This is a genomic window from Arthrobacter sp. D1-29 (assembly GCF_054130585.1).
Map to the genome: position 1 here is coordinate 1883582 of NZ_CP096383.1, position 57671 is coordinate 1941252.

General features: G+C 65.9%; 47 protein-coding genes (1 of these 47 cut by a window edge). 28 read left to right on the top strand and 19 right to left on the bottom strand.

Going from position 1 to position 57671, the window contains the following annotated elements:
• From M1E17_RS08750 to M1E17_RS08760, 3 genes are all read left to right on the top strand, one after another.
• Positions 1-1031, top strand: partial view of an MFS transporter gene (locus M1E17_RS08750; protein ID WP_457966772.1) — the 3' portion only. Its footprint begins 319 nt before the window's first position; only the last 1031 of its 1350 coding nucleotides appear in the window; its start codon lies off the left edge, out of view; its stop codon occupies positions 1029-1031.
• 82 nt (positions 1032-1113) lie between these two features.
• On the top strand, positions 1114-2370 hold the full coding sequence (locus M1E17_RS08755; protein WP_457966773.1) for a DUF4192 family protein: 1257 nt from the start codon (positions 1114-1116) through the stop codon (positions 2368-2370).
• A 300-nt stretch (positions 2371-2670) separates the two neighbouring features.
• Positions 2671-3999 (top strand): RNA polymerase sigma factor, encoded by a 1329-nt coding sequence (locus tag M1E17_RS08760; RefSeq protein WP_457966774.1) that lies wholly within the window; start codon positions 2671-2673, stop codon positions 3997-3999.
• 187 nt (positions 4000-4186) lie between these two features.
• Here the strand turns inward: M1E17_RS08760 and M1E17_RS08765 are convergent, their stop codons facing one another.
• The gene (locus M1E17_RS08765) at positions 4187-4408 is read right to left on the bottom strand and encodes a DUF7455 domain-containing protein (protein ID WP_267278632.1); all 222 of its coding nucleotides are present in this window, start codon (positions 4406-4408) and stop codon (positions 4187-4189) included.
• Between the two features lie 255 nt (positions 4409-4663).
• On the opposite strand from M1E17_RS08765, the gene M1E17_RS08770 reads away from it, so the two are divergent.
• Positions 4664-6772: a DNA gyrase/topoisomerase IV subunit B gene (locus tag M1E17_RS08770; protein WP_457966775.1), complete on the top strand. Its 2109-nt coding sequence runs from the start codon at positions 4664-4666 to the stop codon at positions 6770-6772.
• Positions 6773-6857: 85 nt separating this feature from the next.
• Here M1E17_RS08770 and M1E17_RS08775 read toward each other — a convergent pair whose 3' ends face one another.
• Together M1E17_RS08775 and M1E17_RS08780 are read right to left on the bottom strand one after the other, a co-directional pair.
• Complete coding sequence (locus M1E17_RS08775) at positions 6858-7859, bottom strand: M56 family metallopeptidase (protein ID WP_457966776.1); 1002 nt, start codon at positions 7857-7859, stop codon at positions 6858-6860.
• A 6-nt stretch (positions 7860-7865) separates the two neighbouring features.
• A complete protein-coding gene (locus M1E17_RS08780) occupies positions 7866-8252 on the bottom strand; it encodes a BlaI/MecI/CopY family transcriptional regulator (protein ID WP_457966777.1) in 387 nt (128 codons plus the stop codon).
• Between the two features lie 266 nt (positions 8253-8518).
• Between M1E17_RS08780 and M1E17_RS08785 the strand changes: the two genes are divergently transcribed.
• Genes M1E17_RS08785 through cydD form a run of 3 tightly spaced genes read left to right on the top strand, consistent with a single transcriptional unit; the run spans position 8519 to position 14727 of the window.
• On the top strand, positions 8519-10123 hold the full coding sequence (locus M1E17_RS08785; RefSeq protein ID WP_457966778.1) for a cytochrome ubiquinol oxidase subunit I: 1605 nt from the start codon (positions 8519-8521) through the stop codon (positions 10121-10123).
• Positions 10124-10145: 22 nt separating this feature from the next.
• On the top strand, positions 10146-11195 hold the full coding sequence (cydB, locus tag M1E17_RS08790; RefSeq protein ID WP_457966779.1) for a cytochrome d ubiquinol oxidase subunit II: 1050 nt from the start codon (positions 10146-10148) through the stop codon (positions 11193-11195).
• 1 nt (position 11196) lies between these two features.
• Complete coding sequence (gene cydD / locus M1E17_RS08795; RefSeq protein WP_457966780.1) at positions 11197-14727, top strand: thiol reductant ABC exporter subunit CydD; 3531 nt, start codon at positions 11197-11199, stop codon at positions 14725-14727.
• A gap of 105 nt (positions 14728-14832) precedes the next feature.
• Here the strand turns inward: cydD and M1E17_RS08800 are convergent, their stop codons facing one another.
• Positions 14833-15351, bottom strand: a complete 519-nt coding sequence (locus M1E17_RS08800; RefSeq protein ID WP_457966781.1) for a DinB family protein — start codon at positions 15349-15351, stop codon at positions 14833-14835.
• A gap of 9 nt (positions 15352-15360) precedes the next feature.
• Positions 15361-17874: a DNA gyrase/topoisomerase IV subunit A gene (locus M1E17_RS08805; protein ID WP_457966782.1), complete on the bottom strand. Its 2514-nt coding sequence runs from the start codon at positions 17872-17874 to the stop codon at positions 15361-15363.
• 66 nt (positions 17875-17940) lie between these two features.
• Here M1E17_RS08805 and M1E17_RS08810 point away from each other — a divergent pair, with 66 nt between their 5' ends.
• From M1E17_RS08810 to M1E17_RS08825, 4 genes are read left to right on the top strand one after another with little or no spacing between them, the layout of a single operon-like run.
• A complete protein-coding gene (locus M1E17_RS08810; protein WP_457966783.1) occupies positions 17941-20664 on the top strand; it encodes a bifunctional acetate--CoA ligase family protein/GNAT family N-acetyltransferase in 2724 nt (907 codons plus the stop codon).
• Positions 20665-20706: 42 nt separating this feature from the next.
• Positions 20707-21453 (top strand): DUF5998 family protein, encoded by a 747-nt coding sequence (locus tag M1E17_RS08815; protein ID WP_457966784.1) that lies wholly within the window; start codon positions 20707-20709, stop codon positions 21451-21453.
• Between the two features lies 1 nt (position 21454).
• A complete protein-coding gene (locus M1E17_RS08820; protein WP_457967655.1) occupies positions 21455-22690 on the top strand; it encodes an alkaline phosphatase family protein in 1236 nt (411 codons plus the stop codon).
• Positions 22683-23399, top strand: coding sequence for a thymidine kinase (locus tag M1E17_RS08825; RefSeq protein WP_457966785.1), 717 nt, complete (start codon positions 22683-22685; stop codon positions 23397-23399). The genes M1E17_RS08820 and M1E17_RS08825 overlap by 8 nt, the downstream gene beginning before the upstream one ends.
• Before the next feature lie 24 nt (positions 23400-23423).
• Here the strand turns inward: M1E17_RS08825 and sepH are convergent, their stop codons facing one another.
• Positions 23424-24863 (bottom strand): septation protein SepH, encoded by a 1440-nt coding sequence (gene sepH / locus M1E17_RS08830; RefSeq protein WP_457966786.1) that lies wholly within the window; start codon positions 24861-24863, stop codon positions 23424-23426.
• Between the two features lie 284 nt (positions 24864-25147).
• On the opposite strand from sepH, the gene M1E17_RS08835 reads away from it, so the two are divergent.
• On the top strand, positions 25148-25447 hold the full coding sequence (locus tag M1E17_RS08835) for a DUF4193 domain-containing protein (protein WP_457966787.1): 300 nt from the start codon (positions 25148-25150) through the stop codon (positions 25445-25447).
• 48 nt (positions 25448-25495) lie between these two features.
• On the opposite strand, the gene M1E17_RS08840 is transcribed toward M1E17_RS08835, so the two are convergent.
• Complete coding sequence (locus M1E17_RS08840) at positions 25496-25984, bottom strand: DUF3093 domain-containing protein (protein WP_457966788.1); 489 nt, start codon at positions 25982-25984, stop codon at positions 25496-25498.
• A gap of 96 nt (positions 25985-26080) precedes the next feature.
• Here M1E17_RS08840 and dut point away from each other — a divergent pair, with 96 nt between their 5' ends.
• The 4 genes from dut (at position 26081) to M1E17_RS08860 (ending at position 28617) form a co-directional block, all read left to right on the top strand.
• Entirely contained in the window at positions 26081-26671 is a 591-nt protein-coding gene (gene dut, locus M1E17_RS08845; protein ID WP_457966789.1) for a dUTP diphosphatase, read from the top strand.
• Between the two features lie 113 nt (positions 26672-26784).
• Positions 26785-27510, top strand: a complete 726-nt coding sequence (locus tag M1E17_RS08850; RefSeq protein WP_457966790.1) for a DUF3710 domain-containing protein — start codon at positions 26785-26787, stop codon at positions 27508-27510.
• A 76-nt stretch (positions 27511-27586) separates the two neighbouring features.
• Complete coding sequence (locus M1E17_RS08855; RefSeq protein WP_457966791.1) at positions 27587-27865, top strand: hypothetical protein; 279 nt, start codon at positions 27587-27589, stop codon at positions 27863-27865.
• Positions 27862-28617, top strand: coding sequence for a DUF3159 domain-containing protein (locus M1E17_RS08860; protein ID WP_457966792.1), 756 nt, complete (start codon positions 27862-27864; stop codon positions 28615-28617). Before M1E17_RS08855 ends, M1E17_RS08860 begins: the two co-directional genes overlap by 4 nt.
• Here the strand turns inward: M1E17_RS08860 and M1E17_RS08865 are convergent.
• A complete protein-coding gene (locus M1E17_RS08865) occupies positions 28584-29357 on the bottom strand; it encodes a potassium channel family protein (RefSeq protein WP_457966793.1) in 774 nt (257 codons plus the stop codon). The two genes, M1E17_RS08860 and M1E17_RS08865, sit on opposite strands and share 34 nt — an antisense overlap.
• Positions 29354-30028 (bottom strand): potassium channel family protein, encoded by a 675-nt coding sequence (locus tag M1E17_RS08870; RefSeq protein WP_457966794.1) that lies wholly within the window; start codon positions 30026-30028, stop codon positions 29354-29356. Before M1E17_RS08870 ends, M1E17_RS08865 begins: the two co-directional genes overlap by 4 nt.
• Positions 30029-30158: 130 nt before the next feature.
• Here M1E17_RS08870 and M1E17_RS08875 point away from each other — a divergent pair, with 130 nt between their 5' ends.
• The 11 genes from M1E17_RS08875 to M1E17_RS08925 all read left to right on the top strand — a co-directional run bounded on the left by M1E17_RS08875 (position 30159) and on the right by M1E17_RS08925 (position 45223).
• Positions 30159-32114, top strand: coding sequence for an APC family permease (locus tag M1E17_RS08875; RefSeq protein WP_457966795.1), 1956 nt, complete (start codon positions 30159-30161; stop codon positions 32112-32114).
• Positions 32111-33562 (top strand): class I SAM-dependent RNA methyltransferase, encoded by a 1452-nt coding sequence (locus M1E17_RS08880; RefSeq protein ID WP_457966796.1) that lies wholly within the window; start codon positions 32111-32113, stop codon positions 33560-33562. The genes M1E17_RS08875 and M1E17_RS08880 overlap by 4 nt, the downstream gene beginning before the upstream one ends.
• A 165-nt stretch (positions 33563-33727) precedes the next feature.
• Positions 33728-36538 (top strand): aconitate hydratase, encoded by a 2811-nt coding sequence (locus tag M1E17_RS08885; RefSeq protein WP_457966797.1) that lies wholly within the window; start codon positions 33728-33730, stop codon positions 36536-36538.
• Between the two features lie 126 nt (positions 36539-36664).
• The gene (gene dxs, locus M1E17_RS08890) at positions 36665-38638 is read left to right on the top strand and encodes a 1-deoxy-D-xylulose-5-phosphate synthase (RefSeq protein WP_457966798.1); all 1974 of its coding nucleotides are present in this window, start codon (positions 36665-36667) and stop codon (positions 38636-38638) included.
• Positions 38635-39252, top strand: coding sequence for a DUF402 domain-containing protein (locus tag M1E17_RS08895; protein ID WP_457966799.1), 618 nt, complete (start codon positions 38635-38637; stop codon positions 39250-39252). The genes dxs and M1E17_RS08895 overlap by 4 nt, the downstream gene beginning before the upstream one ends.
• Positions 39249-39809, top strand: a complete 561-nt coding sequence (locus M1E17_RS08900) for a hypothetical protein (RefSeq protein WP_457966800.1) — start codon at positions 39249-39251, stop codon at positions 39807-39809. Before M1E17_RS08895 ends, M1E17_RS08900 begins: the two co-directional genes overlap by 4 nt.
• 9 nt (positions 39810-39818) lie before the next feature.
• Positions 39819-40796: an aldo/keto reductase gene (locus M1E17_RS08905; protein ID WP_457966801.1), complete on the top strand. Its 978-nt coding sequence runs from the start codon at positions 39819-39821 to the stop codon at positions 40794-40796.
• A gap of 12 nt (positions 40797-40808) precedes the next feature.
• Complete coding sequence (locus tag M1E17_RS08910) at positions 40809-41864, top strand: nucleoside hydrolase (protein WP_457966802.1); 1056 nt, start codon at positions 40809-40811, stop codon at positions 41862-41864.
• A 135-nt stretch (positions 41865-41999) separates the two neighbouring features.
• A complete protein-coding gene (locus M1E17_RS08915) occupies positions 42000-42809 on the top strand; it encodes an ECF transporter S component (protein WP_457966803.1) in 810 nt (269 codons plus the stop codon).
• Positions 42766-43569 carry a CbiQ family ECF transporter T component gene (locus M1E17_RS08920; protein ID WP_457966804.1) on the top strand — a complete coding sequence of 268 codons (804 nt, stop codon included), beginning with the start codon at positions 42766-42768 and terminating at the stop codon, positions 43567-43569. The genes M1E17_RS08915 and M1E17_RS08920 overlap by 44 nt, the downstream gene beginning before the upstream one ends.
• The gene (locus M1E17_RS08925; protein WP_457966805.1) at positions 43553-45223 is read left to right on the top strand and encodes an ABC transporter ATP-binding protein; all 1671 of its coding nucleotides are present in this window, start codon (positions 43553-43555) and stop codon (positions 45221-45223) included. Before M1E17_RS08920 ends, M1E17_RS08925 begins: the two co-directional genes overlap by 17 nt.
• 171 nt (positions 45224-45394) lie before the next feature.
• On the opposite strand, the gene M1E17_RS08930 is transcribed toward M1E17_RS08925, so the two are convergent.
• From M1E17_RS08930 to M1E17_RS08970, 9 genes are all read right to left on the bottom strand, one after another.
• Positions 45395-47581, bottom strand: a complete 2187-nt coding sequence (locus tag M1E17_RS08930; protein ID WP_457966806.1) for a 3-hydroxyacyl-CoA dehydrogenase NAD-binding domain-containing protein — start codon at positions 47579-47581, stop codon at positions 45395-45397.
• Positions 47578-48888, bottom strand: a complete 1311-nt coding sequence (locus M1E17_RS08935; RefSeq protein WP_457966807.1) for a thiolase family protein — start codon at positions 48886-48888, stop codon at positions 47578-47580. Before M1E17_RS08935 ends, M1E17_RS08930 begins: the two co-directional genes overlap by 4 nt.
• Before the next feature lie 137 nt (positions 48889-49025).
• Positions 49026-50366: an HRDC domain-containing protein gene (locus M1E17_RS08940; RefSeq protein ID WP_457966808.1), complete on the bottom strand. Its 1341-nt coding sequence runs from the start codon at positions 50364-50366 to the stop codon at positions 49026-49028.
• A 74-nt stretch (positions 50367-50440) separates the two neighbouring features.
• Entirely contained in the window at positions 50441-51091 is a 651-nt protein-coding gene (locus M1E17_RS08945) for a DUF3000 domain-containing protein (protein ID WP_457966809.1), read from the bottom strand.
• Positions 51092-51152: 61 nt separating this feature from the next.
• Entirely contained in the window at positions 51153-52262 is a 1110-nt protein-coding gene (locus tag M1E17_RS08950; RefSeq protein WP_457967657.1) for a threonine aldolase family protein, read from the bottom strand.
• Positions 52263-52293: 31 nt separating this feature from the next.
• On the bottom strand, positions 52294-53049 hold the full coding sequence (locus M1E17_RS08955) for an SDR family NAD(P)-dependent oxidoreductase (protein WP_457966810.1): 756 nt from the start codon (positions 53047-53049) through the stop codon (positions 52294-52296).
• Entirely contained in the window at positions 53046-54449 is a 1404-nt protein-coding gene (locus tag M1E17_RS08960) for a DUF6421 family protein (RefSeq protein WP_457966811.1), read from the bottom strand. Before M1E17_RS08960 ends, M1E17_RS08955 begins: the two co-directional genes overlap by 4 nt.
• A gap of 150 nt (positions 54450-54599) precedes the next feature.
• Complete coding sequence (gene msrB / locus M1E17_RS08965; protein WP_457967659.1) at positions 54600-55064, bottom strand: peptide-methionine (R)-S-oxide reductase MsrB; 465 nt, start codon at positions 55062-55064, stop codon at positions 54600-54602.
• Between the two features lie 152 nt (positions 55065-55216).
• Positions 55217-55708, bottom strand: a complete 492-nt coding sequence (locus tag M1E17_RS08970) for a hypothetical protein (RefSeq protein ID WP_457966812.1) — start codon at positions 55706-55708, stop codon at positions 55217-55219.
• 145 nt (positions 55709-55853) lie between these two features.
• Here M1E17_RS08970 and M1E17_RS08975 point away from each other — a divergent pair, with 145 nt between their 5' ends.
• The gene (locus M1E17_RS08975) at positions 55854-57140 is read left to right on the top strand and encodes an alpha/beta hydrolase family protein (RefSeq protein ID WP_457966813.1); all 1287 of its coding nucleotides are present in this window, start codon (positions 55854-55856) and stop codon (positions 57138-57140) included.
• Between the two features lie 20 nt (positions 57141-57160).
• Here the strand turns inward: M1E17_RS08975 and ybaK are convergent, their stop codons facing one another.
• On the bottom strand, positions 57161-57658 hold the full coding sequence (gene ybaK, locus M1E17_RS08980; RefSeq protein WP_457966814.1) for a Cys-tRNA(Pro) deacylase: 498 nt from the start codon (positions 57656-57658) through the stop codon (positions 57161-57163).
• Positions 57659-57671 lie beyond the last annotated feature (13 nt).

The window sequence follows — 57671 nt, forward strand, 5'->3', positions numbered from 1 at the left end:
GTGCCGGGGACGCCATGACCTTTATTTCCGTGATCCGGCTGATTCCGCTGTGGTTTGCCCCGTCCCGCGTGCCTCTCGTGACGCAACTAACGGGTATGTCCGGCCAGCTCGGACAGCTGTTCAGCGTGGTTCCTTTTGCCCTGGTCCTTCATTTCTCCGGCTGGACTCCGGCTTTCCTGATGCTTGCCGGCATGTCCGGAGTCGCCGTCGTGCTGGTCCTGGTCCTGCTGCAGGACGTCCCGCCCGGAACACCGCGGCCCCAGGCGCAGCAGGGCCTGCGCGCCACCGGTGTGTCGCTTGCGCGGGCCTGGCGGCAGCCGGGCACCAGGCTGGGACTGTGGAGCCACTTCACCATCCAGTTCAGCGGCACCGTGTTTGCCATGACGTGGGGATATCCCTTCCTGATCTCCGCCCAGGGCCTGGATACCGGGACTGTCGCGGGACTCATGGGGCTTTACGTGGCGGGCGCCCTGGCCGTGGGCCCCTTCATCGGCCGGTTTGTCTCCAGGCACCCGCTGCGCCGGTCCACCCTGGTCCTGCTGATCGCGGCCGCCACTGCCGCTGCCTGGGCCGCGGTGCTGCTCACCCCTGGCCGTTCCCCGCTCTGGCTTCTTGCCGGGCTTGTGGTGGTGCTCGCCATCGGCGGGCCCGGCTCCATGATCGGCTTCGATTTCGCCCGGACCTTCAATCCCGCCCACCGGATCGGCACAGCCACCGGCATTGTGAACGTGGGCGGGTTCATCGCTGCCCTGATATCAATTTTCCTGATCGGGCTCGTACTGGACATTCTCCATGCCAGCGGGTTCTCCAACGGCGTTCTGTACGGCCTGGAACCGTTCCGGCTCGCGCTCAGCGTCCAGTTCCTGGTTCTGGGATTCGGTGCGGCCGCAACGCTGCTCTGCCGCCGGAAGGTGCGCCGGCAGATGGCGGCGCAGGGGGTTGTTGTCCCTCCGCTGCTCCGCAGCCTGGCCGAACAGCGGCGGGCAAGCCTGGCGCAGCGGCGCCAGGGCTCACGGCCTTCTGAGGACTGACACTTTTCCTCCACAGGTTGCCTTGTGCACATGGCGGAGATCGGTTGTTCCGTGCCGCAGGACGGGCGCCAAAACTGGAGGCATGACACCTCCGGAACACCTGACAGTCCAAGGCCCTGAAGACGTCCTGGGGTTTATCCCGCATTCCCTGGGGTATTGGCCGGCCGAAAGCCTGGTGGCCATGACGCTCCACGGCAAACGGCTGGGGGCAACCCTTCGGCTGGACCTGCCCGGACCTGGAACCCTCGCGGACCCGCGGGAGTTCGCGCGCACCGTACGGGATTATCTCCGGGCCGACCAGCACGCCGACGCCGCCTTGCTGGTGTTCTTCACCGACGACGGCTGGATGGAACTCCCTCATACCTGCACGTACACGGGCCTCCTGGCGGCGCTGCAGGCCGTTCTGGGCACATCCGGGATGCCCGTCCGGGATGCCTGGTACGTAGGGGACAGGTACTGGCGCGATGCCTACTGCCTGGACCAGTCGTGTTGCCCCTTGCCCGGCCGGCCCATCGAGGAGATCCGGGACAGCAGGCTCAACGCCGAAATGGTGTACCGCGGCAGCAGCGTGGGGCCCGCCCCCGATCAGCACGCCCAACAGCCTGGTTCCGTTTCTGCTGAAGCTGCCGCCTCACTCCTGGCGGCCGAAGAGGAGTGGTCCAGCCAACTGAACCCGCGGCGGGGGAGCCGCGCGCAGTTTGAGGCGCTCCTGGGCTTCTGGGCGGGATTACTCGACTCCCCGCCGGGTGATGCCCTTCCGGAAGGCCACCTGGCTTTCCTTCGCGCGTCACTCCGGGTGCCGGCCTGGCGGGACGCGGTGCTGGTGATGGCGGCTGCAGGCGCAGCCACCGCGCAGGAGGGGGCCGGACAGTTCGGAATTTTCGACGGCGGCTGCCTCCTTGCGCCGGTTGGCCCCTGTCCTGCCGGACCGTCCTCCCCACCAGGAAACGCCCGGCGGCCTGCCGGGACGCCAGCTGACGCTTCCACTCAAGGCTCTTCCGCTGCAGTTACTGATCTGCCCGGCTACGGCGAAGTCCTGCCCGGATTGAAGCCTGTCCTGCCGGACTGGGGCAGGCTCAACAGCCTGGACCGCATCCTGGCGAGCCTCTCGGTATATGGAGGGCAGGCAGCGGCTGCCGCACTGACGGGACGCGGGTGGATCGCCTGGTGCCGGGGCCGTGGATCGTATGCGGCCGCCTATCTTGGACAGGCGCTCCAGATGGAGGCGGAGTACAGGCTGGCGGAACTGATGCTGGAACTGGTGCGGCGGGGCACGCTCTGCGGCTGGGCGGCCCGGAAGGAGGCGGCCTGGCAACGGTTCGAACCGGACGCGGCCTAGGACTGTCGGCGGGGACGGTTGGCCGGGACGGTTGGGGGGCCGCCGTCCTGCAGCCCGGAGCGGCACTGGCATGAGGTCCTGTTTGGGAAAACCATGAGACAATGGATGCCGAGACCCGGTTGGGTCCGTGAATCGAGTGCAGGTAATGGCACCCTGACGGGAACATTACAGCCGCCCCGGCAGTTCTACTTGTAGACTCTGCCAGCCGTGGTTGCACCTGATATTCATCACGGACTTGACAGGGTCATAGTGGTGTTGCCCGTATGGTGATTCCACAGACCGCCGCTAGAAAGGTTTTCTGTGACCCCGTCTTCCGCGAAGAAGGAACCCGCCGCCCAGGACGATTTGTCCTCTGAGGAGAAGCAGGCTGCAACGAACGCCAAGCGAGCAGCCACGCGGGCAGCCAACAATGCTGTCAAGGATGCCGCCTCCGGTGATGCCGGTATCGATGGCAGGCCTGAACCCAAGAAGCGCGGGCCCAAGCCCGGCGCCAAAGCCGCTGCCGCGGCCGCCGGAAAGTCTGCCCGCGGTGCCGACTCCGACGACGAGGATGAGGTTGAGGAAGACCTTGACGACATCATCCTTGAAGGCGCCGACGCCGGCGACGACGGCGAAATCGACGCCGCCAAGGCCGCTTCGGCAGCCACCGGTAAGGGATTTGTCTACTCGGACGCGGACGACGACGACGCCCCCGTCCAGCAGGTCATGTCAGCCGGTGCAACGGCTGACCCCGTCAAGGATTACCTGAAGCAGATCGGTAAGGTTGCGCTGCTCAACGCCGAGCAGGAAGTTGACCTGGCGCTGCGGATCGAAGCGGGCCTTTTTGCCGAAGAGAAGATCAATGCCGATGACGGCTCCATGGATCCGAAGTTCAAGCGCGAGCTGGAATTCGTCATCCACGACGGCAAGCGGGCCAAGAACCACCTGCTGGAAGCCAACCTCCGCCTCGTCGTCTCGCTGGCCAAGCGTTACACCGGCCGCGGCATGCTCTTCCTTGACCTCATCCAGGAAGGCAACCTGGGCCTGATCCGCGCCGTGGAGAAGTTTGACTACACCAAGGGCTTCAAGTTCTCCACCTACGCCACGTGGTGGATCCGCCAGGCCATCACCCGCGCCATGGCCGACCAGGCACGCACCATCCGAATCCCGGTGCACATGGTCGAAGTCATCAACAAGCTGGCCCGCGTCCAGCGGCAGATGCTCCAGGACCTTGGCCGCGAGCCCACGCCCGAAGAGCTTGCCCTGGAACTGGACATGACCCCGGAGAAGGTGGTGGAGGTCCAGAAGTACGGCCGCGAACCGATTTCCCTCCACACGCCGCTTGGCGAAGACGGCGACTCCGAGTTCGGTGACCTCATCGAGGACTCCGAGGCTGTTGTCCCTGCCGATGCCGTGAGCTTCACGCTTCTGCAGGAGCAGCTGCACTCCGTGCTGGACACCCTCTCCGAGCGTGAAGCCGGCGTGGTGGCCATGCGCTTCGGCCTCACCGACGGACAGCCGAAGACTTTAGACGAAATCGGCAAGGTCTACGGAGTCACGCGCGAGCGGATCCGCCAGATCGAATCCAAGACCATGTCCAAGCTCCGCCACCCGTCGCGGTCGCAGGTGCTGCGGGACTACCTGGACTAGGCACTGGACTAAGGCAGCGCGGGGTCACCCCTCCCAACGGCCCCTGGGCCGTGGGAAGAGCGGCCCCGCGTCCCATTTGCCGCCGGTTAACAGGCTCGGCGGACGGCAGGCTGTGAACGTGTTGCTTAAAGAATCAGGACCCCTCCAATGGAGGGGTCCTGATATGTGTAATGGTCAGACGGTGAAATCAGTCGATTTCGACGGGTGCCTTCTCGTGAAGCCGGCCCGTCTCGTCGTGCCAGTCGGAGCTCAAGGGCTTGAGTGTCGCCTCGACCGCACGCGAGTGGTGGCCGCAGAAGAGCAGCTCACCGCCGGAGGACTCGAGTACAACCCGGACATATGCCTGAGCTCCGCAACGATCGCACCGGTCCAGTGCGTTGAGTGTGCGGGCTGCCACTGCTGTGGTCATATCGGCCTCCTTAGTAGATCTGTACCTCCATATAACCAGTAGTTTTAGCGAATCCATCGCAAGTATTGGGCAAGTTCGCTGTCCGCGTAGCCGCAAGAATTGATCAAGGTCCCCGCAGGGCGTCAAAAAAACATAACGGGGACGGGCCGTGTGCCTGTTTAAAAGCGTGGTGGGCGGGCGACCCGTGGCCCTCCGGCTACCCTTGGAAGGGTGCTTTATGCACCAGCTGTTCCGTCATTGAAGGAGTTCACACCCGTGGCACCAAGTTCTGATTACACCGCCCGGCACCTCTCGGTTCTGGAGGGCCTCGAGGCCGTCCGCAAGCGGCCGGGCATGTACATCGGATCCACAGATTCCCGCGGCCTGATGCACTGCCTCTGGGAGATCATCGACAACTCCGTGGACGAAGCCCTGGCCGGTTTCGGCCACGACATTAAGATCATCCTGCACGCGGACAACTCAGTGGAGATCCACGACGACGGCCGCGGCATCCCGGTGGACATGGAACCCAAGACTGGACTCACCGGGGTCGAGGTGGTGTTCACCAAGCTCCATGCGGGCGGCAAATTTGGTGGCGGTTCCTACACGGCCTCCGGCGGTCTCCACGGTGTTGGCGCCTCCGTGGTGAACGCCCTGTCCGCCCGCCTCGACGTTGAGGTGGACCGCGGCGGCAAAACGTACAAGATGTCCTTCCGGCGGGGAGAGCCAGGCCGGTTCAACGACCTGGGCAGCAGGCTGGACCCCTCGGCCACGTTTGCCCCTTTTGTGGACGGTTCCGTCCTTGACGTGGTGGGCAAAGCGAAGCGGGGGATCACCGGCACCCGGATCAGGTACTGGGCTGACCGCCAGATCTTCACCCAGGACGCCAAATTCTCCTATGACGAGCTGGCAGCCCGCGCCCGTCAGACGTCCTTCCTGGTGCCGGGACTGAAGCTCACCGTCCGTGATGAGCGCAGGCTCCCCGGCACGCCGGGTGAAGCAGCCCCGCACGAGGAAGTCTTCCACCACGACGGCGGCATCTCGGAGTTCGTTGATTTCCTGGCCGCCGATCCGGCCGTCACCGATATCTGGCGGCTTCACGGATCCGGCAAGTTCAAGGAAACCGTGCCGGTGCTGGATGAGCGGGGCCACAGCCAGCTGGCGGAGGTTGAGCGCGACTGCGAAGTGGACGTTGCCCTCCGTTGGGGCATCGGCTACGACAGCACTGTCCGCAGCTTTGTCAACATCATCTCCACGCCCAAGGGCGGAACACACCAGTCGGGCTTTGAACAGGCGCTGGTGAAGACTTTCCGCAAGGCCGTGGAAAGCAACGCCCGCAAGCTCAAGGCCGGCAACGACAAAATCGAGAAGGACGACATTTTCGCCGGCCTGACAGCGGTCCTGACAGTCCGCCTCGCCGAGCCACAGTTCGAGGGCCAGACAAAGGAAATCCTGGGTACATCTGCGGTCCGGGCCATCGTGGCCAAGGTGGTGGAGCACGAGATCAATGCCAAGCTCAATTCCGCCAACCGGAACGACAAGGCCCAGTCGGCCCTGCTGCTGGAAAAAATCGTCAGCGAAATGAAGTCGCGCATTTCCGCCCGGGTCCACAAGGAAACCCAGCGACGCAAAAATGCGCTGGAAACCTCATCGATGCCCACCAAGCTGGCAGACTGCCGGACTGACGACGTCGAACGGTCCGAACTGTTTATTGTGGAAGGCGACTCGGCGCTGGGTACCGCCAAACTGGCACGGTCCTCAGACTTCCAGGCGCTGCTGCCGATCCGCGGCAAAATCCTGAACGTGCAGAAGGCTTCGGTGGGGGACATGCTCTCCAACACCGAGTGCGCGGCCCTGATCCAGGTGGTTGGCGCCGGTTCGGGACGCAGCTTCGATCTTGCCGCGGCGCGGTACGGGAAGGTCATCCTGATGACCGACGCGGACGTGGATGGTGCCCACATCCGGACGCTGCTGCTGACCTTGTTCTTCCGGTACATGCGGCCGATGATCCTGGACGGCCGCGTGTTTGCTGCTGTCCCGCCTCTGCACCGGGTGGAGGTCATCAACGCCGGGCAGAAAGCCAACGAGATGATCTACACCTACTCCGAGGCTGAGCTTCATGTCCTGCTGGCGCGGCTGGCCAAGGAGGGCAAGCGCTACAAGGAGCCCATCCAGCGCTACAAGGGCCTGGGTGAAATGGACGCCGAACAGTTGGCCGAGACCACCATGGACCCGCGGCACCGCACGCTCCGGAAGGTGGGCATCGAGAACGCCCAACAGGCGGAGGACACCTTTGACCTGCTGATGGGCTCGGATGTGGCGCCGCGCAAGGACTTCATCATCGCTGGAGCGTCGAGCCTGGACAGGGAGCGGATCGACGCCTGACCGGCGCTGCCGCTGACCCGCGGCTCAGCCCGGAAGGCCGGACTCAGTCCGGGAAGGCCGGGACTCAGTCCAGCCCGGCCCTAACTCAGCCCAGGAGGCCCGGAACGATCAGAAGGGCTGTAGGCAGGGCGAGGAGCAGCACGCAGCCGGCCAGAACGGCCCCCTGGGCGGCGGCGGGCAGCTCCGGCTGCGGTGACAGCAGGCGGCTGACGCGCGAGGCCGTGGTGCGGGCAGAGTCGGAGCCCGCAATTCCGGGCGTCTCCAGCCCGGCCAGGCCCGGATTGGCGTCCCCTGGACGTATGCCTGCAGACGCAGCGGCGTCGCCACTGCTGCCGGCACTGCCACTCGCGACGATCGCGATGGCCTTGATCAGTGTTGCCTTGCTTTCTGTTTTCAGGGCAACGTCGTCGGCCAGCATTTCGATGAGCGAGTTCACTGACTCCTGGGCCAGCCGGGTGGTGGGAAGCCAGGGCAGTGCCTGGCGCCAAGCGGCGAAGGCCCACAGCAGGAGGTGATGGCGCTGGCTCAGGTGGGCGTTCTCGTGGATCAGGACGGCCCGCAGCTCGTCGGGTTCCAGGGCCGCCATGAGGCCGTCCGAAAGCACGGTGACCGAACGGGCCCCGCCGGGCAGGCAGTAGGCCACGGGCGAGTCATGGCTGATGACCACCGTCCCGGCACCTTCAGCGGAGGGGGAGGCCAGCAGGGCCAGGAGCTCGCGGTGCCGGCGGCGCTGCCGCTCGATCCTGTAGTAGGTGAGCAGCAGGGTAAAGACCAGGTGGGCCGTCAACAGCGCAGCCGCGGACAGGGCAAAGATATGCCAGAAGCCCAGGGCCGTGGTGGGGGCATTGAACAGCACCATCCCGGCGAGCGCGCGCAGGCCCGCGATCAGGTTGTCGCCAATGGGTTCCAGCCCATACACCAGCATGGCGCCAATCATGGACAGGCCACCGGCCAGTGCGATGGCCTGCCAGAGAAGCATCGCCGTAAAAGGGGAGCGCGCAGGCCATTGGGCACGCGAAAGGAGGATAGGCACCGGCCAAGCCAGGACTATCGCAAGGACCGCCAGCAGGTATGAGGTCCAGAACATGGTCCGCTAGATGTGGCCAAGCAGTTTGCGCAGTGTTTCGGCTTCATTTTCAGTCACGGACCCAATAAAGCGTGCCAGCACGGCTTCACGGTCGGGTGCGGATCCCAGCACCTCGTGCATGAGTTCGGCCGTGTGGTCCTCCCGGCTGGAGATTGCCTGGTAGCGGTGCGGCCGGGTGCCGCGTTCGCGCTCGACGAGGCCTTTTTTCTCCAGCCGCGACAGCACGGTCAGCACCGTGGTGACGGCCAGTTCCTTGCCTTCGTGGCCTGCTGAGCCACCCTGGGCCTCGGTGCTGTGCGCGAGCCTGTCACGCAAAGTGTTGGCGGTGGCTGCTCCCTGGCCCGCCCAGAGCAGGTCCATCACTGCCCGTTCAAGTTCACCAAGACTGGCCATTCCATACATCCTTAAGATTCCCCGCACCGCCTGGCCCCAGGCCAGTGATGACTGCAAACGAGCACTACAACTACAGAAACAAATTTACCCCGTTTCCGGCGCAGTTTCTACGTCAGGTAGAACACACGGCGGGCCCGGAGCCTTGTAGGGGCCCGCTGAGGGTGGAAAAGTTGGTTTACAGCGCCGGTCGCAGTGTTCTACACTCGGTAGAAGTCAAAGTTCTACGGATCGTAGAAAAGTTCGCCCCGCCAACAGTAGGGACTGCCTTGGACGCCTTGGAAATCGCACGCTGGCAATTCGGCATCACCACCGTTTACCACTTCATGATGGTGCCGCTCACCATCGGGCTTGGCCTGGTGGTGGCAGTCATCCAAACGGCCTGGCACCGCACGGGTAAGCCCGAATACCTGCGGATGACCAAGTTCTGGGGAAAGCTGTTCCTCATCAACTTCATCATGGGTGTGGCCACCGGGATCGTCCAGGAATTCCAGTTCGGCATGGCGTGGAGTGAGTACAGCCGGTTTGTTGGCGACGTGTTTGGGGCGCCGCTGGCACTGGAGGCACTGCTGGCGTTCTTCGTGGAGTCCACGTTCCTGGGGCTGTGGATCTTCGGCTGGAAGCAGCTGAAGCCCGGCATCCACCTGGCCTGCCTGTGGATCGCCGTGGTGGGTTCGGCCTTCTCCGCCTACTTCATCATTGTGGCGAACAGCTGGATGCAGCACCCCGTTGGCGTGGAGATGGTCAACGGCCGGCCGGTCATGACCGACGCGTGGGCGGTCTTCACCAACAACACCGCCCTCGTTGCCGTACCGCACACACTGTTTGGTGCCCTGGCCGTGGCCGGCGGCTTCCTGCTGGGCATCGCCTGGTACCACCTGTGGCGAAGGCGGCGCGACGGCGTTGACATCATCGGTGCCGACGGCAAGGTCATCCCCGGTGAAGCAGCGGACATCCCCGGCCGTGACCGCGCCGACCACAACGTCTGGATCCGCTCGCTGCGCATCGGCGCCGTCGTCGCCATGATCTCCTTTGCCGGGACCGCCATCACCGGCGACCTGCAGGGAAAACTGATGTTTGAACAGCAGCCCATGAAGATGGCTGCCGCGGAGGCCGCCTGCCACGACGGCACCGGCTTCTCCGTCCTCAGCGTGGGCAACGTCGGATCGAAGAACTGCGATGACATCGTGGCCGTGATCGAGGTTCCCGGAATCCTGTCCTTCCTGGCCAAGGGCGACTTCACCACGGAGGTCAAGGGCGTCAACAGCCTCCTGGACCAGTACAAGGCGGATTACGGAACCAACCTGCCGGACAACCCGATCTACGGCGACCGCGCGGGCCAGGAAATCGAATACGTTCCGGTCATGGAGGTCACCTACTGGGGCTTCCGGATGATGATCGGATTCGGCGGAATCGCGGCCCTGGCTGCGCTGATTGCGCTGTGGGTGACGCGCAGAGGCACGGTTCCGGAATCGCGCTGGCTCATGCGGCTGGCCGTGTTCGGCATCCTGGCGCCGTTCGGCGCCAACGCGGCCGGCTGGATCTTTACCGAAATGGGCCGGCAACCGTTTGTGGTGGCACCCAACCCGGACCTGAACGGCATCGACCAGGTGTTTATGTTCACTGCCGCCGCCGTGTCACCAGGCGTGTCGGCCGGGGAACTCCTCACCTCCCTGGTGGTGCTCACAGCCATCTACGCCGCCCTGCTGGTGGTGGAAGTGAAGCTGCTGGTCAGGTACGTCAGGGGCGGGGTGGTCTCGGCGATGCCGGAACTCGCCCATGCGCCGGTGGACGAAAACGAGGACGCCACCCCCGGGCCGGACGGTCCCGGCAACGGAAAGAACACCGACGACGTCCTGGCGTTCGCCTACTAAGAAGAGCTGAGGAAACTCGACAATGGAACTGCTGCCCACTCTCTGGTTCATCATCATTGCGGTGCTGTGGACCGGATACCTTTTCCTTGAAGGCTTTGACCTTGGCGTGGGAATGCTGATAAAGCTGTTCGCCCGCAACAACACCGAGCGCCGGGTGCTGCTGAACACCATCGGGCCTGTCTGGGACGGCAACGAAGTCTGGCTGATCACGGCAGGCGCCGCAACCTTTGCCGCCTTCCCGCTCTGGTATGCCTCGCTCTTCTCCGCCCTGTACCTTCCGCTGCTGGTGGTGCTGGTGGCACTCATCTTCCGTGCTGTGGCCTTCGAGTACCGGGGGAAGGTGGACAACGACAGCTGGCGCGCCCGCTGGGACTGGGCCATCGCCCTGGGTTCATTCCTGGCAGCCTTCGGCGTCGGCGCCGCGCTGGCGCTCACCACCACCGGACTTCCGCTCAACGCCAACGGTGACCGCGAGGGCGGCCCGTTCGCCTGGTTCAGCTGGTACGCCGTGCTCGGCGGCCTGGCCGTGGTGTGCTTCTCCCTGCTGCACGCCCTCGCGTTCCTGGCACTGAAGACCGACGGCGACGTGCGGCACCGCGCGCGCCGCTGGTTCATCCGGATGCTTCCGCTGCTGCTGCTCCCGCTGGCGGGCTGGGCCGTCAGCATCCAGGTCCTGGACGGGAAGCCGTGGACCTGGGCCGCGGTCCTCCTTGCGGTAGCGGCAGCCGCCGCTGCCTGGATGATGGCCCGCAAGGGGAGTGAAGGCAGGGCTTTTGCAGCGCTTGGAGCCTTCCTGGTGCTGGGCAGCGCGTCCATCTTCGCCGCGGTTTTCCCGGTGGTCCTGCCGTCCACCCTCAACCCTGCGTTTGACCTGACCATCTCCAACGCGTCGTCCTCGGACTACACGCTCGGGCTGATGAGCGTTGTGGCCGCCGTCGGCCTGCCCTTGGTCATTGCGTACCAGGCCTGGACCTACTGGGTCTTCCGGCGGCGCGTCAGTGCCCAGCACATCCCGGAGGCGCACAGCTTCGTGCCGGCCATTGCGGCCAAGGCCTTCACCACGAAGGGCTGACATGCGCCCGGACTTCCCGGCCGGACCGGCCACCCGCTCCGCCCTCTACTGGCTGGGCCTGCTTGCCGCCCTGAAGGCGCTGTCCCTGGTCCTGATGGGCCAGGCGGTGGCCGCCATGCTGGCAGGGCTGGCAACCGCAGATGCTGACTGGCAGGACCAGCTCCCCTGGGGGCTGGCCGGGGTTGTCCTGAGGTCCGGCACGGTATGGGCGCAGGGCATCGCTGCCCGCCGCGCCGCCCTGGGCATCAAGGAGGAACTGCGCTCGGCGCTGCTGCAGCGTGCCCTCCGCAACGGTGCGCGGAGCACAGGCCCGGCCGACGGCGGACTCGCCGTCCTGGCGACCCGCGGGCTGGACGCCCTGGACAGCTACTACACCCAGTTCCTGCCTGCGCTGGTGAACTGCGCTGCCATTCCGCTGCTTCTCGGCGCCCGGATCCTGTTCGCGGATTGGGTCAGTGCCGTGGTCATTGTCCTCACGGTTCCCCTGGTCCCCGTCTTCATGGTGCTGATCGGCCGGTACACCGAGGACAACGTCAGGGAGGCCCAGGCCGCCCTTGCCCGGCTGTCCGCGCACATGCTCGAGCTCGCCAAGGGACTGCCGGTTCTCGTGGGCCTCGGCCGGGCCACCGCCCAGCGCAAGGCCCTGGAGGAGATCTCGGAGGAATACCGTGCCAGGACCATGGGAACGCTGCGGACAGCCTTCCTGTCGGCACTGGCACTGGAACTGATAGCCACCATCTCCGTTGCAGTGGTGGCCGTTTTCATCGGCGTGCGCCTGGTCCACGGGGACATGGCCCTCGAGGCCGGGCTCCTGGCCCTGATCCTGGCCCCGGACTGCTACCTACCGCTGCGCGAACTGGGCATGGCCCACCACGCCAGCGACGACGGCCGTGCGGCGCTCGCGGAGACGAGGGCGGTCACCGGGGCGCCGGAGCCGCAGCCGCTGCCCGCTGGTGCGCCTGATGGCGGCTCTGACTCCGATCTCACCGTCACCAATCTCACCGTCACCTATGAGGGACGGTCCGTTCCCGCCGTCGGGCCCGTGAGCTTCACTGTCCCCCAAGGCCGGATTACTGCCCTGGACGGTCCCAGCGGGACGGGCAAGAGCACCATCCTCGGTGTACTGGCAGGGACGGTCGGCGACGGTGCCGGCACCCGGGTCACCGGCAGCATCACCAACCTCGACCGGGACAGCATTGCCTGGGTTCCGCAGCATCCGGTAATGGTGGCGGAGACCGTCCGGGATGAGGTTCTGCTGTACCTCACCCTGGGTGAGGCGGACCATGCCGGCGCCACGGCGGAGGCTGCGGCGTTGGAATGCCTGGCCGCGGCGGCGGCAGGCCATCTCGCCGGAAAACATCCCGCCGAACTGAGTCCCGGCGAGCTGCGGCGGGTGGCACTGGCGCGCGGCCTGGCCCGCCTCCGCGCCGGCGCATCCGTTCTCCTGCTCGACGAACCCACGGCCCACCTGGACAGGGTGTCGGCAGCGCGTGTACAGGAGGCGATCCTCAGCCTTCGCGGACGCGTCACTGTCATCTTGGTGGCCCACGACCGGCAGACGCGGGAGCTGGCCGACCACCTGGTTCCGGTCTCCGCCAATGGCGCAACGGAATCCGCACCGCCGGCCTTCGCAAACACTGTTGCACAGGGCGGCGACGCGGGAGCTCCACTGGCGCCTTCTCCGGCCGGTCCCGCGGCCAGTCCTCCGATTAGTCCTCCAGCAGGCCTGCCGGCTCTGCCAGAAAGGACAGATCCGTTGCCCCGGCAGCGGCAGTCCTCCTCAACCCGGCTTCTGATGGGGCTGCTGCAGCCTGTGGCCGGACTGTTTTCCGGCGCTGCAGCGGTGGGGACACTCGCCGCGATCTTCGCTGTGGCGCTCTCCGGACTGTCCGGGTGGCTCATCATCAGGGCAAGTGAGCAGCCGCCCATCCTGTATCTCCTGACAGCCATCGTCGGCGTGCGGTTCTTCGGGATCGGGCGCGCTGTCCTCCGCTACTGCGAACGGCTCCTGCTCCACGAAGCCGTGTTCGCCGCCCTGACCAGGCTCCGCGGCCGGCTGTGGGAATCCCTGAGCCGGAAGGCGCTCTCGCTCCGACGCCTGCTGCAGGGCGGCAACGTCCTCAGCACAGTGATTGACGACGTCGATAATGTCCGCGACCTCCTCCCGCGCGTGGTGCTTCCTCCGCTGACGGCGCTCGCTGTGGGTGTGGGCAGCCTGGTGGCCGCCGGACTCCTGGTCCCGGCAGCCTTTTGGGCCGCGGCAGCCGCGACGGGCGCAAGCATCCTGGTGGCCCCGGCCGCCGCGCTGTGGGGGGACCGGAAATCCGCCAGCGCCGAACAGAGCCTGCGCCGCGGTGTGCTCCGCCGTACTGCGGCAGCCCTGGATGCCAGGGCAGAGCTTCAGGTGAATGGAGCAGCTGCGGCGGTGCTTGCCGAACTTGCTGCCCAGGACCGTGCGGCCACACGGGCGTCCCAGCGGTCGGCCTGGGCGGAAGGAATTGGCCAGGCCATAACCGTGGCGGCCTGTGGCATTGCCGCCCTTGCCAGCGCTGTCCTGGCAGCACCGCAGGTACTGGCGGGGACCCTGCCTCCCGCCACCGCTGCTGTCCTGGTCCTGCTGCAGCTCGCGCTGGTGGAGCCCTACGCAGCTGTCACGACGGCGGTGCGCCAGTTCCCTGCCCTCAGGACGGTCCTGCGCCGGATAGGCCAGTCAGGGTCGCTGGAGAGCGCGCCGGAGGACAGCGGCAGCGGTGTCCCGAAAGACAGGGCCCTGAGAGAAGGTGTCCTGAAAGACGGTGTCCTGAAAAACGCTGAAGATGACGGCCGGGCGACTGTCCTGGAGCGCGCCGGCGGGGACGCAGGGATTGAGCTTGAGGACGTTGAGGCGGCCTGGCCGGGAGGGAGCCCCGTGTTCTCCGGGGTGTCAGTCACCGCCGCACCTGGCCGCTGGTTGACCCTGACAGGCCCGTCAGGTGCCGGCAAGTCGACCCTGCTGTCGGTCCTGCTGGGTTTCCTTCCGGCCGCCCGCGGACGTGTCCGGGTTACGGGGAGGGCCGCCTGGTGTCCACAGGAAGCACACTTGTTTGACTCCACGCTGCGGGGGAACCTGCTGCTGGGACGGCCAGCCACCGGTAAGCCTGCGGAGGGCGCCGCGGACAGCGGCGCGGACGACGCCGCAATGGCGGCGGCCCTTTCAGCGGTTGGACTCAGCGGCCTGGTGTCCCGGCTACCCGCCGGGCTGGACACCCGGATTGGTCCCGGAGGTTCCTTCTTCAGCGGTGGTGAACGCCAGCGGCTGGCCGTCGCCCGGACGCTCATGACGGGGGCGGAGGTGATCCTGCTGGATGAACCCACGGCCCACCTGGACGCCGAGGCAGGGCGCGCCATGCTGGCGGACCTGAGGGCCGGGTTGAAAGACCGCACAGTTGTCCTGGTCACCCACAACCCGGCGGACATCCATCCGGAGGACGCCTTGCTGGACCTGGCCCCTGCATCCTTCCGGGCCGGCGCCATTCTGGCAGCCGCCCCCTAGGAAACGTTCCGGCTCAGCTGTTCTTTCGTGCTTACCCGTCCCACCTCAGCCGTCGGCGTCTCAACCGTTTACAGCTCAGCCGTCCACGCCTCAGCCATCACACGCTTACCCATCCACGTCGTGGAGGTGGTGGACGACGTCGTGCAGGAAGTACTGCGCCAAGGTCAGGACGGTGAACTCCGAACCGTTGCTCCGCAGTCCCTTCCGGCCCCACTCCGACTGGCGGACCCCGGCAAAGGATTCAGCGACCTGCTCACCTTCTGCCGTCAGCTCCGCACTGACCACTGCGGGATCGGCGCTGGCGTAGTCCTTGTCCACGGCGGTCCTGTCCTGGTCCCAGTTCTCGAACCGGGCGTCGTCGCCGTCGAGCATCAGGTTAAGGCGCTGATCAAAAAGGCTGAACACATCGCGGACATGGCAGGCGTATTCCAGGGCGGACCAGGTACTTTCATCCGGCCGCTCGCCCACGTCCGGCCGGCGAAGGACCGACCGCCAGCGGGGCAGCATGTTGCGCACAGTGCCCGGAACCGTTGACGGGGTGACCGTGGAGGCATCAAAGGAGCACTCGGGGCAGGGCCGTGAAAGGACCCAGGTCCAGTCTTTTTCATCAGGAATGATAGGCATGGCAGCAGTCTAGGCCGGATCAGGATCGGGCCACGCCATGGCAGGGCCGATCACATCAACAGGCTGGGACAGCGGAATGCCGGACCCGTCTCGACGGCCGTGCTCCTGCGGCAGTGACCTGGCTACGCCTGCGAGGGAGGAGGCCTTGGCCGGCCCGTGCCCTGCCCAGGCGAGCAGCAGCGTGTCCTCGCCCTTGAGGAACCTGTGGGCCCGGACGCCGGCCGTGGCACGGCCCTTTGCCGGGTATTCCGCGAAGGCGGTGACTTTCGCCGTGCCCGGGGCGGTCCCCGGGAGGGCGCCGTTCGTGCCCGCGATGGTGACCACCACAGCGTCGCCGTCGTCCGGCGCCACAGCATTGAAGAACACCACCTCGTCATCGGCGGCCAGTTTGATCCCGGCCATCCCGCCGGCGGTCCGGCCCTGGGGCCGGACGTTTCCGGCCCCGAACCTGAGCAGCTGCGCCTGACGGGTCAGGAACACCAGCTCGGTGTCCTCCGATCCTGCCGCGGCCACTCCCACCACCGAGTCCTTGTCCTTGAGCGCGATGACCTCCCAGTCCTCGCGGTTCAGCGGATAGTCAGGCTGCACGCGTTTGACCACGCCTTGGGCTGTGCCGATGGCCAGGACCTCGTCCAGCGGCGCGAACGCCACCAGCGATTCGCCTTTCAGGAGCGTAATGAAGTCCTTGGCCTGCACACCGCCGGCAAGGTTGGGCAGCCCTGACATCGGAGGCAGCATCGGCATGTCCATCACCTGCAGGCGAAGCATCCGGCCCTGGGACGTGACCGCGGCAATCTCGCCCCGGGCGGACGTCTTGAGCACAGAGCGGAACACGTCATGCTTGGACCGCGGACCCGATTCGGCGAGGGGGTCCTGGTTGGAGGTGCGGGCGATCTGGCCGGAGGCGGTGAGGATGGCCCAGCAGGGGTCATCGGCGATCTCCAAGGCAAGGGGCGCAGGCTTTCCCTTGCCATTGGTTGCGGCCAGGGCAGCGGCGACCGTGGGGGAGACCGCCTCCGATTCCAGCAGGACCGTCCGCCGGGGTGTCCCGTACTTTTCGGCGATCTCGCCCAGCTCCCCGGACACCAGGTCGCGGAGCCGTTCCTCGGACGCCAGGATGGCCTCGAGTTCCGCGATCTCCCGTCGCAGCTCGTCCTGTTCCTTCTCCAGCTCCAGCCGGGAATACTTGGTCAGCTGGCGGAGCCGCAGCTCAAGGATGTAGTTGGCCTGGATCTCGGACAGGTCGTAAATGGACATCAGCCGGACCCGGGCTGCCGCGGCCTCATCCGAGGAACGGATGATCTGGATGACCTCGTCGATGTCCACGATGGCGATGAGGAGGCCCTCCACCAGGTGCAGGCGGTCCTGCTTCTTTCCCAGCCGGAACGCGGTGCGGCGCCGCACCACGTTGATCCGGTGGCCGACGTAAACGGAAAGCAGCTCCACGAGTCCCAGGGTCTGCGGCTGGCCGTCCACAAGCGTGACGTTGTTGATGCCGAAGGAGTCTTCCATGGGCGAGTAGCGGTACAGCTGCTGCAGCACCGCGTTCGGGTTGAAGCCGTTCTTCAGCTCAATGACCAGCCGAAGGCCGTGCTTGCGGTCCGTCAGGTCAACGATGTCACTGATCCCCGTCAGCTTCTTGCCGTTGACGGCGTCCTTGATCTTCTCGATCACCTTCTCCGGCCCCACCATGTACGGAAGCTCGGTGACCACCAGGCCGGTGCGGCGGGCCGAGAGCTGCTCGATTTCCACCTTGGCGCGGGTCTTGAAGGAACCGCGTCCGGTGGCGTAGGCATCGCGGATGCCGTCCAGGCCCACAATCCGTCCGCCGGTAGGAAGATCAGGCCCGGGCACAAATCTCATGAGGTCATCGAGGGTGGCGTCCGGGTGCGCGATGAGGTGCCGTGCGGCCGAGATGACCTCCACCAGGTTGTGCGGGGCCATGTTGGTGGCCATGCCCACGGCGATTCCTGTGGCTCCGTTGACCAGCAGGTTGGGGAAGGCCGCCGGCAGCACATCAGGCTGGGTCAGCTGGTTGTCGTAGTTGGGGACAAAGTCCACCACGTCTTCGTCAAGGTGGTCCGTCAGCGTCAGCGCAGCTGCCGCGAGGCGGGCTTCGGTGTACCGCGGAGCCGCCGGTCCGTCGTCGAGCGATCCGAAGTTGCCGTGCCCGTCGATGAGCGGCAGCCGCAGCGAAAAGTCCTGGGCCATGCGCACCAGGGCGTCGTAGATGGCCGTGTCGCCATGGGGGTGAAGCTTGCCCATGACCTCGCCCACCACACGCGCGCTCTTGACGTGGCCGCGGTCCGGGCGCAGGCCCATCTCGCTCATCATGTAGAGAATCCGGCGCTGGACCGGCTTGAGGCCGTCGCGGGCGTCGGGCAGGGCCCTGGAGTAGATCACCGAATAGGCGTACTCCAGGAAGGAGCCTTCCATCTCGGACGTGACATCTATGTCCACGATGTTCTCGGTGTAATCCTGGTTGGAATCCACTGCTGGGGCTGAACTTTGGCGGCGGGCCATGGGGCTGGTAAATCCTTCTGGGGGGACTCAGGGCGTACTTCGGGAGTTTTTGGCTAGGCTAAGCCTATGGTGGATCAGCCCGGGGACGGCATATATCCGGAACATTGGGAAGCCGATGTCGTCCTGCGGGACGGCGGAACCGCCCACTTGAGACCCATCCATCCTACCGATTCCGAGGCCGTCCAGACCTTTCACACCGGACAGTCCCAGAACTCGATCTATATGCGGTTCTTTGCGTTCAAGGCACGGCTGTCCAGCAAGGAACTCAGGCGATTCACCGAAGTGGACTACAAGGACCGGGTTGCCTTTGTGATTACCATCGGCGGCGAAATCATTGGCATCGGCCGTTACGACAGGCTCGATGATCCTGCCGAAGCCGAGGTCGCCTTCAACATCGCCGACGCACACCAGGGCCGCGGCATAGGATCGATCCTCCTGGAGCACCTCGCCGCCGCCGCCCACGAAAACGGCATCCGCCGGTTCAGCGCCGAGGTGCTGCCGGAAAACCGCAAGATGCTGATGGTGTTCTCCGACGCCGGATATGACGTCCGGCGCCATTTCGACGACGGCGTGGTGAGCCTGGAGTTCAACATCGACCCCACGGAGAAATCCCGTGCCGTGATGGAGTCCCGCGAGCACCGTGCGGAGGCGCGCAGCGTGCGGGACCTGCTGGCGCCGTCGTCGGTGGCCGTGATCGGCGCCAGCCGGAAATGGGGCACGGTGGGATACCAGCTGCTGGAGCACATTATTGAAGGCGGCTTTCCCGGGCCGGTCTACGCCATCAATCCGGAGGCCCTGGAGCTCGCCGGAATGCTGTCCTTTGCCAGCCTCGCCGACGTTCCGGACCCCGTCCAGCTGGCCATCATCGCCGTCCCCTACGAAGAAGTGGACTCCGTGGCGGACGACTGCGCCGCCGCGGGAGTCAAGGGGATGGTGGTTGCCTCCGCGGGGTTTGCCGACGACGGCGAACGCGGCCTCGCCCGCCAGCGGGAGCTGGTACGGAAGGCCCGCGCCAATGGCATGCGGGTCATCGGCCCGGCCTCGCTGGGAATCGTCAACACCCACCCGGACGTATCCCTGAACGCGTCGATGGCCCCCGCCCTCCCGCGGCGTGGCGGGCTGGGACTGTTCAGCCAGTCCGCGGCCATTGGTGTCTCGCTCTACGCAGCATCAAGCCGGCGCAGGATGGGCATCTCCACCTTCCTTTCGGCCGGCAACAGGGCCGACGTCTCCGGTAACGACATGATGCAGTTCTGGGAGGACGACGCCGGCACCGCCGCTGTGGGGCTCTACCTGGAGTCGATCGGCAACCCGCGCAAATTTTCCCGCCTCGCCCGGCGGCTGGCACGCATCAAGCCGGTGATTGTGGCCAAGTCCGAAACCATGGGCCTGAGGCTGCCGCCCGGCCACGCCGTCCGCACCACCCAGGCGCCGGCGGGCGCGCTTGACGCGATGATGCGGCAGGCGGGGGTGATCCGGGTGGAGACGATCGAACAGCTTATGGACGTGGCCCAGATCGTGTCAGGCCAGCCGTTGCCCGCTGGGCCGGAAGTTGCTGTCTTCAGCAATTCCCTGGCCCTGGGCAAGGTAGTGGCGGACAGCGCCTCCTCGCAGGGCCTCACGGTGGAGCGCATCATCACGGACGTGGATCTCGACGCCGGCATGTCCCTTGCGTTGCCGGCTCTCCGCCGGAGCCTGCAGGAAGCACTGGCATCCGAACAGGTCCACGCGGTGGTGGCCGCACTGCTTCCCGCCAGAGGACTCACCGTGGAAAATATCGCCGAGGTCCTGGCAGAGTGTTCGGCAGGGGCGGGGAAGCCGGTGGTGGCCGCCTTCACCGGCATACTGGACCCCTCTGTCTATGTCGAGGGCATGGTAGGAGGCGGACCCGGGGACGGCGCCGGCCCTGGGGACGCCACGGCGCCCGTTCAGGCTGTGCCCTGCTTCTCAAATGCCGGCGCGGCCGTGGCTGCGCTCGCCGCCGTGGTGAGGTACTCCGAATGGGTGGCGCGGGACCAGGGCCACTTTGTGGAACCTGACGGCTGCGACCCCGAAGCCGCACGGCTTCAGCTTGAGGTCCTGCTGCGGGACGTCCAGGGTGAGCAGCTCAAGAAGCTGGATCCGGACGAGGTGGCCACACTGCTGGGGCATTACGGCATTGAGGTTCTCCCGTCCGCAGGCTTTGACACGCCGGAGCAGGCCGTCGAAGCCGCCAACACGCTGGGCTGGCCGGTGGCACTGAAGACCACCGAACCGGCACTGCGCCACCGCCTGGACCTTGGCGGCGTCCGCCTGGACATTCAGGACCAGGAGTCCCTGCGGCTCAATATCCAGCAGATGCGCCGTGCACTCTCCGCATACGGTTCACCCGGGCTGGAGGTGCAGTCGATGGCACCGGTAGGCCAGGCCTGCACCTTCCGCGCCATCGAGGACCCGCTGCTCGGGCCGGTGATCTCCTTCGGGCTGGCCGGTGATGCCGTCAACCTGCTTGACGACTGGGCGCACCGTGTCCCGCCGCTGTCCGCAGCCGACGTGAAGGACTTCATTCGCGGCCCACGGGCGGCCCGCAAGCTTTTTGGCTACCAGGGTTTGCCCGCAGTGGATGTTGCGGCCCTGGAGGAGCTGGCCGGACGGCTGGCGTGGCTGAAGGACAACCATCCGGAGATTGCGCTGGTGGAGTTCAATCCGGTGCTGTGCGGGCCGCAGGGCGCGTCAATCCTTGCTGCGGACATTCGAATCGGGAACGCGGCGCACCGTACGGACAGCGCCCGCCGGGCCATGCTGGGGTAACCGCGGTTAGCAACTCCCGGGCCGATCTGTGAAAATGGGGGAATGAGCTCACAGCCTCCCACGTCGGCGCCTCAAACGCCCGGCAATGATAACCAGGCAGCCCACCACTCCAGCTCACACAGCCACAGCGCCCAGGGCCAAAGCCTGGAAGGGGCGCTCCAGAAGGCAGGTTTCTACCCGCGCCTGGTGTCCGACGTTGTGGATGACGCCCTCGACGGCCGCGACTGCGTTGCCCACCTGGTCCACCTGGAGACCCACTTTGACCGGGCAGAGGTCCGCCGCCACATCACCGTCCTGGTGCTCACCGCGGACATGCTGGTTATCACGCATGTGGACGACCAGCAGCTGGATGAGGCCGGCGAGCAAATCGTGGCCCAGATTTCCACCGAGTCCGTCCCGGTTGCCCAGATCCGCTCCGTGGTGCTTAGTTACATGTATTCCCAGCCGCAGGACTACAAGCCTTCCGATCCGGTGCGCGAGCTGACCTTGGCCATCGCCTGGTCCGGCGGCCAGCGGCTCGACATGGGCCCGGCCAGCTGCGGCGATCCGCAATGCGAGGCGGACCACGGCTACAGCGGCACCATAGCCCAGGAAGACATTGTCCTGCGGATCAGCGCCGAAGCCGATGGGCTGCAGGCAGTCCAGGACGCCAAGCTCTTCGCGAGGGCCCTGCGCGCTGTGAATACCGGTTCCACCGCTCCTGTCCAGCATGCACCGCAGACACTCCAGCCCCGGCCGCGGGCCGGCGTGTTTGGAAACCGCCTCAGCCGCGGACACCAGCAGCGCTGAGATGCCGGACCACGGGAAAATTGCCGTCCCCCCAGCACCTTCTGAACGGAACCGTCCGGCCTTGAACACACCGCCGGCGCCCGCTTTCGGGCAGCGCTCCATCGCCGATGTGCTGACGAGTGCTGCAGCCAGCCTGGGCGTAGAAGGCTTCAGCAACACCCTCGGCCTTCCGCCGGCGTCGCGGGTCTGCGTGGTCCTGGCCGACGGCCTGGGCCGCAACCTCCTGAAGCAGAAGTCGGCCCACACCCCGTTCCTGCGCTCGGTCATGCAGGCCGGGCAGGGCGAGGTCCCGGTGTGGCTGGACTCCACGTTCCCCTCCACCACGGCAGCGGCACTGGCGAGCTTTGGGACCGGTCTGGTACCCGGCCAGCATGGCCTGGTGGGGTTCGATGTGCTGGACCCGGACCAGGACAAAGTGGTGAACATGCTCGGCAACTGGGACGCGGGCGTGGATCCGCTGGCATGGCAGCCGTTTCCCACCGTGTTTGAGCGTGCGGCCGCCTGGGTGGATGTGACAACGGTCAGCCTTCCGCAGTTCAGCACGTCGCCCATGACCCAGGCGGCGCTCCGGGGTGGCCGCTTCATCTCCGCCAACACGTCCCACGCCCGCACCGCAGCTGCCGCCGATGCGATGGCCGCTGCCGGGCCCGCGCTCATGTACTTCTATGTCAACGAGCTGGATAAGGCCGGGCACCGGCATGGGTGCCAGTCCGAACAGTGGGAACACCAGCTGGAGGAACTGGACGCCACGGTCAAGAGGCTCAACAGCTCGCTTCCTGCCGGCACCACCGTGCTGGTGACCGCGGACCACGGCATGCTGGACGTTCCCGAGGGCCAACGGATCGACTACGCCGCGGATCCTGCCCTGATCGAAGGGGTCCGGCACACAGCGGGGGAGCCCCGCATGGTCCACCTCTACCTTGAAGACTGGATGGATGCTTCCGGCCGGGACAGGCTGCTGGACGCCTGGCGTGGCCGCTTTGGCGAGAGGATCTGGGCCTTCACGAGGGAGGAAGCGCTGGCCGCCGGGCTGTTCGGGCCGCTTCGCCCCGCGGTCGGGCCCCGGATCGGGGACATCATGATCGCCGCACGGGATGCCCTTGCCCTCTATGACACCCGCCGCTCGAGGCCCACAGCCATGGAGGTCATCGGCCAGCACGGCTCGTTGACGAAGGCGGAACGGGAAGTGCCGCTGCTGTGCTTCGCTGCGGAGGGCAAGAAGGCCCGCCGTGGCTGAGCTGGTGTTTTTCTCCGGAACCATGGACTGCGGGAAGTCGACGCTGGCCCTGCAGATGGACTATAACCACCGGGCGCGCGGGCGGGGCGGCGTTCGCTTCAGCCGCAATGACCGGGCCGGAGGGTTCCGGATTTCCAGCAGGCTTGGCCTTGAAACGGACGCGGTAGAGGTCCTGGACAGCACCGACTTCTGGGATGAAGTGGTCAGCCGCCGCACCAGGGGAGAGAAGGTGGATTTCCTGATTTGCGACGAAGCACAGTTCTATTCGCCGGACCAAGTGGAGCAGCTGGCCAGGGTGGTGGACGAGATCGACGTCGACGTTTTTGCTTTCGGAATCAGCGCGGACTTCCGCACCCGGCTCTTTCCCGGATCCCAGCGGCTCATTGAACTCGCCGACCGCGTCCAGGTTCTCCAGGTGGAAGCCCTGTGCTGGTGCGGACGGCGCGCCACCCAGAACGCCCGGACGGTGGACGGTGTGATGGTGGTGGAGGGCGCCCAGGTGGTCGTGGGAGATGTGGATATGGCGGTCGATCCCACGGCGTCCAAGGCTGAGGACCACGTCCCGCCGGTGGGCTATGAAACCCTGTGCCGGCGGCACTACATGCGGCGGGTTACGGCGCACGGCGCCAGCATTATGGCCCAGCGGGACCAACTGCTCCCGTTTGAGACGGATGCCTGCCTGTGGCGCGGGTCCGGCGGGGAAGGCTAAACCTGCGGATGCGCGGTCAGGGTGTCAGTCGCCCCTGGTCCCGAAGACGATCTCGTCCCAGGAAGGAATGCTTGAGCGTTTCGGTTTGGCGGGCTGCCGTTCCGGCATCTCTGCATCCTGCTCGTGGTGCGCCCTGGCCGGCGGGTCGTCGGGCGTAGTGGAGCGATGCATGCGCCGCGGGCTCCCGCCGCCCAGCAGTTCGTCAAGGCCCACGCTTGGTGTGGTGTTCCCGGTGTCCGGCGGCGGTGGATCTTCGGACGTGGATGCAGGATTCTTGGTGGAGGCCGGTGGTGTGTACGCCTGCCCGGCGGGGCGGAGCGGGGACGCCACAATGGTGATTTCCCGCGTGTCCGTACTGACGCCGTCGTGCAGTCTCAGTAAGTCCTCCACGTTGTCCCGGTGCGGGGGGATCAGACTCAACCTGGACAGCATGGAAGGCCTTCCCTCGCGCTTCCGCGTGAGCGGATCGGCCTGCACCGCCGGTGCCTCATGCTCGGATCCGGAGGATCCAAGTGTTCCGGCAGGTTCAGAATCCCTGAGTTCCTGATCCTTGTCCTTTTGTGGCTGGTGTTCCTTTTGCTGCTGGCTCAATTCGGAAGGACGTGGATGCGCAGCCGGGACCCCATGGGTCAGGAGCAGGGCCAGGGCGTCGTCGGCGTCCTCATCCACCCCCAGGCGCTGGCCGCGGCGCGAGCGCAGCATGTCCAACAGTCCGTCGGATTCCTTGACCGGCTGCGGACCGCTGTGCGTGGCAGCCGCGTTCCGGGCTGCTGCCGCGCCGGCATCGGTTTCAAAGTCGAAGGGCCGGTCCGAAACGGCCGTCAGACGGCGGGCCGGAACGGGGCCGTCCAGCGGCTCCAGTTCGCTGAGCTGTTGGGCCCAGCGGTTGGCGTTTTGCAGCGCCTTGCGGGCCGGGCTGAACGTCCACAGAGCGGGGGGTTCTTCGCCGATGCCGGGCGTGCCGTCATTTTTCAGCGCGAAACGCGCAACCACTGTCCAGCTGCCGTCGGGCCGCCGCCAGGAGTCCCACTCCACCGAGGAGGGGTCAATGCCGTGCGCCGAAAGCCGGTGGGCCACCATGTCACCCAGTGAGGCAGGGTTGTCGCCGAAAACTGAACGGTACGCGTCATGGCCCGGGGAGGGTGAGGCCACCTCAATCTTGCGCGCCTGCTGGGCCACGTACTCGCGTTCAGCCAGGACAGGTCCCTCGTAGCGCTCAACTTTGGCGAGGGGCAGCCCGGAGAGCTCCGCCACGTCCGCCGCGGTGGCGCCGCTGCGGATCCTTGCCTGGATATCCCGCGGCGACATGGCGATGGGAGCTGTGGCGGCCGATGCCTTCGCCGATGACCGGCTGGCCGCCCGGAGAGCTTCGTCGATCGGCAGCTGGAACATCTCGCCGCCGGCACCGCTCAACAGGAGATGCTCCCCGTCGTCGTGTACGCCTACAAGCCGTAGATCCTGCATGCAAATCCTCCACCCTGGCATTACTATCAATCGAAACTCTGCCACCCGGCTGCACATTTTTGGGTGAGGAGGAAGGGCGCGCCGCGATATTCCGGGAGTTTCCGGCCGCAGGACCCAAGCCGGGCCACGTCCCGGGTTCCGGGCGGGCGCCGTTCAAGGCCAAGGGTGCTGGATTTTGCCCCCGCATTAGGGAAAGATGTGCCGCACGCGGGGCACAAACGCCAGGTGTCCGGCGTTATCAAGGGTGTTACATCCTGAAGCGGATTGGGAGCGAGGTGAGGCGAATGGCCACCGACTATGACGCGCCGCGGAAGTCCGAAGAAGACCTCAATGAGGATTCACTGGAGGAATTGAAGACCCGAAGGTCGGACAAGCCCGCTGCAGTGGTGGAAGAGGATGAAAGTGAACTTGCCGCCGGCTACGAGCTCCCGGGAGCAGACCTCTCCGGCGAGGAACTCCTTGTCCAGATAGTCCCGCCCCAGGCGGACGAATTCACCTGCTCGTCATGCTTCCTGGTCAGGCACCGTTCCCAAATAGCCCTGGAAAAAGACGGCCGCCTTTATTGCAAGGAGTGCGAAGGCTGACGGCCTCCTGCCGGTCACAGCTGAAGGCCCTGACGGCGCGGGGTGGTCTCAGGTGTTCTGCAGGGCCGCTGTCAGTTCTTCGGGCCGCCGCGTGGAGGTCAGCCAGTACGGCGTCCGGTCCGATGCGTCGGTTATCTCAATCCTGACCACGGGGTCGATCCAGCCGCGGATGCACAGGTAGGCAAGCCCGTTCAGCCGGGTCCCGCGTTCCGCGGTGGCCTCCTTGCCGCGGTACGGCTGTACCTCGCCGACAAACCTGCGCTCGATCGTGGCGCGGCCCACCGTGAGGGACGTCCCGGTGACAATAATGGCGGGAGTCCACAACACCAGCAGGACGGCCATGATGCCAAAAAGCACCGCCGCCGCCGTGTAGCCGGCACCCATGCTGATGGGCGCAAAAACCAGGATCCCGGCGCCGGCAATACCCGCTGCAATGACCCAGACCCAGATGGTGGGCCACAGCCGCTCCTTGAAAATTACCGCAGTACCGGCGGAAGGCGTGTTGGGAACAGGGGGGGTGGAGCTTGATTCGGGCATGCCTCCAGCTTTCCATCTTTGGGTGGCTATTTCACCTTGGGCGGGGAGGCCAACATTCCGGGCCGGATTTGCTGCCGGGCGTTAGAGTGAGTGACTGTGACTGATGAACTTGCCACTGTAGATTCCGCCCGTGACGAGACGCTGCCCGGCGCTGCACCAGATGGCGCAGCAGAAGCTGCGCCTGGCGCGGCCATTGGCGCCGCCACTGGTGCAGCCGCACCGTACGGTGCGCCAACGCTGCAGGTACAGCTGAAAATGCTGGATGCCTGGCTGGAGGCCCCGTCCTACGCCCACCCTGGTGACGCCGGGGCAGACCTGCGTGCCCGCGAAGACGTTGTACTGCAGCCGGGGGACCGGAAACTGGTCCCCACCGGAGTGGCCATTGCCCTGCCGGAAGGCTACGTGGCACTGATCCACCCCCGGTCGGGCCTTGCCACCAAACACGGGCTGACCATCGTTAACGCGCCCGGGACGGTGGACGCCGGGTACCGCGGTGAAATCTCGGTGACATTACTGAATACCGACAGGCACCAGGCCATTGAGCTGCGGCGCGGCGATAGAATTGCACAGATGGTGATCCAGCGGGTTGAGTATGCGCAATTCATCCCAGTCAACGAATTGAGCGGCTCGGTACGCGGTGCGGGCGGATTCGGTTCCACCGGCGGATTCACACAGCCCACCACCTGACGTCCCGCCCCGGCAGGCGGCCGGGCGGCAGGGCTGCATTACGGCATCAAGACTTTTGACGGCGCGACCCCCGGGCCGGCCAGGCATATTCATAACTAAGGAGACGACCCCCCATGGTTTTTGGGCTCGGCAGGAAAGCCAAGAAGGATCAGGAAGCCGAACTGGACGATTCCCTGGCCACCACGGACGCGGCAGATTCGGAAGGTGCGGCCAACACCAAGGCACCGCGGGCCGCCGGGCCGTTTGACGTCTCCGAGATCTCCAGCCGTGACGGTTACGTGGACCTCGGTGCCCTGCTCATCACCCCCAGCGAAGGCCTGCAGTTGAGGCTGGAAGTTGAGGAAGCCACGCAGCGGGTAGTGGCGGTCACCATGGACCTGAACGGTTCAAGCCTGCAGCTCCAGGCCTTCGCGGCACCCAAGTCCGAGGGACTGTGGGACGAGATCCGGGAGCAGATTGGCCAGTCGGTGGGCAGCCAGGGCGGCCAGGTTGAAGAGGTCCCGGGCGAGTTCGGCCCTGAGCTGATTGCCAAGCTCCCCGCCGGTGCCGCAGACGGAAGCCAGGGATACCGCGTGGCGCGTTTTGTGGGGGTGGATGGCCCGCGGTGGTTCCTGCGCGGGGTACTGGGTGGCGCGGCAGCGTTGGACCGCGAAGCCGCGGCGCCGCTTGAGGCCCTGTTCCGCAAGATCGTGGTGATCCGCGGCGACAGCCCCATGCCGCCGCGCGACCTGCTGCAGCTTCGCCTGCCGAAGGACGCCGCACCGGCACCAACACCGGCACCGGCTGCGCCAGAGCTCCAGGAGCCCGAGCGCGGTCCGGAGATAACGCAGATTGGCTGATCTCTCCGTGGATGAGCCGGCGTCGTCCCTTGGTCCTGGGATACCTGTCAGCAGTCTCCCCGCAAAAGGACGTGTCGTGTGCCACGGCCAGGTTGAATCCGTCACCTTTATGCCGGCGGACCAGACGGCAGCCTATACGGCGATAGTTTCAGACGTTGAACGTGAGCGGTCCGGTTTACGGACGGCGTCCGGGCAACGCGGCCGCCTCCGCGTGGTGTGGCTGGGACGGCGGCGCGTGCCAGGCATCGACGCCGGCACCGAAGTCCGGCTTGAAGGCATGGTCACACAGAGCCAGGGCCTGCCCACCATGTTCAATCCACGCTACGAGATACTGTCCAGCCAGGAGAATGAATGAGCTCGTCCCAGCAGCCGGAGCCGTCCCCGGGATCACCCCGCCCCGAGCCTGATCCTTCCACCATGGCCGGACTTGCCGAAGGCTACGCGGCCAAAGCCGGACTCCACCGGACCCATGACGGCCGTATCGATGTCCTGCGCAGCGCCGGCGGCGTCCAGGGAATCGCGGAAAGCATCCTTCCGGGCCTGGTTTTCCTCATTGCGTTCACCGTCACCCGGGACCTGACACCGTCACTGGTGGCCGCCCTGGCCTCGGCGGCCGTGTTTACGGTGGTGCGCCTGGTGCAGCGGCGTCCGCTGACCCAGGCGCTGGCCGGGGTTGTGGGCGTCGGAATCTCGGCGTGGCTGGCAAACACCACCGGAAAAGCCGAGGATTTCTACCTTCCCGGCTTCATCACCAACGCCTCCTACATCCTCGCCATGGTCATTTCGATCCTCATCAAATGGCCCGTGGCCGGGCTGCTGTTTGGCTTCATCCGCAATGAAGGCATCGAGTGGCGGAAGGACCCCGCCCGGCTGAAGGCGTACCGCCTTGGCACCTGGATCATCATCACGGTGCTGGTGCTCCGGCTGGTGGTCCAGGTTCCGCTGTATCTGATGGGCGAGGACGGGCTGGCAGGGCTGGCCACCACACGCCTCATCATGGGTGCCCCGCTGTACATCCTTGGCGTCTGGATCGCGTGGCTGATCACCCGGCCGGTTCCCGCGGCGGAACCAACTCAGCCGTCGAAGCCGTCGCCCTCCGCCACCTGAGCCTCTACCGGCTGGGCGGCCGGGTTAGCGCCAGGCTGCCCCGCCCCGGCTAACGACTCCGCAGGCTCCACCGGCTCCACCGACTCCGGCGAGAGCAGGGCACGGAGCTCATCCTCGGCAGCAATCGTGGTGACAAAAAAGAGTTCGTCGCCGCCGTCGATCACGTCATCCCGGCTGGGCGTGATGGGGGCGTGGTCCCGCAGGATCGCCACCAGCGTCGAGTCTTCGGGCCAGCGGATTTCTCCCACGGTCAGGCCAATGGCATGCGAATCATGGGGGACCGTGAACTCAACCAGGGAAGAGACACCTGTCTGGAGCGTGAGCAGCCTGACCAGGTCGCCGATCTCCACGGCTTCTTCCACCAGGGCGGTCATCAACTGCGGCGTATTGACGGCCACGTCAACGCCCCACGAATCGTTGAACATCCAGTCGTTCTTGGGGTTGTTGACCCGGCCCACAGTACGGCCCACGCCGAATTCCGTCTTGGCCAGGAGGGAGACCACCAGGTTCACCTTGTCGTCGCCGGTGGCCGAAACCACGACGTCGGCGTCTTCCACCTTCGCGCCCTGCAGCGTGCTCAGTTCGCAGGCGTCGCCTACCAGCCAGTGCGCGCCGCGGAGTCCGCTGCGGCCAATGACCTCCGGCTTGAGGTCTATCAGCAGGATTTCATGTTTGTGGGCCAGCAACTCCCTGGCAATCGACGAACCGACACTGCCGGCGCCTACGATGACTACTTTCACTTCGGTTCCTTCGCGGGGGCTTTGGCCAGGATATGCGCAACCTGGGCACTGCGGTCCACCTGCAGCATGGCGTGCAGGGTGTCGCCGTCCTGGTAGGCAGTGCCGGAGTCGGGGAGCAGGCCCTCGCCGAAACGCGTGAGGTAGGCCACGCGGACATCCGCGGCTTTCTCGATTGCGGTGACCCGGTGTCCCACCCAGCCGGGGTCGAGATCAAGTTCGGCCAGCACCAGGCGGCCGGAGGGCTCGCGGAAATCGCCGGCGAGATGCTGCTCCGGAAGGATGCGCCGCAGGACCTGGTCCGCGCTCCAGCGGACCGCGGCCACGGTGGGGATGCCCAGGCGCTGGTAGATCTCGGCCCGGCCGGGATCGTAGATCCTGGCCACAACGTGCGGGACGTGGAATGTCTCCCGGGCAACGCGGGTAGCCAGGATGTTGGAGTTGTCGCCGCTGGACACCGCGGCGAAAGCATAGGCGTCGGCCACTCCGGCCTGCTTGAGGGTGTCCCGGTCAAAGCCGACGCCGGTGACCTTGCGCCCCGTGAAGCCCTGGCGCAGCCTGCGGAAAGCGCGGTCGTCCTGATCGATGATCGCCACGGAGTGGCCGGCATCCTCGAGCGTATGCGCTAGCGTCGCCCCCACACGGCCACATCCCATGATCACGAAATGCGCCACCCGTATCTCCTCAATTTCCGTACCTGTTGCTGCTGCTAGAACTCTACCGGCATGGCGCTGGTTACAGCGGCCCGGGGGCCGTCATGACATAGCCCCTGAATCAGACTAGCTTTGTGTGGTGCTGACAATAATGAAACGGGTTCTGGTGGGCAGGCCCTTCAGGAATGACAGGCTGGCCCATACCCTGCTTCCCAAGCGGATCGCGCTTCCGGTTTTCGCCTCCGACGCGCTGTCCTCCGTAGCCTACGCACCGGATGAAATCCTGCTGACCCTGGCACTGGCCGGCGTGAGTGCGGTGGCCTTTTCACCGTGGGTTGGCCTCGCGGTCATGGTGGTGCTGCTGACGGTGGTGGCGTCCTACCGGCAGAACGTGCACGCCTACCCGTCCGGCGGAGGCGACTACGAGATCGCCAACGTGAACCTCGGAAAGCATGCCGGCCTGACGGTGGCGTCGGCGCTCCTGGTGGACTACGTCCTGACGGTGGCGGTTTCCATGTCGTCCGCAGCGACCTACCTGACCACCGCCATCCCTGACCTGCACGGGCAGCAGGCGCTCATCGCCACTATCGGCGTGGCCATCCTCGCCCTGGTCAACCTCCGCGGCGTTAAGGAAGCCGGCACAGTTTTTGCCGTCCCCACCTACATTTTTATGGCCTCGATCCTGGGGATGACCGCTGTGGGAATCTTCCAGGCCTCCACCGGCCAGCTGGGCGAGGCGCCGTCAGCCGCTTTCAGCATCGTGCCGGCTCCGGGATTCGACGAAGGGCTGGTGGGCCTGGCCGGCGCCTTCCTCCTGCTGAGGGCGTTCTCCTCCGGGGCCGCTGCCCTCACCGGGGTTGAAGCCATCAGTAACGGTGTGCCCAACTTCAAGGAGCCCAAAAGCAAGAATGCTGCCACCACACTGCTGCTGCTGGGCGTCATCGGGGCGTCGATGCTGGCCGGGATCATGTACCTGGCCAGCGCCACCAAGGTCCACATCGTGCTGGATCCGGCCCGGGAGTTCCTGCTCAACGGCATTCCGTTGCCCCCCGATTACATCCAGACCCCCGCCATCAGCCAGATCGCGCAGACCATCTTCGGCCCCGGTTCCATTCCCTTTTACATTGTGGTGGCAGCCACCGGCGTGATCCTGGTGTTTGCGGCCAATACCGCCTTCAACGGCTTTCCCGTCCTGGGCTCCATCCTGGCCCAGGACGGTTACCTTCCCCGGCAGCTGCGGACCAGGGGAGACCGGCTGGCCTTCAGCAACGGTGTATTGGCGCTGGCGGCCGGAGCCCTGGTGCTGATCCTTGCCTTCAACGCAGATGTCACCAGGCTCATCCAGCTGTACATTGTGGGCGTCTTTATTTCCTTCACCGCAAGCCAGCTGGGCATGATCAGGCACTGGGGACGGCAGCTCAAGCTCGCCAAGGACACAACAGTCCGGCTGCGGATGGTGAAGTCGCGCACCATCAACACCATCGGTTTCGGCATGACGGCGCTGGTCCTGGTCATCGTCCTGGTCACCAAATTCGAGCAGGGCGCCTGGATCGCCCTGCTGGCGATGTTCGTGCTCTACCTGATCATGTGGAGCATCCGGGCCCACTATGACAATGTGGCCAAGGAACTGGCCGTGGACGAGGATTCCTCGCCGCGGGCCCTTCCGTCCCGGGTGCATGCCGTGATTCTGGTGTCCCACGTGCGCAAGCCCGTGCTCCGGGCGCTGGCCTACGCCCGCGCCTCCCGGCCCTCGCGGCTGGATGCCGTTACCGTGGACATCAACGCCGAAGAGACGGCACGCACTGTTGCTGATTGGGAAAAGCTCGAGATTCCTGTGCCGCTGACCGTGCTGGCGAGCCCGTACCGGGAGACCGTCACCCCCATCATGGAGTACGTCAAGAACATGCGGCGCGATTCCCCGCGTGACCTGATCGTGGTGTACATCCCCGAGTACGTGGTGGGCAAATGGTGGGAGCAGCTGGTCCACAACCAGACTGCGCTGCGCATCAAGACCCGCCTGCATTTTGAACCTGGCGTGATGGTGGCCAGCGTTCCGTGGCAGTTGAAATCGTCCGAAGAAGCCAAGAACCTGCAGGATATCCAATGAACACCAAGACCCAGACCGCTTCGCATTCAGCCAATTCCCATCCAGCCGCCTCCCATCCAGCCCCTGACGCGCTGACGGAGCTGGTGCTCGACGTCGGCCCCGTGGCCCACGGCGGGCACTGCGTGGCACGCCACGAAGGCAGGGTGATTTTTGTCCGCCACGGCATCCCCGGCGAGAAGGTCCGGGCCCGGGTGACGGAAGCGGGGGAGACGGCCAAGTTCTGGCGTGCCGACGTGGTGGAGGTCCTGGACGCCTCACCGGACCGGGTGGAGCACTTTTGGCACCTCGCTGACGCCCGGCGCGCGTGGGCAGCCGGGCACCCGCCCGTCGGCGGAGCTGAATTCGGCCACATCACGCTGTCCCGCCAGCGGGCCCTCAAGTCCGCAGTGCTGGCCGAACAGCTCAAGCGGCTCGCCGGCGTCGAACTTCCTCCGGCGGATGTCCCCGGCCACGAGAATGCCGAGAACAGCGGCACGCCGGTGGAGGCCGTGGGCAGCCGGTCAGGCGAAAACTCAACGCCCGACGCCGGCGCCGGCCTTGAGTGGCGGACCCGGGCCAGTTTTTCCGTCACCCCCGGCGGGAAACTGGGCATGCACGCCCACCGCTCCGACCAGATCATCCCCGTGCGGGGAATGCCGCTCGCCGTCGACGGCATTAACCGGCTGCGCCTGTGGGACATCGACCTGCAGGGCATCGACCGGGTGGAGGTGGCAGCACCGGCTAACGGATCACGGCCCCTGGTGCTGCTCTCCCCGGCGCCGGGCACCAAACCCAAGCGGCTCAGCGCCATCGTCGCCCAGCTCCCCGACGACGTTTCCGTGGCCAGCTTCGACCCTCTGAAGGACGAGGTCAGGCAACTGCGGGGCCGGACATGGGTGCAGGAGACCGCCGCAGGGCACGACTACCGCATCACGGGGGCCGGCTTCTGGCAGATTCACCGCGACGCGCCCGAAGCACTTGTGGGGGCCGTCACAGAATTCCTCCACGGCGGGGGCTTCCTGGAGCCAGGCTCAGTGGTGGCGGATCTGTACGCCGGGGCCGGCCTGTTCACCGCACCCCTGGCGGACGCGGTGGGGGAGACGGGCTCCGTTCTCTCAATCGAAGGCGCAGCGGGAACCAGCCGGGACGCGCGCAAAAACCTGCACAACGCGCCGCAGGTGGAGATTGTTCAGGGGAGGGTTGAGCGCGTCCTCCGCCAGAAACCGCGGGAATTTGACGCCGTGCTGCTGGATCCGCCCCGGGCAGGTGCCGGAAAAGCAGTGGTCAGCCAGCTGATCGCCGCCGGACCGCGTGCCATCGCCTATGTGTCCTGCGACCCCGCATCCTTTGCGCGTGATCTGGGTTACTTCCAGCAGGGGGGATGGTCCCTTGCCGGGCTGCGGGCGTTCGATCTGTACCCGCACACCCACCACCTGGAGACTGTGGCATTGCTGACACCAGCCCGCTGACGCCGCAGCTATTTGCACTAGTATGGCGGTAGTAATCCCACGTCGCGCTCCGTACTCACGGCTGGACAACCTGCAATTTTCCGGGCCTGCACTAATTAGGCCTGCCTAACTAGCAAGCGGTCTACCGCGCGACAAAGATGAAACTGTTGCGAGAGGAGTCCTGCGATGAGCACTGTGGACAGCTTCGGTTCAAAAGGCAAACTTAATGTAGCCGGAACCGAATACGAAATTTTCCGGTTGAACTCCGTTGAAGGTGCAGAAAACCTTCCGTTCAGCCTCAAGGTATTGCTTGAAAACCTGTTGAGGACCGAGGACGGCGCGAACATCACTGCCGATCACGTCCGCGCCTTGGCGGGATGGGACCCCAACGCCCAGCCCGATACAGAAATCCAGTTCACGCCGGCGCGGGTGATCATGCAGGACTTCACCGGTGTTCCCTGCGTGGTTGACCTGGCGACGATGCGTGAAGCAGTCAAGGAACTCGGCGGTGACCCCAAGCGGGTCAACCCGCTGGCTCCGGCGGAAATGGTCATTGACCACTCCGTGCAGATTGACGCCTTCGGCAACTCCGGCGCGCTGGAGCGCAACATGGAGATCGAATACCAGCGCAACGGCGAGCGTTACCAGTTCCTGCGCTGGGGCCAGACCGCGTTCGACGACTTCAAGGTAGTTCCGCCGGGAACCGGCATCGTGCACCAGGTGAACATTGAATACCTGGCACGCACAGTGATGACCCGTGAAGTTGATGGCGCTCTCCGTGCTTACCCGGACACCTGCGTTGGCACCGACTCGCACACCACCATGGTCAACGGCCTGGGTGTCCTGGGCTGGGGCGTTGGCGGCATCGAAGCCGAGGCAGCCATGCTGGGACAGCCCGTCTCCATGCTGATCCCGCGCGTCGTGGGCTTCAAGCTGACCGGGTCCATCCCGGCCGGCGCCACCGCCACCGACGTTGTGCTGACCATCACCGAGCAGCTGCGCAAGCACGGTGTGGTGGGCAAATTCGTGGAATTCTACGGCGAAGGTGTTGCCGCGGTGCCGCTGGCCAACCGCGCCACCATCGGAAACATGAGCCCGGAGTTCGGCTCCACCGCCGCAATGTTCCCGATTGACGACGTCACATTGGACTACCTGCGCCTCACCGGCCGCTCGGACGAAAACGTGGCACTCGTGGAGTCCTACGCCAAGGAACAGGGCCTCTGGCACGATCCTTCCCGCGAGATCAAGTTCTCCGAGTACCTCGAGCTGGACCTGTCCACGGTTGTTCCCTCCATCTCCGGCCCCAAGCGTCCCCAGGACCGCATTGAGCTGACGGATGCCAAGGAGCAGTTCCGCAAGGACATCCACAACTACGTCGCCATCGAAGACGGCAGCGTGGACGAGTCCCTGGACGAATCGTTTCCCGCCTCCGACGCCCCGTCCTTCACCCACCCTGACTCGCACACCACCGAGACCAGCCGCGTTGTCTCGGCTGCCAACGGTGCCCAGGGGCGTCCGTCCAGCCCGGTCCACGTCGTGACCGAAGACGGCCGCGAGTTCGAGCTGGACCACGGTGCGGTGTCGATCGCCTCGATCACCTCCTGCACCAACACGTCCAACCCCTCCGTGATGCTTGCCGCCGCACTTCTGGCGCGCAACGCCGTCGACAAGGGCCTGACGTCCAAGCCGTGGGTCAAGACCTCCGTCGCCCCGGGTTCCAAGGTTGTCACCGACTACTACGAGAAGTCCGGCCTGACGCCGTACCTGGAGAAGCTCGGCTTCTACATCGTGGGCTACGGCTGCGCCACCTGCATCGGCAACTCCGGCCCGCTGGACGCCGAGATCTCCGAGGCCATCCAGGCCAACGACCTCTCCGTCACCGCAGTGCTTTCCGGTAACCGCAACTTCGAAGGCCGGATCAACCCGGACGTCAAGATGAACTACCTGGCCTCCCCGCCGCTGGTCATCGCGTACGCCCTGGCCGGTTCCATGGACTTCGACTTCGACACCGACTCCCTAGGCAAGGATGAAGCCGGCAACGACGTCTTCCTGAAGGACATCTGGCCCAACCCCGTGGAGGTCCAGCAGGTCATCGATTCCTCGATCGACAAGGACATGTTCGCCCGCGGCTACGAGGGCGTCTTCGATGGCGACGACCGCTGGAAGGCGCTCGACACGCCCGCCGGTGACACGTTCGCCTGGGATCCGAACTCCACTTACGTCCGGAAGCCCCCGTACTTCGAGGGCATGAAGGCGCAGCCGGAACCCGTACAGGACATCTCCGGTGCACGCGTACTGCTCAAGCTGGGCGATTCGGTCACCACCGACCACATCTCCCCGGCCGGTTCCTTCAAGTCGGACACCCCTGCCGGCCAGTACCTCCTGGCCAACGGTGTGGAGCGCAAGGACTTCAACTCCTACGGCTCGCGCCGTGGCAACCACGAGGTCATGATCCGCGGCACGTTCGCCAACATCCGCATCAAGAACCAGATCCTGGACGGCGTCGAAGGTGGCTTCACCCGCGACTTCAGCCAGGAAGGCGGACCGCAGGCCTACGTCTACGACGCCGCGCAGAACTACCAGGCAGCCGGCACTCCGCTGGTGGTCCTGGCAGGCAAGGAGTACGGCTCCGGTTCCTCCCGTGACTGGGCAGCCAAGGGCACGGCGCTGCTGGGCGTCAAGGCAGTCATCGCCGAAAGCTACGAGCGCATCCACCGCTCCAACCTGATCGGCATGGGCGTCCTGCCCCTGCAGTACCCGGCCGGAGAAAGCGCAGCAACCCTGGGCCTGACTGGCACCGAGGTCTTTGCGGTGGAAGGCGTCACCGGGCTGAACGAGGGCTTCACGCCCAAGACCCTCAAGGTCACGGCCACCGCTGAAGACGGCTCCGTCAAGTCGTTCGACGCTGTGCTGCGCATCGACACCCCGGGCGAGGCGGACTACTACCGCAACGGCGGGATCCTGCAGTACGTCCTGCGCCAGATTTCCGCCAACTAGCGGATTCTGAACCTGCAGCACCCTTTCGAAGCCCCGGCCGGTCACCGACCAGCCGGGGCTTCGGCTTTGCATTTCAGCCGAGGCGTTAGAGTTAATAGGCACGTCTACCACCCGAAGGAGGGGTCATTGGGAATCTTGGACACCATCCGGAATCCGCAGGACCTGAACGAGTTGTCCCCCCAGCAGCTGGAGGAACTGGCCGCTGAGATCAGGACTTTCCTGATCACCAACGTCTCCCAGACAGGCGGACACCTCGGCCCCAACCTCGGCGTTGTGGAGCTTACCCTCGCCGTGCACCGCATCTTTGACTCGCCGCACGACAGCCTGGTGTTCGACACCGGCCACCAGTCCTATGTGCACAAGCTCCTCACCGGCCGCCAGGATTTCAGCACCCTGCGCCAACAGGGCGGCATGTCCGGGTACCCGTCCCGCGCCGAGTCCGAACATGACATCCTGGAAAGTTCGCACGCCTCCTCGTCGCTGTCCTGGGCCGACGGCATCTCCCGGGCCCGCCAGCTCACCGGCGAGGGTGACCGCTTTGTTGTTGCCGTCGTCGGGGACGGTGCGCTGACCGGCGGGATGGCATGGGAAGCCATCAACAACATCGCTGCCGACAAGCGCCGCCGGGTGGTCATTGTGGTCAACGACAACGGACGCTCGTACGCGCCAACGGTGGGCGGATTCGCTGACTACCTCGCGTCCCTCCGTCCCACCATCGACTCCTTCCGCGCCGCGCCGGCCTACGAAGGCGTCATGGACTGGTGGAAGCGGAAGCTTCAAAGCGGCGGGCCCGTCGGCCAGTTCACGTACAAGAGCCTGCATGCCATGAAAAAGGGCATCAAGGACTGGTGGGCGCCGCAGGGAATGTTCGAAGACCTCGGCATGAAGTACATCGGCCCGGTGGACGGCCACAACCTCCAGGCCATGGAGCACGCGCTGGCCACCGCCAAGCACTATGCCGGCCCAGTGATTGTGCACGCCATGACCGAAAAGGGGCACGGCTACGCACCGGCCCGCGCCCACGAAGCGGACCAGTTCCACGCGGTGGGAATCATCGACCCGGAAACAGGGGAAGCCACCGGTGTCGCCGGTGCACAATCCTGGACCTCGGTGTTCGCCGACGAGATCGCCGCGATTGCCGATGAACGCCAGGACATTGTTGGCATCACGGGCGCCATGCTGATCCCGGTGGGGCTCCACAAGTTCGCGGCGAAGCACCCGGAGCGGGTGTTCGACGTCGGCATTGCCGAACAGCACGCTCTCACCTCCGCTGCGGGCATGGCCTTTGGCGGGCTCCACCCGGTGGTGGCCGTGTACGCCACCTTCCTGAACCGCGCCTTTGACCAGCTCCTGATGGATGTGGCTCTGCACAAGGCGGGCGTCACTATTGTTTTGGACCGGGCCGGTGTGACAGGGCCTGACGGCGCCAGCCACCACGGCATGTGGGACATGTCCATGGTCCAGATCGTCCCCGGACTGCACCTCGCCGCCCCCCGCGATGCGTCCCGCCTGCGGGAGGAACTCCGCGAGGCAGTCGCCATCAGCGGCGCGCCCAGCGTGGTGCGCTACTCCAAGGGGACAGTGGGAGCCGAAGTGGAAGCCATTGAACGGCTCAACGACGGCGTGGATGTCCTCGCCCGCAGGCCGTCGGGCTCCACCGAGAACGACGTCCTGATTGTCAGCGTTGGCGCCATGTCTGAACTCGCGCTGGACGTTTCCAACAGGCTTGGTGCCCAGGGAATCAGCACCACAGTGGTGGATCCGCGCTGGGTGCTGCCCGTGCGGCGTTCCATCATTGCGTTGGCCTCCCGCCACCGGCTGGTGATCTGCATCGAGGACGGCGTCCGTGCCGGGGGTGTGGGCTCGCGCATCCGCCAGGAAATGCGGGCAGCAGGAGTGGACACCGCCCTGAACGAAGTTGGGCTGCCCGCCGAGTTCCTTGACCACGGCACCCGCAGCCAGGTGCTGGAGCGCGCGGGCCTGACGGCCCAGCAGATCACGCACGACGTCGTGGCCCAGGTCCTGGGGACCAAGGTTCCCTTCGCGCGTCCCCTGCCCGGCCAGGAACACCCCACTACCGGCAGCCTGCCGATCCTGTGAGGGAAGAGGACAGGCTTAAATATCCGGCCGCTTCCGGGGGCCGGGAGACTGAGCAGCATCACCGCACCACCCGTGTGCCTTCAGGTCTTGAACCCGGGCAGTTGGTGGTGGCGCGGAACAGGAAATGGAATGGCAAAGCCCACTGGGTGGTGCCGGGACGCTACCTGGGCGAGGACAGTTTCGGTTGGTGGATCTTCCAGGGGACCAACGAATTCTGCTCGCGGCCGGGGGCTGCCTTCTACGCGGAGTCCGATGCCGTCCTGCTCATTCCGCGCTCAGGCGACTGGGTGGCCACCTTCTACGATGACGCCCACCCGAACGGTGTCCGCGTGTACGTTGACCTGGCCGTTGCCCATGAGTGGGACACCATCCGCCCCGGGGTGACCGAGTTTCATGTGATCGACATGGACCTGGACGTGGTCCGCACGGCTGACCGCGGGGTCTACATCGACGACGAAGACGAATTTGCCGAGCACCGCCTCGCAATGAATTACCCGGCCCATCTGGTGGAATCCCTCCAGGCGGCCACCGACGAGCTCTATCAGGCCGTCAAGGCACAGCAGGCACCCTTCGACGGCACCGACGTCGAGTGGTTCACGAAGGGACGCGCATGAGCGGAATTATCAGGGTCTACAAACGCGACGACGAGGGAGTCCTGCACTTCCGGGAGGGCTGGTTCGACGAGGACTACAGCCAGTTCGTCATGAACTACGGCGTGGTGGGCCACCAGAGCAAGACCGAGGAGACGGACGTTGCCGACGCCGAAGCGGCGGAGGGCCTGATGGCTGCGTTCGCCGCACAGTGCGCCGAGGACGGCTACGCCGAGATTCCCGACGACGAGCAGTCCTGGGTGGTGGCCCAGTTCGCGCTGAAAACCAAGGACGGCACCGACCGGGACCGGTACCTTGAGGAAAAAGCGAAGGATGCCCTCATTAGCCATCTGGCCTGGCGCGGCCTGGGGACCGTGGAGCGCTCCGAATTCAGCGACTACAAGCTGAACATCTTCTGCCTCTGCCCGGACGTGAACAAGGCAGTCAACGCCATCAAAGTCTGTAGCCGCGGCGAGGACCTGGACTTCACCAAGCTCAGCATCGGTGCCGCGCCCTACAACGAGCCGGACAACTTCAAGCTCAAGCATTCGGCGAAGCCCGCCAACAGCTTCAGCCTCTAGGGTGGTTCCGTGACTGAATACCGGCGACTTGGAAATTCCGGACTGACCGTCTCCGTAGTGGGGCTGGGCTGCAACAATCTGGGCCGTTCCCATACGGCAACGGAATCGCAGGAGGGGACGGACGCCGTCGTGCATGCGGCGCTCGACGCCGGCGTGACACTTTTCGACGTCGCGGACACGTACGGCCGCGAGCCCGGGCTCAGCGAAACCATGCTCGGCAAGGCCCTCGCCGGCAGGCGGAATGAGGCGGTGGTGGCCACCAAATTCGGGATGGACATGCGCGGGGCCAACGGCCCGGACTTCGGCGCCAGGGGCTCGCGCCGCTACATCATCCAGGCAGCGGAAGCATCACTGCGCCGGCTGGGGACGGAATGGATCGACCTTTACCAGTTCCACACCCCTGACCCACTGACCCCGATTGACGAAACGCTGTCCGCGCTGGACCACCTGGTGACCAGCGGCAAGGTCCGCTATATCGGGCACTCGAACCGCGCCGGCTGGCAAATCGCCGAGGCCGAGTTTGTGGCACGGGCCGGCGGCGGGACGCGCTTTATCTCCACCCAGAACCACTACAACCTGCTGGACCGGCGCGCGGAGCTGGAAGTCACCCCGGCCGCGGAGGCGTACGGCCTGGGCGTCCTGCCCTACTTCCCGCTGGCCAACGGGCTCCTGACCGGAAAGTACTCCCCGGATACTGCCCCCGCCGGATCACGGCTCAGCCATACCAGGACCCATCTGGTGCACAACGCGGATTGGGACCAACTGGGGCGCTTCACGGCGTTTGCTGCCGAGCGTGGCCTGACCGAAGTCCAGGTTGCCTTTTCGTGGCTCGCGGCCCAGCCGTCTGTTTCCAGCGTCATAGCCGGCGCCACCAGGCCTGAGCAGGTCCGGCAGAACGCCGGGGCCGTGGCTTGGATGCCGGGGCCGGAGGACCTGACGGAACTGGATGACATTTTCCCGGCTGTCCCCAAAGTGGCACTCTTCTAGAGGGGAACACCAGTGATCAGCCTCCTCCTGGACGTGGACACCGGAATCGATGACGCTGTGGCGCTGGCCTATCTGGCATCACTTCCCGATGTTGAGTTCGTGGCCGTCACGGCGTCGGCGGGCAATGCCGGTGTCCATCAGGTGGCCCGCAATACCCTGGCACTGCTGGAACTGTGCGGACGCCGTGGAGTGGAAGTGGCCGTTGGGGCGGAAGCGCCCCTTGAGATCCCGCTGGTGACCACGCCGGAGACCCATGGTCCACAAGGGCTGGGGCACGCGGTCCTGCCCCCGCCGTCGGGATCCGTTTCCGAACGGGACGCCGCGGACCTGTGGGTCCAGGCGGCCCGTGCGCGCCCAGGGGAGCTGACTGCCCTCATCACTGCACCGTTAACGAACTTCGCCCTGGCGATCCGGCGTGAGCCGCGCCTGCCGGAGCTCCTGCGCAAGACAGTCATCATGGGCGGCAGCTTCTACCACCAGGGAAACACCACGCCCCTGGCTGAGTGGAACACGCACGTGGACCCGCACGCCGCCAAGGAGGTGTACGCAGCCTACCGCGGCCTTCCGGCGGAGCAGCTGCCGATCGTCTGTTCCCTGGACACCACCGAGCGGATCGAGCTCCGGCCGGAGCATGTGCGCCGGCTGGCGGAGGCGGCAGGCTGCGCGGTGGAGGAATTGGTGCTGCCGGACCAGCCCGAGGGCCTTCGGAGCACCTCGGACAATGAACTGGTCCGCCACCTGTCCGACGCGCTGCGCTTCTACTTTGAATTCCACCGCCGGTACGATCAGGGCTACGTGGCACACATCCACGACTTTTTCGCCGCCGGCGTCGCGGCAGGGACCCTTGAATACTCCACCCGGCCGGCCACTGTGGACGTCGAGACGGAATCCCCACTCCTGATCGGGACCACGGTGGCGGACTTCCGCAACCTGTGGGGCCATCCGGCCAACGCCAGGATCGTGTCCGACAACAATCCGGCGGCAGCCTTCGATGAACTGGTGGCCTCTGTGGGCGGGCTGGCGCGCAGGCTGGCTGGCGGGCATGGCGCCCAGCGGGCCAGGCGCTAAACTGTTGAGCGGTCCGGGGGAGCGGCAACGCCGGCCGGTCCGCTGCCGAGGTGACATAGGCAGCTGAATGCACAGCCCTGAAGGCCATCCGGTCCTCAGAGTCTGAGTCTTTACCTGAACCCTCAAAGGAACACCATGTCATCCTCGTCCCTGACGCTGCCCGAAACCACTGAGGCAGCCTCGCGAAAGCGCCGCGTCCTGGAGATCCTCGGCGCAGCCGCCATCGCGGGAACCTACATCTACCTGGTGATGAACCAGCCGGCGGACATCGCCTCGGGGCCCGGCAGTGCGTCGGCCCTGATTGCCCTGTCAGGTTTCCTGGTGGGCGCCATCCTGCTGGTGGTGGCCGTACTGCCTACCCTTCCCACCACCACCGTGGTGCTGATTCCTGTGGCGCTGGTGCTGAACATCGTGATGGGCCAGTTTGTGGGAAGCACCCTGGTGCCGTTCTACCTCGACGCGATCGGAACGGTGCTGATCGCCGTCCTGGCTGGGCCGGCGGCAGGAGCTGCCACCGGTGCATTGAGCAGCATCGTCTGGTCCTTCTTCAATCCCACGGTCCTGCCTTTTGCCGCGGGCGCCGCCCTGATCGGATTCCTTGCCGGCCTGGCCGCACGCCACGGCTTCTTCCGCCGGTTCTACCTTGCCCCGGTGGCCGGTTTTATCACCGGCGTCCTCGCGGGCGTGGTGTCGGCCCCCGTGGCGGCGTTCGTCTTTGGCGGCACGTCAGGGGTGGCCACCGGCGCCATCGTCAGCGCGTTCCGTGCCATGGGCGACACGCTCTTCGCCGCCGTCACCAAGCAGGCCCTGATCTCGGACCCCATGGACAAGGCCATCGTCTTCACGATCGTTGCCCTGCTGGTCTATGCGCTGCCGCGCAGGGTGACGTTCCAGTTCCCGTTTGTGCGGCAATTCCGGGTCCTGGCCGGACGCAAGGATTCCTAGGCTGGGCCGGATCAGCCCGCTGACCCAGCTCACCGCCGTCGTCACCGTTGTGGTGGTGACGACGGCGGTGGGCCAGTGGGTTGTTTCGCTTTCCGTGCTGCTTGCAGCGGCGGCGATCACGGCCTTCGCCGGGACGGCACGTGCCGTCTGGGCCGCGGCCGGCCTTGTCCTGCTGCCGCTCGCGGCGTCCCTGCTGCTGACCCATGGACTGTTCTTCCCTGAGGGCAGCACAGTCCTCTGGACATTCGGCCCTGCCAGGCTCACCGCGGAAGGGCTGGGCGTTGCCGGATCCCTGGTGTTGAGGGCAGCGGTGCTGGTGGTCCTCCTGCTGACGCTCTCCTTCAGCATCCAGCCCGCGGACATCATGGCACTGTGCGCGAAACACGGTGTCCCCGCGCAGTTGGGCTTTGTGCTCTGTTCCACCCTTACCATCGCGCCGCAGATCAGGCGGCGGGTCCAGCGGATCCGGGAGGCACAGCAGCTCCGGGGCCTGTACTCCGGGAGATCGCTTCCGGCCCGGCTGGCCTCCTTCCGTGTGCTGGCCCTTCCGCTGCTGCTCTCCCTGCTCCACGATGCCGGCCAGCGCGCCGCTGCCCTGGAGACCCGGGGCTTCGGGGGCACCGCCTCCCGGACCAGCCTGCGGGAGGTTCCTGATTCCAGGTTCCAGTCCGTTCTCCGCTGGTCCCTGCTGGCCGGGCTGGCGGTCTTCCTGGTCCTGTGGTTCGGACCGGCGGGAGGCAGCGGTGCGCCTCAGCCTTAGATCGTTCAGCTACCCGGACAGTGCCCGGCCCGTCCTGGCGGACGTTGACCTGGCGGTGGGGCCGGGCGCGTACGTGCTGGTGGCGGGCGGCTCGGGCAGTGGGAAGACCACGCTGGGGCTCATCCTTGCCGGGGTGCTTCCCGGGCAACACCGCGGCACCCTGCACGGAAGCATCACGCTGGGCGCTCATTCCCTGGAGTTTCCGGCTGCCCAGGCGGCGCGGATCGACCATCAGTACTGGGGCACCCTGGTGGGCTACGCCGGCCAGGACGCCGCCGCGCAGCTTTCCACTGTCGCCCCGACGGTGGCCGAGGAGATAGCCTTTCCACTGGAAAACGCCGGCATGGCCCGGGAGGACATGCAGGCGCGCGTCCGTGAAGTGGCGGCGGACCTGGGCCTGACCCCGCTGTTGGAGCGGGACCCGGGCCTGCTGTCCGGCGGCCAGCAAAAGCTTGTGGCTCTCGCTGCCGCGATCGCACCGCGGCCACGCTTCCTGGTTCTCGACGAGCCACTTGCCAGCCTTGACCTCCAGGCGCGGACGCGTGTTAGTGCGGCAATAGCGGCCCTTTTGGGCGGCGGTATGGGTGTTGTTGTGCTCTCCCAGGACCTCGCCGCGGCAGGAAACGCCGGCGGCAACGGAGCCGGAAGCGGAACCGGAGCCGCGTGGGTCCCGGACCAGGTGGTGTTGCTGGCGGGCGGCCGGGCGGTCTTCACGGGCGCGGCTGCTGAAGCAGCGGGCGCCGCCACGGACCTCGGGCTGCCGGTGCTTGGTTTTGGCGCGCAGCCGGCGCCACAGGAACCTGCGCGGGCACCCGAACTCCCAGGACCTGGCGGACCCTTGCCGGCGGAACCTGCCGGATCCCTTCCTGAGGCTTTGCCTGTGGAAGCTCCTGTCGTGGCAGCTGAGGGGCTGCGCTTCGCATATAGTTGGCGGAAACCCCGTCCCTGGCGGCGCAGCCCCCAGGCGTCGCGGGTGCTTGAGAATGTGGGCCTCACCGTGGCCGCGGGGGAGTGTGTTGCGGTGGCCGGGGCCAACGGCTCCGGAAAATCCACTTTGCTGCGGCTGCTGACGGGACTGTCCACACCGCAGTCCGGAACAGTGCTGCTCAGGCCCCTCTCCGGCCCCGCGGCCGCCTCCACGGGCTCCGGCCCAGCGGTGGGCGCCCTGCTCCAGCATCCCCTCGAGCAGCTTTTTGAGCGGACCGTCCGGCGCGAAGTGGGCGCGGGCCTGCCCCGCAGCCTCGGCGACGCGGTTCGTGGGGAGCGTGTAGACACGGCACTGCGCCGTTCCAGGCTGCTGGAAGCCGGAGGCGTGCACCCTTACGAGTTGCCGGCGTCCGGCCAGCGACTGGCAGCCCTTGCGGCCCTGCTTGCCCAGGCGCCGCGGTTTATCGCCCTGGACGAGCCCACCGTCTCCCTGGACCGCCAGGGCTTGGACGTGCTGGCCGAAGCCATTGCCGCCGAGGCCGGCCGAGGGGCCGCCGTGGTGATGGTCACCCACGACCTTGATTTCGCCTACCGCACGTGCAGCAGGCTCCTGGTGCTGAATGAAGGACGGCTGGCAGCCGACGGCCCTTTCGGCGAGGTGCTGGAGTCACATTTCAGCTCGGGCGTCGCCTTCGGCGTCGCGGCACCGGGCGCCTGGCTGGCTTAATCCCGGCTCCCTTCCCAACCAAGTAGCGCTAATTGTCGTTTTGGGCCCCCAAAACGACAGTTAGCGCTACTTAGTTGGGTTTAACGGGACGACGGCGGGTGGTCACCTGAGGTGACACCCGCCGTCGCAGTTCACTTGTCTGCCGAAGCAGTGTCGCCCGGGACGGGCGCCTTAGGAAACGGCGCTTTCCACGCTCTCCTGTGACGCACGGGATGCGACGCCTGCCGGCAGGAACCTTTTGCCGTTGACCCGCTCGGATGCCCCCACCCGGTCCAGGTAGGGAGTGATGCCGCCCAGGAACATGGGCCAGCCCGCGCCCAGGATCATGCAGAGATCGATGTCCTCAGGCCCGGCAACCACTCCTTCGGCCAGCATCAGCCCGATCTCCTCGGCCAGGGCATCGTGCGTACGGCGCAGCACTTCCTCGCCGGTGGACGGGGACGAGCCAAAGGACATCAGCGCCAGTGTTGACTCCGGGATCTCCTGCGAACCGTCGGGGGTGGGCACCCAGAGCGATTTCACGCCGTTGTCGATCAGTTTCTGCAGGTTGGCGGAGACAGCGAACCGGTCCCCGAACGCGGCGTGCAATGACTCCTGGACATGCTGTGCCACCGGAAGGCCCACCATGGCGCCCAGGGTGAAGGGGGTCATGGGCAGCCCCATGGGCCGCAGCGCGTTGTCCGCGACCTCCGCGGGAGTCCCCTCGTCGAAGGCTGCCGTGACCTCACCCATCAGCCGCAGGAGGATCCGGTTGACCACAAACGCGGCGGCGTCCTTGACCAGCACACCGGTCTTCTTCAGGCCCTTGGCAAGCTCAAAGGCGGTGGCCAGGACGGCGTCGTCCGTCCGGGGCGCACGGACGATCTCCACCAGCGGCATCACCGCCACCGGGTTGAAGAAGTGGAATCCGACGAGACGTTCCGGATGCTGGAGGTCCTGGGCCATCGCCGTCACGGAAAGGGATGACGTGTTGGTGGCCAGAATGCACTCGGGCGACACAATGGCCTCCACCTCGGCAAACACCTGCTTCTTGACGTTGAGCTCCTCAAAAACGGCCTCAATCACAAAGTCGGCATCCGCGAACACCTCCTTGGAAACCGACCCGCTGACCAGGGCCTTGGTCCGGTTGGCCGCGTCCTGGCTCATCTTTTTCTTGCCCAGCAGCTTGTCCACCTCGGCGTGGACATAGCCCACACCCTTGTCGACGCGGGCCTGGTCGATGTCCGTCATCACCACGGGGACCTTGAGCTGGCGGGCGAACAGCAGGGCCAGCTGGCTTGCCATCAGGCCGGCACCCACAACACCGACCTTGGTCACGGGTCGCGCCAGTTTCCGGTCAGGGGCTCCGGCCGGCCGCTTGGAACGCTTCTGGACCAGGTCCAGGAAGGCGTAGACGGTGGCACGGAACTCGTCGGTCTGCATCAGCCCGGCGAGAGTTTCGCACTCAAGCTCAGCGGACTCCGCCTGGGTCAGGGTGCGGTTCGCCTCCATGATGTCCAGGACCTTGGCCGGAGCCGGCGATGCGTTGGACGTCTTGGCTTCGATGAACGCACGGCCGGCGGCCACGGCGGAACCCCAGCGCTGCACCACTGCAGGGTCGGAAGGGTCGACGGCGTTGGGCCGCTCCGGGACAACCTCACCGGAGATAACCCAGGCAGCCCAGGCGAGGGACTGCTCAAGAAAATCTGCGGGCTCGAACAGGGCGTCCGCAACGCCGAGTTTGAACGCCTGTGGCCCGCTGAGGGTGCGGTTGTTGCTGAGCGGATTTTCGATCATCACCTGGACGGCATTTTCGGGCCCGATCAGCCGGGGCAGGATATAGACTCCGCCCCAGCCCGGCACCAGGCCGATAAATGCCTCGGGCAGCCCCAGGGCACCGGCCCCTGATGAGACGGTCCGGTACGTGGCCTGCAAAGCGATCTCCAGGCCGCCGCCCAGTGCCACGCCATTGATGAAGGCAAAGCTGGGCACGCCCAGGTTGGCCAGCGTGGCGTAGACGTCGTGGCCGAGCTGGGCCATCCACAGCCCCTGGTCTCGCTTCTCGAGGGACTTGACGGCAGAAAGGTCAGCGCCGGCCACGAGGAAGTACGGCTTCCCGGTGACGCCGACGCCCACGATTTCACCACGGGCTGCACGGTCGCGGAGCCCTTCCAGTACCGTTCCGAGCTCCACCAGGGTGTTCGGTCCCAGGGTGGTGGGCTTGGTATGGTCCAGGCCGTTGTCCAGCGTGATCAGGGCGAAGGTGCCGGGACTGGGATTCCCGTGCGCCGACGGAAGCTGGATGTCCTGGACGTACGAATGGGTCACTGTCTCGTCGGGGAAGAGTTGGGTGAGCTTGGTGAAATCTGCGGCGCTCATGCTGCTGCTCCTTCAGTGTCTGCCGTCGGGGCGGATGCGGTGGGGGATGCTGTGGTGCCGGCGGCAGGTGTTGCCGCGGCGCCGCTGTAATCGGCGTGGTGCGGGTTTTCCCAGATCACCGTGGCTCCCATGCCGAGTCCGATGCACATGGTGGTCATTCCGTACCGTACGGAGGGGTCCTCCTCGAACTGCCGGGCCAGCTGGTTCATGAGCCGCACGCCTGAGGACGCGAGCGGATGGCCCACGGCGATGGCGCCTCCGTAGCGGTTAACCCGGGGGTCGTCGTCGGAGATTCCGAAGTGGTCCAGGAAACTGAGCACCTGCACGGCAAAGGCCTCGTTGATTTCGAACAGCCCGATGTCGCTGATATCCAGGCCCGCGTTCTTCAGCGCCTTCTCGGTGGCAGGCACGGGGCCAATTCCCATGACTTCAGGCTCAACGCCTGCGTACGCGTAACTGACCAGGCGCATCTTGACCGGCAATCCCAGCTCTGCGGCGGCATCGGAGGAGGCCAGGACGGCGGCGGTGGCGCCGTCGTTCAATCCGGCGGCGTTGCCCGCGGTGACGCGGCCGTGCGCGCGGAAAGGGGTGCGCAGGGCGGCAAGGTCTTCCAGTGTGGTGCCTGGACGGGGCGGCTCGTCAACGGTTTGGAGCGACCAACCCTGGCCCGGTTTGAGGGTGGCAACCGGCACCAGGTCGGGCTGGATCTGGCCCTTCTCATAGGCCGCGGCCAGCTTGTCCTGGGAGGCGACGGCGTACGCATCGGTCCGGTCCTTGGTGATGGCGGGGAAGCGGTCGTGCAGGTTCTCGGCGGTGTTGCCCATGTTCAGCGCCGCGGGATCCACCAGGCGCTCGGACATGAACCGTGGGTTGGGGTCCGCGCCGGAGCCCATGGGGTGGTTGCCCATGTGCTCCACTCCGCCGGCGATGACAACGTCATAGGCGCCAAAACCAATGCCGCTGGCCGTTGTGGTCACGGCAGTCATGGCACCCGCGCACATCCTGTCGATCGCGAAGCCAGGAACAGTGCGGGGGAGTCCGGCCAGAAGGGCGGCGGTACGTCCCAGGGTAAGGCCCTGGTCCCCCGTCTGGGTGGTGGCAGCAACCGCTACTTCATCGATCCGCTCAGCCGGCAGGGAAGGGTTGCGGCGCAGAAGCTCCCGGATGCATTTGACCATCAGGTCATCGGCACGGGTTCCTGCATAAATTCCCTTTTCACCTGCGCGGCCAAAGGGGGTGCGGATGCCGTCGACAAAAACGACGTCGCGGACAGTGCGCGAAGATCCGCTGCTTCCGTGGTTGCTCACGTGTAACTCCTCATCGAGACGTTTGGCGCCGGTCAAAGGCCAAAGGGCAGCGATGATCCGGACGGCAGTGGACTCAATGTTACTCGCCAGTAACTTAGTGTGCAAGAGCCTTCGAGGTCCGTCGGCGGGGCTGGGGCCTAGTCGGTGGCAGCAGCCGCAGCTTTGGGCTCCCGCGGCTCTTTGGGAGGCAACGGCTGGGGATTGAGGAATGCCTCGGCAAGGAGCGGTGCGACAACGCCGACCTGCCACTCGCGGGCACCGAGGACACGGAGTTCCTCTGCGACAGACGCTTCGGTGATCTCTGCGGGAGGGCGCCACGCGACGCGGCGCAGATAGTCGGGAGTCAGCAGGTTCTCGACAGGCAGGTTCAGCGCCTCGGCTTTTTCCTGCAGGAGCGGGCGCGCGGTGGACAGGCGTGCTGCCGCCTCAGGATCACGGTCAGCCCAGACCCGCGGTGGCGGCGGAGCATTGGTGGGCAGGTGCAGGGGAGGAAGATCTGCGAGATCCCTGGCCGTGGCGATGCAGCGGAGCCAGCGCGGCGCCTCACGTTGTGCCGCACGCCCGTGGAAGCCCTTGGTTCCCAGCAACTGGGGCACGGTGGAGGGCATGGCCTTGGCCGCGGCCACCAGGGCGGAATCCGGAATGAGCCGGCCGGGGGCTACGTCCCGTTTCTGCGCCAGGGAATCCCGCTCCAGCCACATCTCACGGACTGCGGCCAGCTGGCGGCGGTCCCGGATCTGATGCAGGCCCGAGGTCTTGCGCCACGGATCGATCCGCGGCGGCGCAACGCCCGCGGCAAGGATGGCCGCAAATTCCTGCTCCGCGAACTCGAGTTTGCCGTCCGCCTGCAGGAGTTCGATGAGCTCCTCACGCAGTTCCGTCAGAACTTCCACATCCAGGGCCGCATACCGCAACCAGGGCTCGGGCAGCGGCCGGGTGGACCAGTCAGCGGCGGAATGTTCCTTCGCCAGGCCGAAGCCGAGCAGCTGCTCAATGACGGCCGCCAGGCCCACCCGCGGGAGTCCGGCGAGCCGTGCCGCGAGCTCAGTATCGAACAGTTTGTCGGGCCACATGCCCAGTTCCAGCAGGCATGGCAGGTCCTGGCTGGCCGCGTGCAGGATCCACTCAACCCCTTTGAGTGCGTCGTTAATGATGGCCAGGTCGTTGAAGGGCTCGGGGTCGATGAGCCAGGTCCCCGAGCCTTCGCGGCGGATCTGGACCAGGAAGGCACGCTGGCCGTACCGGAAGCCCGACGCCCGTTCGGCATCAACCCCCGCCGGGCCGGTGCCGGCGGCGATGGCGGCGGCGCACCGTTCCAGCCCGGACTGGGTTTCGATCACCAGTGGCACACCCTCACGGGGTGTGTCGAGATCAATGACCACGGGGATGGGGCTGTCGAAGCCGTCCACTGTGATGTGGGGAGTGGAGTCAGCAGCCGGAGCGCCGGCTGTGGTGTTATCCGGAATGTGAGGGGTCATGGTGCCTTCAGTTTACCGACAAGGTGGTGTCAGGCTGCCTCAACATCGCCAGAATGCAGCAGTGCATACAGCGGCTAGTTCCGACGGCGTCGCGGCAGGGCGGAAACCCCGTCAGGAAGAGGGGGAAGCCCGGCAAAGGTGCACACCATGTCGGACCACGCCTCCAGATGCGCCGTGACATCTGAGGAGGCCGGCGTCCAGGAGGCGCGGAGTTCGATGTCGATCGAGCCGGGCCTGTCGGATAGGGTCCCAAAGCTTTCCGAAAGTACGCGGGTGGCGGTACCTCCCGCGGCACGGTACGGGGCCTTATGGTTCTCGAGGGCCTCAACGAGCCAGGTCCAGGCCACCGTGCCCAGCATCTCGTCATTGCCCATTTCCGGCTCAAGCTGGGCGCGGATGTACGTGACGATGCGGAATTCGCCGTCCCAGACGGCCGACCCGTCGGGGTCGTGCAGGAGGATAAAACGGCCTGTGGCGAGTTCGGCGTCGTCATCCTCCTCCGTCCCGGATGCTGCCGCCAGGGCCATGGCGGCAGGCCCGTGGACGGGCACCGTCCCGCTGCCCGGACCGGACGCCATGACTTCGGCTCCCAGGGCCACGGCGTAGGGCGCCAGGCGTGCCGGGGCAGGAATCTCTGCGAGCCGCAGTTCACTGCGGCAATGGGCTTTCCTGAGGGTCCCCAAGGCGTGGAGGAACTCCGGGGGAACCTGGGCGAGTGCGTTCACCTTCGCAGGTTACGCAACCGCGGCGGCCAGGGGGTGCAGGCTCGCCGTCGGCGTCCGCATGCTACGTGGCGGCCTGGCCCGACTGATGGTGGGCAAGCTCCCGGCGGATCGCGTCAACAAAGGCATCAATATCATCCTCGTTTGTATCAAAGGAACACATCCAGCGGACCTCGTGTGCCGCCTCGTTCCAGTCGTAGAAGCGGAAGGATTTCCGCAGCCTGTCTGCCACACCCTTGGGCAGGATCGCAAAAACGCCGTTGGATTCGGTTTTCTGCGTCGGCTCGACGCCGTCGATGGTGTCCACGGCTGCGCGAAGCCGGGCCGCCATTGCGTTGGCGTGGGAGGCAGAGCGCAGCCACAGGTCACCTTCCAGCAGCGCGATGAACTGGGCCGACAAAAACCGCATCTTGGACGCCAGCTGCATGTTCATTTTGCGCAGGTAAACCAGGCCGTGCGCGGCCTCGGGATTCAGGGCCACCACCACCTCACCGAAGAGCAGCCCGTTCTTGGTGCCGCCGAAGGACAGGATGTCCACACCGGCGTCGCGCGTGAAAGCCCTCAGTGGCACCTGCAGGTGGGCGGCAGCATTGGCCAGCCGTGCGCCGTCCATGTGGAGTTTCATGCCCCTGGAGTGGACGTGCTCCGCAATGGCCCTGACCTCCTCCGGTGTGTAGCACGTGCCCAGTTCCGTGGTCTGGGTGATGGAGACGGCCAGGGGCTGGGCCCGGTGCTCATCGCCCCAGCCCCACGCCTCCCGGTCGATCAGCTCCGGGGTCAGTTTCCCGTCCGGCGTGGGGACGGAAAGGAGCTTGATGCCGCCGATCCGCTCAGGCGCACCGTTTTCGTCCATGTTGATGTGGGCGGTGGCGGCACAGACCACCGCGCCCCACCGCGGGAGCAGCGACTGGAGGGAGAGGACGTTGGCTCCGGTTCCGTTGAACACGGGAAAACATTCAATGCCGGGCCCAAAGTGCTGCTCCATGAGTTCCTGCAGCCGCGCGGTGTACTCATCCTCGCCGTAGGAGACCTGGTGGCCGTCGTTTGCCGCTGCCAGCGCGGTCAGGACTTCGGGATGGACCCCCGAATAGTTGTCCGACGCGAAGCCCCGGACGGATGGATCATGCAGGCGGATCCCGGTTCGCGGGACAGTTTCCGCAGTGGTGCTTGTCATTGCTTTGCTCACGCTTTCAGTCTAAGTACAGTCAGGGGGCCAGCAGCAGGCGCTGGCCGTTCAGCTCATCGGCAGGCTTTGTGAAAAGTTCGACGACGGCGCGTGCCAGGTCCTCGACGTCGGTGGCTCCGGGAAAATTCCGTTCCGGGTGCTGCTTCCGCATGTCAGCGTCCACCAGCGCCTTGACCACCAGGACGACGGCGGCACAACGGAGCGGACCGCCCGCAGATTCAGTTTCAGATTCTGTTGCCGATCCAGCGCGGATGGTGCGGGCGAAGCCCTCCGCCATGGCCATGGTCCACGTTTCCGCGGCTGCTTTTGCCGCCACATAGCTGGCGGCGGCAGCAGTGGGTTTTCCCACCGAGGTAGAGGAAACCATCGCGAACCTGCCACAGCTCGAGGCGGCCAGGTCGTCATAGAAAACGCGGGAGACATTCCGGAGCGTGGTGATGGCTGCGCGCTCCAGGAATTCCCAGTCGGCATCGCTTTGGTCCGCGATGCCTTTTGCGCCGCGCCAGCCGCCCACGAGGTGGATGACCGCATCAATGCTGACGCCGGCGCTGGCAAGATAGTCCTGCAGCTCCTGCACTTCGGCCAGGCCGGCGAGATCGCACACCAGCGGGGTAACGCCGTCGCCCGCCTTCGCCGCCGCTTCCTCGATGCGGGCCCTGTCTGAACCTACGGTGAAGACCCGATAGCCGGCCTGCAGGAGCGCCCCGGCCACGGCAACCCCTGACGCCCCGCTGCCCCCGGTGACCAGGACGTTAGGGGCTGTGCCCTCATTCACTGCGCTGAACTGCCGGTGATGCTGGAACTGCCGGTGATGCTGGACTTGCCGGTAATGCCGGCTGTTGACTCGATGACAGGACGCATCTTCTTCTCCAATGCTTCATAGAACATGGACAGCGGGAATTCGTCATCCAGCACCTGGTCCGTGAGGCCACGGGGAGGGCCGGTGAGGGGCAGTGCGTCGGTGCCCCTGGCCCATACGGAAGCAGGGTGGGGCGTAACGGTGGCCGAAATCAGCTCATAGGCGGCAAGCCAGTGTGCCATTTTTGGCCGGTCGATGGAGCGCCAGTACAGGTCATCGATCTTAGCTCCCAGCGCGATGACGGCGTCCGCCACCTGGTCCCAGTCGATCCTGAGCCTGCTGTCCGTCCAGTGCAGGACATGGTGTTGGTGCAGCCAGGCGAACAGCAGCTGGCCGCCCAGGCCGTCATAGTTACGCACCCGGCTGCCGGTGATGGCAAAACGGAAAATCCGGTCGAAGATGATGGCGTACTGCACCAATTTGGCGTGCCGGCGGGCTTCAGGCTGGGCGTCGTCGTCCTTTTCAAGCCGGACAGACTCCCGGAAGGCTGTGAGATCGCAGCGGAGTTCCTCCAGTGAATACAGGAAGAACGGCATGCGCTGCTTGATCATGAACGGGTCAAATGGCAGGTCCCCGCGCATGTGGGTGCGGTCGTGGATGAGGTCCCACATCACAAACGTGGCTTCCGTCAGTTCCTGGTCCTCCAGCAGCTCGGCAGCACCGGGCGGCAGTTCCAGCGACGTGATCTCCGCAGCCGCCCGCAGGACGCGCCGGAACCGGGCCGCTTCACGGTCCGCAAATATGGCGCCCCACGTGAAAGCGGGGGTCTCGCGCACCGCCACTGTTTCAGGGAACAGGACGGCAGAGTTGGTGTTGTAGCCGGGGGTGAAATCCAGGAAGCGGATGGGCACAAACAGCTGGTTGGAGTAGTCGCCGGCCTCCAGCCCGGCGATGAAATCCGGCCAGACCACCTCGATCAGCACGGCTTCCACGAGCCTGCTGCTGCTCCCGTTTTGGGTGTACATGGGGAACACCACAACATGCTGCAGGCCGTCATGGCGCTGCTGCTGGGGCTGGAACGCCAGGAGCGAGGAGAGGAAATCCGGCACACCGAAGCCGGCGCCGGCCCACGCCTCGAAATCCCGGGCGGCGGCGGCCAGGTAGGCCTCGTCATGCGGGAAAAGCGGGGCAAGCCCGGCCAGCGCCTCAACGATGGCCGCAACCCGGGCAGCGGCAGCAGGGTGATCCTCGGGTGCAGGGACGGATCCCTCCTGCACCTGGAGCTCCTGCAGGGCAATGGCAGCGGCCTTGAGGCGAAGCCAGCCGGGGTGCTCCGCAGAAATCCTGGTGGGGGCACTGATCACAGTCTCGGTCACGGCAGGCTGCCTTTCTCTTTTGCTTGAACCTCTGCGGCGAGCGTAGCAAGCAACCAGAGTTTCTAACCTAAGAATGCCTCAAGCATAAGAGACTCTCGGCCTCAGGGTGGTCCAGGGCCCGTCCAGGTACAGCCTTCCGACGCCTCGGACTCAGCTTTCCGTGCCGGAGCTTTCCGTCCGCGGTTCCGTGCCGGCTTCTTCTCTGGGCACCAGCTTCAGGGAGACGGAATTGATGCAGTAGCGCTGGTCAGTGGGGGTTCCGTAGCCCTCGCCGTCGAACACATGGCCCAGGTGTGAATCGCAGTTGGCGCAGCGGACCTCCACGCGTTCCATCCCGAGGGTGCGGTCATGGATGTAACGGACCGTGCCCTCCGCCAGCGGTGCCCAGAAGGACGGCCAGCCGCAATGCGAGTCGAACTTTTCGTTGCTCGTGAACAGTTCGGCCCCACAGGCACGGCACTGATAGACGCCGGCCGTGTGGGTGTCCCAGTACTCGCCGGTGTACGGGCGTTCTGTTCCTGCCTCCCGCAGTACGTGGTACTCCTCCGGGGTCAGTTCCTGCCGCCACTGGGCATCGGACTTCTGCTGGCCGCTCGCAAGGCCGTCGGCGTTCACAGCGCCGCCTGCGCTTTCAGGAGTGTTTTCCGTGCTGTCGCCTTTTTCCGTGCCGTTGCCTTTTTCCGTCCCGTCAAGGGTGCCCGGAATGGACCCGGTGGCCCTGTTGCCGAAAATGTCTTTTCCGAAGATGCTCATAGTCTTGTCAACGCCTAGGAGTCACCGATAAATCCCGAACCGGCGTACAGGTGCAGGACGGGCAGGCCAAGCTGTTCCTGCGCCTTGTTGGCCCAATCCGTATGGAAAGTATCGGCCACCGCATGCGGGCGGGTGATCACCACGGCCTGGGCAGCACCGAGCTCTTTGACCTTCGCCACCAGGCTGTCGACGGCGCCACCTTCCACCACCTCGCCGGTGACCCCGCCGCCCAGACCCTGGAGGGCTCCAAGCGACACTGTCAGTGTCTCTGCCGCCTCCGCCCGTTCAACAGCGGGATCAGGGGCATGGGAAGTCAGCTCGCGGAACGCCTTCGCGACCTCCAGCATGGACAGATTCTCCAGGAAATCCACCAGCAGATGGCGCTCGGTATTCGCCGGGACCAGCAACACAAGATGCGTGTCTGCGCCGTCCACCAGCCGTTCAATATTCAGGCGGTCGTCCGCGCCCAGGGGTTCTTCGGTCAGGATGACGATTGGCTCGCTCATGGCATCAGCCTAGTCCTGTGCCTCTGCGCCTGCATCCATTTGGGGTGGTGGCGCCCCTGTGTTCTCCCCAGAATTCCGGCAGCATTCCGGCGTGGCACGGGCGCGCGAATATGGCCAACCGGGAGGCTGCAGTAAGAATAGTTCTATGGCACCTTCTTCACGCACTCCCACTTTGCCGGCCAAACTGACGCCCCAGCCCGACGCCGGGATGTCCCTGCGGGCCAAGTGGACGCTTGGTGGCGTCATCGGCGGTGGTGCATTGGCCGGCCTGCTGGCTACGGGCTCCTCCGCGCTGGCTTTGTATTTCGCCCGGCGCGTCATCACCCCCGCCCGGCAGCGGGTGGCAAACCAGGAAGTGCTGGCCGTGATCCGTGAAGGCCAGGGCCAGCAGATCATTCTGGCGGCCAACGAGGACACCACCGTGGAAGGCGTTTACGGCCTGTTTTTCGACGGCGGCAAGGGGCATGCGCGGATCGGCCGGATCGTCTCCTATTCGCCGGCGGAACGGACGGTGCTTCGGGAGGTGGAGGCCGTCTACTCCGGTGACATCAACACAGCCCACCGGGGATGGTGGAGCGGCGCCGTGTACCCCGATCCTGCCGCCGTCGGACTGCCTGCAGAGGACGTCCTGATCGAGGTGGAGGGCGGCCAGGCTCCTGCCTGGCTGGTAAGGGCAGCGGGGAAAAGCCGCACCTGGGCGATCATGGTGCACGGCCGGGGTGCCACCCGGCAGGAGGCCCTGAGGGCTGTTGGCCCCGCAATGGAACTAGGGCTGACCAGCCTGGTGGTCTCTTACCGCAATGACGGCCTGGCGCCGTCCGCGGACGACGGCCGGTACGGCCTGGGGTCTACGGAATGGCGGGACGTGGAAGCGGGCATCGAGTACGCCCTGGCCAACGGCGCGGAAGAAATTGTCCTCTTCGGCTGGTCCATGGGCGGTGCGATCTGCCTGCAGACGGCAGACCGGTCCCGCTTCCGGCACCTGATCCGCGCCCTGGTGCTGGACGCGCCTGTGATCGACTGGGTCAACGTGCTGGCCCACCATGCCGCGATGAACAGAATCCCCTCCCTGGTGGGGCGGTACGGACAGCTGATGCTGGGCCACCCGCTGGGCCGAAGGCTGACAGGACTGGCCGCACCGGTGGACCTGAAGGCCATGGACTGGGTCTCGCGTGCAGTGGAACTCCGGACACCCACCCTGATCCTGCACAGCGTCGACGACGAGTACGTGCCTTACGGTCCGTCTGCCATGCTCGCGGAGCGGAACCCGGAAATGGTGACCTTTGAAACTTTTAACCATGCCAGGCACACCAAGGAGTGGAACGTCGATCCCGAGCGCTGGGAACGCCTGGTCAAGGCGTGGCTGCGGCAGCAACTCGCGCCCCGGGCCAACCATCCGGGCCAGCCTGCTCAGGAGGCCCCCGAAGCGTGAAGCGTGAGGGCGACGGGTAGCTAGCTTTTTGTCGTGCCGATGGCGGCTGTGACGGCGGCGGTCAGCCGGATCAGATCCGCGGGCGCCAGTTCGATGTCGAGTCCGCGCTTTCCCCCTGAGACGAGCATGGTCTCTTGTGCCAGGGCGCTGCCGTCAATGACCGTGGGGGAGGACTGTCGCTGGCCCAGGGGTGAAATGCCGCCCAGAACGTAGCCGGTGCGCCTTTCGGCTGCTGCAGGATCAGCCATGGTGGCTTTTTTGGCGCCCATAGCCGCGGCGAAGGCTTTCAGGTCAAGGTTTCCGCTGACCGGAACCACGCCCACGGCCAGCCGCCCCTCCACCTCCACCATCAGGGTCTTGAAGACCCTCTCCGGTTCAATGCCCAGGGCGACGGCGGCCTCCGTCCCGTAGCTGGCCGTCGAGGGATCGTGGCTGTAAGGATGCAGCACAAAAGGAACGCCGGCCGCCGTCAGTGCAGCGGTGGCCGGCGTTCCCTGGGAAGTGCTCTTTCGTCCCAAAACCGCAAGTTTC

Bases quoted from the DNA above. Each gene is read 5' to 3' on its own strand.
- M1E17_RS08755 (WP_457966773.1), top strand. From the start codon at position 1,114: ATGACACCTCCGGAACACCTGACAGTCCAAGGCCCTGAAGACGTCCTG.
- M1E17_RS08765 (WP_267278632.1), bottom strand. From the start codon at position 4,408: ATGACCACAGCAGTGGCAGCCCGCACACTCAACGCACTGGACCGGTGC.
- M1E17_RS08775 (WP_457966776.1), bottom strand. From the start codon at position 7,859: ATGTTCTGGACCTCATACCTGCTGGCGGTCCTTGCGATAGTCCTGGCT.
- M1E17_RS08780 (WP_457966777.1), bottom strand. From the start codon at position 8,252: ATGGCCAGTCTTGGTGAACTTGAACGGGCAGTGATGGACCTGCTCTGG.
- cydB (WP_457966779.1), top strand. From the start codon at position 10,146: ATGGAACTGCTGCCCACTCTCTGGTTCATCATCATTGCGGTGCTGTGG.
- cydD (WP_457966780.1), top strand. From the start codon at position 11,197: ATGCGCCCGGACTTCCCGGCCGGACCGGCCACCCGCTCCGCCCTCTAC.
- M1E17_RS08800 (WP_457966781.1), bottom strand. From the start codon at position 15,351: ATGCCTATCATTCCTGATGAAAAAGACTGGACCTGGGTCCTTTCACGG.
- M1E17_RS08805 (WP_457966782.1), bottom strand. From the start codon at position 17,874: ATGGCCCGCCGCCAAAGTTCAGCCCCAGCAGTGGATTCCAACCAGGAT.
- M1E17_RS08810 (WP_457966783.1), top strand. From the start codon at position 17,941: ATGGTGGATCAGCCCGGGGACGGCATATATCCGGAACATTGGGAAGCC.
- M1E17_RS08815 (WP_457966784.1), top strand. From the start codon at position 20,707: ATGAGCTCACAGCCTCCCACGTCGGCGCCTCAAACGCCCGGCAATGAT.
- M1E17_RS08820 (WP_457967655.1), top strand. From the start codon at position 21,455: ATGCCGGACCACGGGAAAATTGCCGTCCCCCCAGCACCTTCTGAACGG.
- sepH (WP_457966786.1), bottom strand. From the start codon at position 24,863: ATGCAGGATCTACGGCTTGTAGGCGTACACGACGACGGGGAGCATCTC.
- M1E17_RS08835 (WP_457966787.1), top strand. From the start codon at position 25,148: ATGGCCACCGACTATGACGCGCCGCGGAAGTCCGAAGAAGACCTCAAT.
- M1E17_RS08840 (WP_457966788.1), bottom strand. From the start codon at position 25,984: ATGCCCGAATCAAGCTCCACCCCCCCTGTTCCCAACACGCCTTCCGCC.
- M1E17_RS08850 (WP_457966790.1), top strand. From the start codon at position 26,785: ATGGTTTTTGGGCTCGGCAGGAAAGCCAAGAAGGATCAGGAAGCCGAA.
- M1E17_RS08860 (WP_457966792.1), top strand. From the start codon at position 27,862: ATGAGCTCGTCCCAGCAGCCGGAGCCGTCCCCGGGATCACCCCGCCCC.
- M1E17_RS08875 (WP_457966795.1), top strand. From the start codon at position 30,159: ATGAAACGGGTTCTGGTGGGCAGGCCCTTCAGGAATGACAGGCTGGCC.
- M1E17_RS08880 (WP_457966796.1), top strand. From the start codon at position 32,111: ATGAACACCAAGACCCAGACCGCTTCGCATTCAGCCAATTCCCATCCA.
- M1E17_RS08885 (WP_457966797.1), top strand. From the start codon at position 33,728: ATGAGCACTGTGGACAGCTTCGGTTCAAAAGGCAAACTTAATGTAGCC.
- M1E17_RS08900 (WP_457966800.1), top strand. From the start codon at position 39,249: ATGAGCGGAATTATCAGGGTCTACAAACGCGACGACGAGGGAGTCCTG.
- M1E17_RS08915 (WP_457966803.1), top strand. From the start codon at position 42,000: ATGTCATCCTCGTCCCTGACGCTGCCCGAAACCACTGAGGCAGCCTCG.
- M1E17_RS08930 (WP_457966806.1), bottom strand. From the start codon at position 47,581: ATGAGCGCCGCAGATTTCACCAAGCTCACCCAACTCTTCCCCGACGAG.
- M1E17_RS08940 (WP_457966808.1), bottom strand. From the start codon at position 50,366: ATGACCCCTCACATTCCGGATAACACCACAGCCGGCGCTCCGGCTGCT.
- M1E17_RS08950 (WP_457967657.1), bottom strand. From the start codon at position 52,262: ATGACAAGCACCACTGCGGAAACTGTCCCGCGAACCGGGATCCGCCTG.
- M1E17_RS08970 (WP_457966812.1), bottom strand. From the start codon at position 55,708: ATGAGCGAGCCAATCGTCATCCTGACCGAAGAACCCCTGGGCGCGGAC.
- M1E17_RS08975 (WP_457966813.1), top strand. From the start codon at position 55,854: ATGGCACCTTCTTCACGCACTCCCACTTTGCCGGCCAAACTGACGCCC.